The sequence below is a fragment of the Candidatus Melainabacteria bacterium genome (assembly GCA_003963305.1).
GTDB lineage: Bacteria > Cyanobacteriota > Vampirovibrionia > Obscuribacterales > Obscuribacteraceae > PALSA-1081.
The window spans coordinates 519044-576714 of the sequence record RXJR01000001.1 but is presented as its reverse complement, the minus strand read 5'-3'; the positions used below and the strand labels follow the sequence as shown (position 1 = coordinate 576714).

The following is a 57671-nucleotide window of genomic DNA, read 5'->3' as shown; positions in this document are numbered from 1 at the left end:
GCTCCGCCCAGAAACATGACCCAGTTGCTCGACCGCTTAACAAAGGCGATCGACGCTGCCTACAGTGGGTCGGGGTCCGAACGGCACGATAGTAAATCTGGCGCAGGCGACGCCAATCTGGCTGTGCTCGACCACGCACTGCAAGTGGTGCCTGTCGCCCTGACCGAATTCAGTGAAAAGTTGAAGTCGATCAACATTGATTCATTACCCGTGATTGAGGGCGAGTTGCGCGACAACAGTGCCGCCCTTGTCTTTGAGCGTGCTTATCTGCTGCAGGGAGTGCTCTCGAGCCGTCTTTATTTGAAGCGCGAAAATTACATTGCTGAGCACAGACTGGTAAATCTGGTCGAGCCGATGCAGGCGATTTTGTCGGCTTTGAGAATTATCGACTATCCATCCCATGAGCTGAAACACGCCTGGAAACAGCTTTTGCGTAATCACCCACATGACAGCATTTGCGGGTGCAGTATCGATTCTGTGCACCGGGAAATGCAGTCACGCACTGTGAAACTGCATGAGCTTTTGAATGCGCTGGATGCCGATGCGGCCCGCGCCATTGCTGCTCCTGCCCCGGCACCAGGCACTGCCTCTAAGTTGATGACTGCAGCAAAACCTCTGCCCATAGTAGATCCTTCTTTCGCTCCCGACCGGATCTCTTTTTTCAACACCTCAGGCGAGTCGCTGGTTTCACCGATTCCATTCGTCTGGGCTACTGAGGAAGATGCCTCTGGTGAGCCGTTTCTGGAAGATCCGGAGCGGTCGGATATCCAGATTGTTGCTTCCGAGAAGTCTGTCGAAATTTTTTCAGGATATGACAACGAGCCGATTGTGAAACCAGTGAATGTGCATCACGGTTGGCTCTGGTGCGACAGACTACCGGCTTTCGGCGGCAAAGTGATGAGCTGGAGTCAGAATGCATCTGTCAATCCGTCCCGGCAATTGCCTAAGAAGGTCGAGCACGTCAAGCGTGTGCGTGAATTTGTTTCTGTCGATGCGAGGCGCATCAGCAACGAGTTTCTCTCTGTCGAAATCGAGCCTGATGGCACTTTAATAGTGATCAGCCATGAGACGCGACGTCGTTCCAAAATGTATAGACTCGGGCATAGCTTCCGCGATGTGGCTGATTGCGGTGACTCTTATAACTTCGATCCACTGCCGGGGGATAAACCCGTCATGGCTAAATTTGTCGGCGTGCGTCAATCTCTGAACGGACCGCTTGTTGGTTCACTATTGTTGGACTATGAGATAAAGATTCCGCTTGAACTGGAAGAAGTGAAAAAGCCGACTATGACTGATGGTTTCCCCGATGAGCCATCGGCTTTCGTGCGCTCCAACAAAGGCATAGTGCATAAAATCAGAACAGAAGTGTCGCTCAGACGTGGCGTTCCAATCGTGTTTTTTGATACTCAGTGGGAGAACAAATCATCCGACCATCGCCTGGAAGTGCTTATGGATACTGAGCTCGATGTGCAGATGAGTTTTGCGGAAAATCACTTTAGTGTCGTGAAGCGCGAACGACCTCACATGAAAACCAAATTGCCTGTTGCCAAAGGCACTGAAGCGCCGCTCGACAGGCTGCCCTGCCAGCGATTTTTTGTCGCCAACGACCAGGTCTACTTCAACGCCGGGTTGCCCGAGTACGGTATGGATGGATCGAACGTCGCGATAACTTTGTTGCGGGCTTTTACACATCTGTCTCGGTCTCGCCTGCAGACTAGAGGCGGCGGCGCTGGTCCGGGAGTGCCTACACCTGAAGGCAACTGCCTGGGCTTGAACAGGGCAACGTACGGCTGGTCTCCGCTTTCATCAATGCGCGGTGGGATATTCACCGATTCACTGTCTGAGTCACAACTGATTCGCGTTTACAAACTGGTCGAGCTCTTTGAGGGGCGATTCCGCGCTGCTTTGACCGATAGTCGCTGGAGCGATAAGGTGGGCAGCTTGATCAACGTCGAAAACCCGGCCGTGCGGCTGGTTTCGTCATATGTTTTCGACCAGTGTTTGTATCTAAGGCTGCTGAATGTTACCGATTCGGTGCAGGATACCCGTATCAATCTGCGCCTGCCGGTGCGGGCTGCCTATAGATGTAAACTCAATCAAGAGCCTGTTGAAGAGGTTAAAATCGAACTCGCTCAGGGCAATAACCCAGCCCGCATTTCCTTGCTGCCCGGTAAAAACGAACTGTTCACCATTAAACTGGAACTCGATCATGATAAAGAGCCCTTGTCCTGAGTTCCCCGACACTGCTGGATGAGCGAAATTAAGGGTAAAGTGGGTACAATTCGGTTATGCGTAAATCTCAAGTTTATCTTCCCTTAGCAGCTGTCATCCTTGCACTGAATATGGTGCCCGGTTGGGCTGCTAAAAAAGACATAGTCGACTCTCCCTTAGATGAGCAAACTCAGTCGTCACTGCGTCGAGCCTGCAAATCGGGGAACGCTCAAAAAGCTCTTCCGGTCGTAATGCAGGCGCTACAGGGTGCCAACGATATTCCAAAGTGTCTGGCTATCGCTGCCTATACTGAATCTGCCGGAGCATCTATGCTGGACGCTCGCCGGCAGTGCATGGTCAAAGCCCTGTCGCTCTGTCAGTCACGGCAAGACTTTATTCAAGTGGCGCTAAAGTCAAGGCAGTATCAGTGTTATGAAGTGACCAGAGATGCTGTCCACTCGTTGATAGGCAGCGCCACATCTATTGATGACCTCTATGATCTGGCTCGAAAGACTCAGGAAGTAGCACTCAATGACGTCGCTCACCTCTCCATGGAAAAGGCGTTTACCCTGGTCAAGACCGTGCCTGAGTGCCTGGCTTTTGCCAGAGAAGCGAAGCTTCTATCCATGGATGACCTCAATCGCAAAGCGTGCAAAGACTTGATTGATGACGAACCAAACGCTCACGAGTTGATGGTGATTTTGCATTACATCGAGCCATTCAAGCTCAAGGACCTTGACCGTTATTGCATGAAAAAGGCTCTTGACCGGGCTGTTTCCGAGCAAGATTTTCTGGACATTTACAACGCATCGCAGCGGCGCGGCGAGGGCGACATTTTTCAAGTTGCACTCTATCGCGGCAGGAAGGCTCGGTTGATGCAGCAAATCAAAAATGAGCAGGAAACCGCTCAGCAGGCACTGGATGCTCAACAGGCCAAGGCTCAGCAAGACTTGCAAACCCAGGGAACGGCAAATCCTTCTCAGCAGAACGCCGGATTTTAGACCCTGGCATGACTTTTGCTCGGCCGAATGCCTGATTGGAGCAGTCAATCCTTCGCGTGGTCAGCCCCTGCTTACAGCTTCGAGCAGTGCATCAGCGCAGCAGCGAGTATGCCGGCAGCCTCTGCAAATTCTACAGTTGCACCATAAGTGTCGCCCGTATGACCGCCTAGTTTTTTGTTCAACCAGCCTGCACAGAGCATCCCAGAAAAAAGTGTGATGACGGGAGTGACCAGTGCGCTTACTGAATGGTTCGCATAAAACACGCCTGCTACAGAAACGGCAGGCAGGAATGCCGACATCCAGAAGTCGCGTGGATAGTCTGTCGTATCGTGCCAGATTTTTCCCTTGCCTTGTTCTTTGAGATATTTGAATCTGCCGATGGCGTAAACTTCCGCCAGCCGTGCAAAAGCCGGCACAAGAAAAATGGACGTCATAAGTGCTGCACCGGAAAGCGATGCCAATCCGGAAAATTTGACAAGTAGAAGTAAGACTCCGACGATTACGCCGAAATTTCCCACTCTTGGATCTTGCATTATTTCCAGCATGCGGGCAGGGCTTTGATGCGAAAAGATTCCATCGGCCGTATCCATCAAGCCGTCCAGATGCAGACCGCTCGTGAAAATAAACCAGAATAAAACGAGACCTGCTCCCAGCACTAGATATGGTGCGTGTAGCGTTTCAAGAACTCTGGTGGATAGAACCAGGCATCCGCCAATCAGAAGTCCAACTGTAGGCAGATACTTGGACAGTCCCGAAAGCATTTCCTCCGGGTTCTCGAGATCCACTTTATAGATTGGCAAGCAAGTAACGTAGGCAGCAGTCAGGGCTAAGCGACGCAAGAAACTCACTTCTTCTTGCCCTCTGGTTTCTGCACTTCAGCCGTATACTCCGGTCTGTCCGGGAAGATCGTCCAGTTGTTCAGGACGAGCAGCTCGCGCTTTGAATCATAATATTCAACTGCTTCCTGAGTTTCTCTAAGAATATCGGGATCGCAGTCGAGATCACGGGCGCGTTCTAAAATCTTGGCGACAATCTCATCGATTGATTCAGCTCGGGATTCCTCCCACGGCATGATTGCTTCGTCGGCAAGCAATCCAGCAATTTCCGGTGCCACCGGTAATGGTTCCTGCCAGGTCAGCCCGTACGCAAAGATGCTGCGCGAATGCATATGCTCTACAAAGGCCTGGTGCGGACCGATGATGTCGGTAGCCCAGGCTAATATCAGCAAGGCTCTGTCCGGCCGATGGGGACCTTTATAGCTGTCGCAGGGAATCTCCATCAGTTCTGCCAATATGCGAGCCAGTGGACGAGCGTTCGGGTTGTAGAACTCTACCGCTTCGAATTCGATGCGCAGCCCTTCAAGCAAACCTTTGAGAATGGCCAGAGTGGATGCAATCGACATCAGATCTTCTTTCTGGTTGGCATTCTCTTCGCTGTTTCGCAGCAAAATGCCACCGTAGAGAACAAATTGCCAGTCGCGCGGTGTGAACGTTTGCTTGTTTCCGAGCAGCTCGAGCCGCTTAAGGACGACTTTTCGATGTTGCAGTTCGCGCTGCTCGTCTTCCTCGTGTGTTAGTGTCGCTAGTTTGTCGATCATTTTTTTTGCTTCCGGAATATTCCGGGTGAGTGTATAGCAAACTGACAAATTCAAGACGGTGTCGAAATCTTCGTTGTCCTGTAAAACCAGTTGGAAATGTTTGATGGCGTCCTCGAATCTGGCCAGAGACATCAGCGAAAAGGCTATTTCATAATTGACGGTCGGTTCGTTCGGCATCAAATTTAAGCAGCGCTCAAGCAGCATTACGGCTAGCTCGTGCTGCCTCAGATCGATGAGCCCGAAACCTGCCTCGAACAATGCATATGGAATGTCATCAGCACTAGAATTGTCGCTGGCTGCACTCTCTTGTACCGGCACTGTATCTGGTGCGAAGGACTGGTCGTCTGTCTTTGTTTGCTCTGTCTTTTCGGTTTTTGTCCAGTGCGCGTCAAGCAGGTCGGATAAGCGCTTCAGTTTGCGTGATACCTCGCTTCTGCCGGCTTCGTGCATCAACTCACCGAACATCGCGATAGCTCTGGTATCAAGCTCGTTTTCGAGCCAGTAAGGTTTGAGCGTGGCAAGACACTGTTCCAGCATGCCCTCATCAAGTAAGCGGCGAGCTTCGAGGAGTGGCTCCGGAATTTGTTCTTCAGAAGTCGTCTCTGTCACGCTCAACTCCTAAATGGTCAAACAAGCTGCTCGGCTAATTCTTCTGCGTGATAAGAACTTCTTACCAGCGGTCCTGAGTGCACCATTTTGAATCCAAGTTTCCAGGCTTCCGCGCCGAGCTCGTCAAATTCTTCCGGCGTCACATAACGTTTGACCGGCAACTGATCTCGGCTCGGTCGCAGATACTGACCCATGGTCAGAAAATCGACATCAATGGCACGCATGTCTTTCAGTACTTCAAATATCTCTTCTCTAGTCTCGCCAAGACCGAGCATTATTCCTGACTTTGTCGGAATGTCAGGGCGCAGTTTCTTGGCAATTTCCAGAACTTTCAAGGACCGATCATATTTTGAACCTGGTCTGACTTTGCGATACAGCCGTGGCACAGTCTCTATATTGTGGTTGAAAACAACAGGGTCGGCAGCAAGAACAGTAGCAACGCACTCTTCTCGTCCCTGGAAATCAGGCGTTAGAACCTCTACGGCGACGTCGGGAATCAGCTCTTTCAAAGCAGCGATCGTACGTGCAAAGTGATTGGCGCCTTGATCCGGCAGATCGTCGCGATTGACTGAAGTCAAGACGACGTGCCGTAAATTCATCTGGCGCGATGCTTCGGCTACCCGGTATGGCTCATCGGGGTCGAGCGCGTCCGGCATTCCTTTATTGACTGAGCAGAACTTGCAAGTTCGTGTGCAAAGGGGTCCCATCAGCAAATAGGTAGCCGTGCCGCGCGCCCAGCACTCGCCTTTGTTGGGACATCTGCCGCTTTCACAAATTGTGCTCAGCTTCTGTTCTTTCAAAATAGAGCGAACTTTCCGGTTCTCTTCCGTGTTGAGAACGGTCCGTCGCACCCATTCGGGCAGTCTTTGAATCTTTTCAGCCTCATCCACTGTGCCGCTTTGCGACTTGGATTGCAAATCAGTCATGTTCAACAACCTATTTAACCGTCATCGTATTTTAGGGCATAAGCGATTGGCGGCCATCTTCGAGGCCACTTTTTGGGGGTAACTCCTTCGTGCTTCGTCATGTATTGGTGGGCAAAATCGGTTGATGGGGTAGAATCTGGGTCTTAAAGAGAGAAAAGTCCGTGCAGTTAAGTGCCCGACTTTGCAGTCATATTTCGAGCTGGGAGAGTTGAAATGAGCAATCCAAAGCGCAGCAAAATTATCGCGGGCAACTGGAAGATGCATAAGAATCGCGCCGAAGCCAGGGCTTTAGCCGAGGCGATTGCAAAAGGCGTGCAAGGCGAAAAAGACCTTCCGGTCGTCGTTCTTTTTCCTCCTTTCACGAGTGTTGCCCCGGTCGGTGAAGTGATCAAGGGCTCAGCTGTAAATCTCGGCGCCCAGAACATGGATCATCATGACAGCGGCGCCTTCACGGGCGAAGTCTCACCGCCTATGCTCATCGACGTCGGCGCAGAGTACGTTCTGATTGGGCACTCCGAACGCCGTCAGTTTTTTGGTGAGACCAATGCCAGTGTCAATCTCAAGCTCAAAGCCGCTCTCAAGCACGGGTTGAAGCCGATTGTCTGCGTTGGAGAAAGCCTGGACGAGCGCGAAAACAATCTCACTGATGCGGTCGTGCGTCGGCAAGTAGGTGCGGCTCTGGCAGATCTCGAAGTGGGTGATTTGAAGACTCTAATCGTTGCCTATGAGCCCGTCTGGGCCATTGGTACCGGAAAAACCTGTGAGGCTGGTGAAGCCAATCGCGTCTGCGCCCTGATTCGCGCCACTATTAACGATGTCTTCCGCAGCGAAGATTCTGCCCAGGCTGGCGATGCCGTGCCGATTCTCTACGGCGGTAGCGTCAAACCTTCCACCATTGATGAGCAACTCGAACAAAGCGATCTTGACGGAGCGCTTGTTGGCGGCGCAAGTTTGACGGCTGAGGAATTCTTGCCGCTGATCAAATCTGCTCAGAAAAAAATTCGCTCACTCGTCAATGTTTAAGCGCAATTAAGTAGCAACATCTCTAGATGGTTCAGCTGCTGCCCAATTTTGTCGAAAGCATTTGTTGCTATCGGCTGCCTTGGCTACCTTCCTTGATATAATGGCACTTCCAGATTACTCGGAGAGGTGTCAGAGTGGTCTATCGTGCAGTCCTGGAAAGACTGTCTGCGCTAAAACGCAGCGAGGGTTCGAATCCCTCCCTCTCCGTTCTTTTAAACTTATTAAACGCAGGCTGCGGTTATGGATCATTTTGTCGAGAAGCTAAAAGAGATCGAGCAAACTTACCTTGAACTTGAGCAGAAGCTTTACGATCCTGATGTAACTGCAGATCTGGCCAACTACAAGAGACTCAATCAGACCAAGCGATCTCTTGAACCGACCATTGAAGCTTTCAATAAATATCGGAAGCTCACAGCCGATATCGCCGACTATCAAGAGATGCTGCGTGACGCCGAACCAGGCGACCGAGAAGAGATCGAGACTCAACTTGAAAGCAGTAAGAGCGAACTGGAAGAAGTTACGACTCGGCTCAAATATTTATTGTTGCCGCGTGACCCTAACGACGAAAAAGACATCATGGTGGAAATTCGCGCCGGAACAGGTGGCGACGAAGCCTCGCTTTTTGCCGGCGATTTGCTGCGCATGTATCTGAAATATGCCGATCGTTTGGGATGGAAGCCCGAAATTGCCAGCGCCAGCGAGGGCGAACTGGGCGGATACAAAGAAGTAATCGTCAGCTTCAAGGGCGAAGGCGCTTACAGTAAGTTTAAGTATGAGTCAGGTGTGCACCGTGTGCAGCGTGTGCCTGCGACCGAGGCAAACGGACGCGTTCACACCTCGACGGCTACGGTCGCCGTCATGCCTGAAGCTGATGAAATCGACGTGCAACTTGATGAAAAGGATCTGGACATCTCCACGATGCGGTCTGGTGGCGCCGGCGGTCAGAACGTCAACAAGGTGGAAACGGCTGTGCGCATCGTGCATAAGCCGACTGGTTTGATGGTTGCTTGTTCAGAAGAGCGCAGCCAACTGCAGAACAAAGAACGCGCCAAGCAGATTTTGCGGGCAAAACTTTTCAAAATGGAAACGGAAGCACAGCAAAAAGCCATTTACGACGAACGCAAATCGCAAGTCGGTACTGGAGATCGTTCTGAGAAGATTCGCACTTACAACTTCAAAGACAACCGTGTCACTGACCATAGACTGAATATCAACTTCAGTCTGGGGCAGGTTCTTGAAGGTGATCTGGACCGAATGATTGAAGCTTCCATCTTGGATGATCAGCAGCGTCGGCTGGAAGAATCGCTCGGTAATAACGATTCATTTCCAAGCTAACCGGGTTATTTGGCGGGCGCCGTCGCCGGTTCTAAATGCTTCTCTGCTTCAGTCTTTTGCTCAGGCTTGAGCTCGACTTTCGGCTGTCCGGAGTTTTGTTCCGGCAGCGGTGGCTCACTTTTTATTTGCCCGGAAACGTCCTTCTCAGCTGGGTCTGGAAGCACCTGCCCTTTGACTGTCTGTGATGCTGCATCTGGTGGCAGTGTTTGCTGTGTTGCTTTCAGTTCGGTGGTGTTTTTGCTGATTACTTTTCCTGCCACGTCAGCTGTCACTTTGGTGCTTTGCAATGCTGCATCGGTGGCGGTGCTTGTGTTTGTCCCGGATAGTTTGCCTTGAGTGGCTGATTGTGCGGTTTGCTGAAGTTTCGCTCTGGTGTTGGTAATAGCTGCTGCAGTCGAGGTGGATGCACCTTGCTGTCTCAGGGCTAATGCAACTTCGCCTAAATCGACGCCGTGGTAAAAATTGAAACTGTCGGTCTTGATATTGGGCGGAAACTCGATTGCCGAAGTGCCGTCCAGGTTGCGAACAACCTCAAGCAATGCCGCATTTACCGACTCATCGGTTGTAGATCTGTTCACCCTTGCTCTCAGTTTGCGATTGCGGTCGACATAGTAATAGAGTTCTGAAATGCCGGTCATGTTTTGCCAGTTAGGCACCATGGCTAGTATTACCTTCATTTCCAGTCTTCTAAAAGCTCTGTCGTAATAAACACGCCAGACGCTCCATTCTTCCGGCGACAATCCGCCGTGTGCCTTTTCGACGCCGTCGTGGTGGCTCTCTGTGCCGATCGGGCAGCGGATGGCCGTGCGCGATACGCCATTGTAATTGGTGCGGTAGTATTGCGTGCTGGTTCTTGAGTTGTGATTTCTTTGTCTGATGCCAGCGAGAGCACTGCTGCAGTATGTGGCGATAGGACCGCTGCCCGCAAGTGCATAACCCAGTTCGTACTCGCGCACGGACTTGACTGAGTCACCTGTCTGCAAAAGAGCATTAGCTAAGTTGTAGTGAACTTCTGGATTTTTCGGGTCTTGTTGGGCCGCTGCGGTTAGCGTAATGACTGCTTCGCTGAATTGACGGGCATTATACTGACGTACCCCACGCTGGAGAGCAGTTTCAGCCAACGATGGTGCGGGCATAACTGCAAGCACCAGTAAGACGGCTAAAATTTTGATCCGAGCCATTGCTGAGCACTGACTTTAACGTGGGTGATGAGGTGCCATCTCTTATCTACCCACCTGGTGCGTTTTTCTACACCAGCGCTCGTACGGGAACGCCTGAGAATGACAACCTTTGCCGCGGCAAAAAAAATGATTTTCAATCGACTGGGCGCACTTGGTATTGCGGATCATGAAGCACGTCGAGAGTGCGAATTGATAATTTTACATGCAACCGGGTGTGATACCGCGCAGCAAGTTCTCAGAGCAACAGAGGCGCTCGCACAATCTCAAGAGCAGGTAATTGAGGAAATAGTGGCGAAGCGTGAGGCACGTGTTCCATTGCAGTATTGCATCGGGCATACGTGGTTCATGGGCTTGCGATTTGATGTCGAACCGGGCGTTCTAATTCCAAGAGCGGACACGGAAGCTCTCGTTCATAAAGCCAGTCAGTTGATTTCTTTGTCTGATAATCAGGGCGACTTGAACGTGGTTGACGTTGGCATCGGCAGTGGAGCCATTGCCATCAGTCTGCTCAAAGCTCATCCTGCCCTAAAGATAGTCGGAGTAGATATATCCGAGACTGCCTGCCGGATCTCAAGTCAAAATGCTGTTCTAAACGGAGTTTCCGACCGGCTGCGCATCGAATGTGGTGATTGGCATGAACTTTTGCCTGATGACATCGATGTTTTCCTCTCTAATCCACCGTACATTCCCTCGTTTCAAGCATCTCAGCTTCAACCCGAAGTAGGCATTTATGAGCCGAAGGAAGCTCTTTTTGGAAAGGAGGACGACGGTCTTGGCTTTTACAGAGATTTTGCCAGGCTGGTTCCGCGCCGATTCCGCACCGGTAAGGGATGCATCGCAGTCGAGGTGGGAGACGGCCAGAGCGGCTCTGTATGCGCGATTTTCGAGGAAGCAGGATGGTTGCAGGTGCAAGTAGATCTTGACATGGCCCGCTCACCAAGGGTTGTAACGGCCAGAATGTCATAAAAAGGTTTTAAAATAAGTTGTAAACTGCTAGAATGGTTGGATTGGAGCCCGTTCTGGACTATTCGGATATGAAAGACGGCATTCTCAAGGCGATTTCCGCCGATGGCACCATTAGAGCGGTGATCGCCACCACTACCGATCTTGTCGAAGTCGCGCGGCAGCGGCATCAATTGTCCTTTACTGCTACGGCAGCCCTGGGCAGGGCACTGACAGCCGGGGCACTGCTGGCTCCTCTAGCTGCCAAAGATGGTCAGGTTCTGCTCAAGTTCCAGGGCGATGGACCGCTTGGAAAAGTAGTTGTCGATGCTTCTCCGAAGGGAACTGTACGTGGTTACGTACAGAATCCGAATATAGAGCTGCCACTCAATTCTCTGGGAAATTTCGACGTCGGAGCTGCGATTGGCAAGACGGGATATCTTCACGTCACAATTGACCATGGCTTCGGCGGACCCCACATGTCAACCGTTGAGCTCGCCTCTGGCGAGGTCGGCGAGGACGTCAATCGTTATCTTGTCAATTCCGACCAGACCGGTTCTGTGGTCGTGGTGGGTACTCATTTGAGCAAAAATGGGGTTGAGGCTGCCGGCGGTCTGATAATACAAATGCTGCCGGACCATACAGAAGAAACTATCTGCCAAATCGAAAACAACATCACGACTTTTGGCGCGTTCACGTTTCTGATGCGCCGGGGGATGGGTCTCGAGCAGATCCTGGAGAGAATTTTGGCAGGCTTTGAGATAACTGCCCTGACCGAGGTCAAACCCCTCTCATTCAGGTGTAAATGTTCCGATGAGCGCTTTGTAGAGGCTCTGAAGGTGTTTCCCAAGCAAGACCTGATTTCGATGGCAGAAGAGGACGGACAGGCCGAGGGACGTTGTCATTTCTGCAATGAATTTTATTACGTGGGAAAAGAACGATTGCTCGACCTGGCGCGGGGGCGCTAGATCGAGCGTATAGAAGTTCCAGAAGCGAATGACGGAGAGATCCTGAAGAACTAGATAGCTCTTTGGATTTTTCCTGCTTTGATGCAAGAGGTGCAAACCTTCAGTCTTTTGACGGTCTTATTGACGAGCGCCTTTACGGGTTGAAGATTTGGAAGCCATCTCCGCTTGTCATGCGGGTTCCAGTGAGAACGCAAGAAGGTGTAGCTACGACCTGTCGTAGGCCCCTTTCCGCAAACATCACAACGTTTAGCCATAGTTCGATTACCAGTGATGAACTCAAAAGAGTGGTGTACAGATTTCTCGCAGTCTCCTTGATAAGGAGGCGCTCGAAATACCTGATTAGATCAGGCATTTGCCTTCGGCGGCATGTTGCCAGCAAGAGCCACAACCGGCCAAAACAGTAAGCAAAGGTCGAATTGTAGCATGAAACAGATACCACAGCTGGGTACATTAGATAGTGTTGCGGTTCTAGTGCAAAGGAACATTTACACTTATTTTGTTTGGTATGGACCGGCTATTATCGTGGTAGTCTGTTTTTGGGGGTACAGCTTTGGCGGGCGTGTTAGGGCTGTGAGAAGTGTGTTATCAAGGTGACTCGCATTTAGCGAGCTGGGGACGAGGTTCGTTAGTGATTACTTCAAACTGGATCACTTCATTGAAGAACACTTCTAATACTGCTCAAATCGTGGTATCAATTGCTATCGACAGTCGGTCATGGCGCTTGAATTCACAAGAGGATTTAAGGGCAAGAGAGGCGAAGTAGGAAGACTAGGATGGCACTCGTAAACTACGCGGCGAGAGAGATCAATTGCAAGATCGTCTACTACGGCACCGGACTTGGTGGCAAGACGACAAACTTGAAATATATTCACAGCCAATTGGCACCCACCACAAGGGGGGAGTTGATCAGTTTGGCTACAGAAACTGAGCGAACTCTCTTCTTCGACTTCTTACCACTGGATCTAGGCAGCGTACAAGGTTTTAAAACGAGATTCTCTCTCTACACAGTTCCCGGTCAGGTTGAGTACAACGCCAGCCGTAAGTTGATTTTGAACGGTGTTGACGGAATCATCTTCGTTGCCGACTCAGATGTGATGCGTTCGCGCGACAACGTCGAGTCACTTCAGAACATGATTGAGAACCTGGCTGAATACAGCCTCACTCTGGATAATATTCCGTGGGTTCTGCAATACAACAAACGAGACCTGGCAAATGCTTTGCCAATCGAACGTTTGGAGAAAGAATTGAACATTCGTGGCGTGCCGAGCTTTGAAGCGGTCGCTTCTGAAGGTCTTGGAGTCTTCGCAACGCTGAAGGCAATTAGTAAACTGATTCTCAATCGCTTGCAGTAAGCATGTTGGCACCAGGCTCGGTGTGGCTTTTATAAGCGCGCAGCTTTACGCGCACGTGTCCGTGGTGCATGGAGCTGAGGGCGTGTGCAGTGCGCCCCTGTACAGTGCGACATGTGTACCCGCAGTGTGTACGCAGAGCGTGTGCAACTGGGTCTGAGTCTTGTATTGACATCTGTGCGCTGCGAAACTAGAATAGATCTTCCGTCTGCACGCGAGGCAAACTCGCGGTTGAATTGCTGAGCGCAGATTGTTTTGTTTATCGAGGTTGAACTTTGCGGAAAACGCATCTGGAATTCTGATTATTGCACCCGTCGACCGGCACCGCATTTAGTGGCTGCCGGCAAGTGTGCGGAGCTGGAAACCGGCATGGAATGCGGCTTGACAAAGTTTTGGTTCGTGGCTAGAATGAAATTCAGCCTGTGCTCCAACAGGAGGAGCATACACCCGCTTCTAACGGAGAGGTCGGAGGTTCGAATCCTCCCAGGGATATTTGTCCCTGTAGCTCAGTGGTAGAGCACTATTCTTTTGCTCCTGCAACTTGTACAGGCAAGTTTTTACGACAACTGAATATAAAAGTGGAGGTGCGTCATGAGCACTAATGATCCAGCAACTCTGTATAATCTGGCGACCGACAACGGCACTGTCACTGTGCTTCACCTGCGCTTCCAGGGACGCAGTCGCGATATTGCCTTAGAGGCTCTAGGCGTCAATGCAGGCACCTCTGATGCGGATATTAGAAACGCTGTCGCTCAATTTGTTGATGTTGCATTGAAAGATTTCGACCACACTGTGATCGAACGTCACGGCAACGGCAATATGACATTGCGTCCTGAGGCTGTTTTCGGATGACTGCTGAGGAGAGGGAGAAAAAACAGTCTTCCTCTTCTGTTGATCCACTGGCGCTGATTAACCGAATCGCTGCGGAAGAAGAACGCGTTCTTTCTCGCACATTCGTTGCTCCGGTGGTTCGCGGCAGGCAAGTATCCGTGCAGGTCGAGGGTATTGCCTACACGATGTCGGTTGCTGAAAAAGACTTTGAAGGGTGGGCGATTCTAAAATCTAAAAACTCGAGAGAAGCAACCGTATGTGGTGCGCCTACTCTGGAGCAGGTTAAGAACTATCTCCAATTGTTGCCGTGTTTCAGGTTGATTTTGCTTGAGCAATTTGATCAGAGCTTCTGGTCATTGTTTGCCAGTGGCGGAGATTCTCGTGCTCAGGTAAGCGGTCCGATTCCGCTATATCTGGTTAAGAATCCGAGCCGTTTTCAAACTGTTTGTGCTCGTTTCGATGGCGCCACATTCTGGTATGAATCGGCGGACCGTCGTCGCGATCCGGCTGTTGCCAGAGGGTTGCGTGATGCGCTTCAAGCTGACATCTCTCCAGACGAGTTGCACGTGCGCAATGCTGTGCCGCAGGAGAAGGTTGCCTATCGGATGCTCTGGCTGCGGAAAAATCCACATCTTACCGGCAGTCAGGTCACGCCGCAAAGCCTTCTGCAGCGCGTCGAGGGTGCACTCAATCACGCCGGTGCTCAGTTGGATGGAATGTGGAATGAGAGCCCGGAACAAGTGGCTGTACGATACGTTGTTGATGGACATACTCATGTGTCCAGGATTCGTCCGGGTGATCTGAGCGTTGTCAGTGCAGGAATTTGTTTGTCCGGTCTTGATCAAGATTTTGATCTGACAAGTCTTGTCGGTGTTATGCGTGAGAGCGGATATGCTGATGAATACTGATTATTGGGAATGTAACCATGACGAGAAAATTGTTTCACGAGCAACTTCACCGTGGCACCGGGTCCATGGAAAAACTAGCGTCATTCAGGATAGTAATTTGCGGTGCTGGTGCGCTCGGTTCCAATCTGGCTGTGAATCTCGCTCGCATGGGAGTAGCCAATCTCGCGGTCATTGATAAAGATCGTGTTGAAATGCACAATATAGGCACTCAAGTGTACGGACTGGACGATGTCGGTGGTTTGAAGTCGGATGCCTTGCGCAATTTGATTCATCGTGAGGTTGGCGATGAAATCATTTCGATTTCTAAGGAATTGACGGCGAAAAACGTCACAAAATTACTGCGGGGATTTGATCTAATTGTCGATGCTTTTGACAACTCAAATAGTCGCAGGCTGGTCTACGAAGAAGCGCAACGAGCCGGTACTGCTTGTCTGCACGCTGGGCTGAATGGCTCTTATGGCCAGGTGCAGTGGAATGATGTTTATGTTGTACCAGGCGACGCAAATGATCATGTTTGCGATTATCCTCTGGCTCGGAATTTAATCGTTATGCTTGTTGCGCTGACGAGTGAAGCTTCTGTTCGTTACTGTCTTGAGGGAAAAAAGTTGAATCTCTCCGTGACGCTGGAAGACCTTTCAGTCAACATTGATGAGTGTTGAGAAATCTCCTCAAATCGTCAAAAACCTCCAGATTTACGCGCTAAATGCGGTTGCGTTCGCTCTGTTCAGGGAAGATTGATAGGAGGCGGTATGAGGAATGGCGGTCCATGGCTGACGAAAAGAATCGAAGCGGTGGCTCCGACCCTCTATCCAAGCGTATTCTGAATTCCATCAAGCCCTTCAGTGGTGAGCAGACATCAAAGTGGCTGGCTGCTTTGAGCACTGACGCTATAAAGGATGCAGTCGTCATCAAAAATGATGCCGACCCCAACCAGGAGCCGCCCCGGTCAATGGCTGCCTGGGTCGATGGATTGTTCGATCATTTTCAGCGCTATGCCTACGATTTCAGCGTCATGTGCACAGAACCTGAATTACAGGTGAACTGTACGCGACCGGCCGTGCAAGATTCCAAGGTCCCTGTCAGTCCCGGTGCAGCTCCCGATACATCAGTCGTCACAGTAGGCTATTTGTCTACCAATAAGTGGGCGCTTGTTGTCCGGGGCGAGTTTTTCCGTATTCAAGTCTATGTTGTGCCTGTCGGCGTGCTGATGGGTTTTAAAGCTCGTCACGAAGAATTTCCGCTCTACATGGAAATGATTGCCGCCCCTGCCGCTCGAAACAAAATAAATTGGACTCTCGATGGCAAACCTGTCTCGATGAACCAGGCTTCGGCGATTGCAAAACGTTTGTTTGCGCATTTGATTATGGTCGCTCGGGGCGAGGCTAAAGATACCGATAAGTTCTCGCTCGACGCAAAGCCTCCGACTGCCCCCGCTCCTGAATTGCCAGCCCGACCAGAATCATTTGGTACGAGCAACAGCAAAGTAGAGCTTTTGAAACCTGAGTGGTTGCTTGAGGAAAATCCGTCCCGCCCTACGCCCCCTCGCGCATCGTTCGCGCCAGTGAGCCAACCATTGCCGCAGCAGTCTCAGTCGCAGCAATCTCAGTCACAACAGATCCCATCGCCTCAGTCTCAGGTGCAGCAGTCGCAGTCGCAACAGATGCCGGCGCCGCAATATTCGCCGCAACAGCATAATGCGCCTTATCCTCAACCTCCGACACAGCCAGGTTCGCAGCAAATGCCGGCGAATATGCAACAACAGCGTGGCTCGCAGCCTTATCCAATGCCTTCGCAGGGTGTTCAGCCACAGATGCCGGGGCAGATGCCCCAGCCTGGGTTGCAGCAGGTGCCTGCTCCGATGCAAAGACAAACCGGTCCAAATCCACAGCTGCCGCCACAGGCGCCGGCAAATGCGCCTCTGCAATATCCGTCGCGTCCTCAACCTGTCCAGCCAACACCCGGTCAGCCGCAGCCACCCAATTTCCAGTCTCAACAGCAGCAATCTTCAACGGGACCGCAACAGGGAGCGGTTATGCCTGGTTATCCGCAACAACCCGCTTCGCCGGGGCAACCGTTCGGCTCTCCCCCATTTCGACAGTCGCAAGAAATGCAAAGTCAAACTGGTCCACAGCAGTATTTTGCTAACCAGCAGGCTGCCGGGCGTCAGGGAGGATATCCTGTTCCCCAGATAGGTCCAGTTGGTGCGCCCGCTGCTCAACCATCTCAACCACAAAATTCGAATCAGGCAAGCGGGAAGGTTCAAGAGCTCTTGCAGCAGAATCTGGTGCTGGTTTTGAATGACTGTAATCAGTTTGCATCTGCTGTCGATCAACAGCTGGAATTGCTTACGAACATTGGTGTTAAATCAATTCAGAATCACGATATGGATACCGCGTCTGATGTGATGCAGCGTGCAAAAAAATTGAAGGCGCTTCTTGATGCCGTTGTATCCTTTACGAATGAGTGGAAAGCAAACACAAAATAAGCAGTGTTTGAGTGTGCCACCAATGGTAGTGCACGAATATTAAATTGATCGGTTTGCTGATGACAACGCGCGACGATTTGTATATAATTTTTGTTAGCCTGTGCTCTAACGGCAAGAGCTTACATTCATGATTCGTGTAAAAGCGAATTCGGTTCATAACCGACGTCGGGGGCGATACTCCTCCACCACGCTATATCTGAGTGTAGCGGCTCAGAAACTGCTCTTTCAACTTGCACAGGCCAAATTTCTGACGACACTGAGTTTGATTAAGGATGGTGATTCCTCAAATGCCAAAAAATAAATCTCGGTGCGTCACCATGCAATGTCTGTATCCCAACGGCTGGAGCCTACAAACCTTTCAAGTCTGATGCTCCTGCGACTTATACAGACAGAATTTTTAAACTGAATGACACCTAAAACTTTCCATTCTGAAGTGGAAGTTTTTTGTAATCGTCGCGGGCAACGAGAGCTCGCCAGGTGTAACATGTTCGATCATCTATTACGAAATGCAATCACATCAGAACAAGACTACAGGCTGAGCATTCTTAATGCTTTGCTGCGTACGCCGCATCGTGATGTTGCGCCGTATATTCCATTGTTCCGACACGTACACGAGAACGACCCGTTGTTCTTTGGACATCTCGCTGCATGGTATTTCGATAATGGATCTGTGCACGATTTGAAACAACTTTTCGTTGCCTTCATGGTTACGTCTAAATTCTCTGATGACTACAGAGACAGCGGACTGTGCATGCTCGAAAAGATGCCACCATATCAAGTCGAACGCGTTGTTCGAGTTGTAAAAGGGCATCGCGCCGGCAAAACTTTCGTGCCGGGTATCGCTGCGTCTGTTCCTCGTTCGTTTCGTAATGCTGTTAAGCAGTATCTCGATGCTCGTGAACGAGATCAGAGAGGCTTCGATTCGGCTGCACTTTATGCTCGTAAGTCGCTTAAGACTTTGTACGCAACTTTGCGTATAAAGCCTGGTGACTATGCTCAGAAAGTTCTGTTCGATGAAAAACCGCCGGAAGACAGTCGACTTTATGTTCTGAAGAAAATCGCTGCTTGCAGTGATCCGACGGAACAGGCACGTATGATTGTGGAAAATAAGATTCCATACAAGATTGCTTCTTCTGTCGTGAAGAACATGACTCCGGCTGCACTTGTTGCAATCGTTTCTGTCATGACTCCGCAGGAAGTGATTAACAACATGGCTAGTTTGAAAAAGCGCGGTGCGATGGGTAACGTTGATCTGCGCAAATTAATCGAGTCAAAGTTGGAAAGTGCCAAGACTGATAAACGCGTATCTGCTTTGAAAACAAGACAGGCTATGAAGGCTGCTAATTTGGATGACGAAATGGTCCGCAAAGTGGAGGCTGTCGGAGACCACCAGGTCAAAACAAAAGGCACAATTAAAAAGTCCACTGCTTTGTTTGTTGATAAAAGCGGTTCGATGGAGCTGGCTATCGAAGTTGGAAAACAAGTTGCAAGCCTGGTTGCACCTATTTGTGCCTCAGATTTGTACGTCTATGCGTTTGACTCTATGGCGTACGAAATCAAGGCCAGAGGAAAAGAACTTTCCCACTGGGAAAGTGCTTTTAAGGGCATCAAGGCTGGTGGCAATACGTCTTGCGGTGTGGCGCTTGAAGCTATGCGCCGCAATAAATTTGCGGTTGAACAGATTGTCATGATCACTGATCAAGGCGAAAATGCGAAACCGTATTTTGCGAATGCCATCCAGGACTACGCTGAATCGATGCATCTGACGCCCTCAGTCATTATTGTGAATGTGGGTACCTGCAGCGATGCTGTGGAGAGCAGCTTGAAAAGCATGGATGTCGAAGTCGATACATTCACGTTCAAAGGTGACTACTACAGTCTTCCGAACCTGATTCCACTGCTATGCAGCGGAACTAGAATGGAGCTGTTGATGGACATCATGAATTATGAACTGCCTCGTCGACAAGAAAAGAAGCTCGTAGCTGTTTAACGAGAATTTTTTGCTTGTTGCCAATTTTTTAGGTGTATTTGGACGCTCCGTCTCTTAGTCTTAATGAGGCGGAAGTGTCCAGATATGCTGGGCGGTTGCGTGGTGTATTGTCGGATATCCTGAGTGCATATGGCTGCCATAGTGAGCGGTGTCAAAGAAACAAAAGAGGCTGAGCTTTCAGCCCTGCGGCGCGCAATTAATGTTGAGCGTCGCACTTACTATTCTGATTTTCAGGGGCGACACTCGACATTTTCGCAGTTCATGAGAACTACAGCCGATCGTCTATGCCGAAGATATCCAACTGATCCGATATGGGCGACGGTGCGCGGGTTGTTTCGTCAATATCCCAACCTGGACGTCTCCACGCGTATTTCGATAATCAAGCGGGCGGAGGATTTGCTCAAACCGCTCTGGGATGTTGCTGAAGACGCTTTCCAGTCGCCGGACGAACTGACTCAAAAATTGGCGGATTCTATATCTGCCGTTCAAGAAAAGCAGCCCAGGCAAGTGCAGGAGCCGCGGCAGGCTGGCGACTTGCCTGCAACAGGCTCCGAACTGCCTGCAGTGAACAAAAGTAAAACTGCTGTGGATGCAAGTAAAACTGCAGGTAAGGCGAAGGAGAAGTCCGCGCCACCAAAGTTTTCTGTTGCCGATCCCAGTCAGGTGCCGGTGCAATTTGTCAAAGGAGTTGGTCCGAAGGCTGCTGCCGTTCTGGGTAAGCTCAACATCGCCACAGTCAGTGATTTGTTGAGACACTATCCGCGCCGTCATTTGGATTTTCAGAATCGTGTTTTCATTCGCGGATTGAAACCCGGGCAAGAAGTCACCATATATGGTGTTATCAGATCCGTGGGCGCCTATCAGGCAAAACGTGGAAATATTTCAATCGTTACTATTTCCATCAATGATGGTACTGGAACCATCGCTGTGACGAGGTTTATTGGCGGTAAGCAGAACAAATATCTACTTGAGCGATTTAAGGGACAATATCCTCGTGACTCGCAAGTTCTCGCGTCTGGTGTTGTAGAACGAGACAATTACAGCAACAAACTTGTCTTAAAGAATGCAGAAATCGAATTGCTTGGGCAGGTTGGTGATGGCGAGGGCGAAGACAGTGACAGCCCCGACCTGTCCAGCAGCATCCATGCCGGGCGGCTTGTGCCGGTTTATCCACTCACCGAAGGCATGAGTTTGCGCTACATGCGCAACATTATTCACAATGCACTTGAGTCACTGCCTGTAGTATCAGATCCTCTGCCTCCAGAAGTGAAAGAGAAATTTGATCTGGCGGATTTGGATTGGTCTTTGAGAACAATCCACTTTCCCGATGATGCGGAAAGTAAAGATCGCGCCCGCTACAGACTGGTTTTTGATGAGTTCTTCGCCATTCAACTCGAGCTTGCCCATCGCAGGCATAAGTTCGAACAGTCCGAAGGGGCTCTCAAGCTTGAATTCAAGCCGGATGGTCTGGTTGAGAGGTTGCGCGCCTCTTTGCCATTTAAATTGACCAATGCGCAGGATCGTGTTTTTAGAGAGATTGCCGTTGATCTGGCTTCCACGAAACCGTTGCACAGGCTGGTTCAAGGTGATGTGGGCTCCGGTAAGACGATTGTTGCCTTGATGGCGTTTTTGATTGCGATAGAGAATAACTACCAATGTGCCATGATGGCACCGACTGAAATTCTCGCCGAACAGCACTACCGGCAGTTTCAACGTTTGCTTACGCCTTTAGGTCTAAAGTGCGCACTGGTGGTCGGCAAGCAGGGGCAAAAAGAAAGGCGCCAGGTGCGGGGCGAGCTCTTGAATGGGCAGATTAATATCGCTGTCGGAACGCATGCCTTGATTGAGGATAATGTCGAGTTTCAAAATCTTGGACTGATTATCATTGATGAGCAGCATCGCTTTGGCGTTAAGCAACGTGCTCGTCTGAAGGCGAAAAGTCAAAGCCCAGAGTTACTGACGATGACTGCAACTCCGATTCCGCGGACGCTCGCACTGACGATGCATGGAGACCTCGACGTTTCAGAAATCGACGAGATGCCCCCGGGGCGCAAACCTATTGAAACGAAACTGTTTACCCCTGGGCGTAAGATTGAGTTGTGGAACAAAATCCATGAGGAAATTGCGGCTGGAAGGCAGGTCTACATTGTCTTTCCATTGATTGAAGAATCCGAGACTCTTTCGGCAAAAGCCGCTACTCAGGAGTATGAAAAGCTGCGGGAGAAATATCCCGACTTGCGTTTCGGTCTCATGCACGGCAAGTTGAAACCACAAGAAAAAGACGAGATTATGGAGAAATTCCGCGATCGAGATTTCGATATCCTCGTCTGTACTACCGTCATCGAAGTCGGTGTGGACGTTCCGAATGCCTCTGTTATGGTAATTGAGAATGCCGATCGTTTTGGATTGGCAGCGTTGCATCAGTTGCGCGGCAGAGTCGGACGAGGTGCGGAGCAATCCTACTGTTATCTTGTTTCTGATGCCAAATCTGATACCACGCGCCAGCGTCTTGAGATTATGACGCAGACTAACGATGGCTTCGTCATCGCTGAGAAGGATCTGGAAATTCGTGGACCGGGCGAATTTCTGGGATTTCGTCAAAGTGGCTTGCCTGAGATGCTTCTAGCCGATCTGGTCAACGACGCAAAAATTCTAGAAGAAGCTCGTCATGCTGCCATTGAAGTGATTCGGGAAGATCCGGAGTTGAACAATCATCCCACTCTCAAGAAGATGATCGAGTCCAGGGCTTCGATGAAAGAAACTGAGATCATGCGCTCTGGCTAGCCTGACTGTTGCGGCGGGATTTCTTCTCTTCCTGGTTATTGAAGAGGACCGGCGACGTTTGGATCAGACAACCCGTTGTTTGGATTGTATGCCGGGGCGTTTGCATTGGTTGCTGGGGCATTCGGATTGTATGCCGGGGCATTCGGATTGTATGCCGGGGCATTCGGATTGTATGCCGGGGCATTCGGATTGTATGCCGGGGCATTCGGATTGTATGCCGGGGTGCTTGAGCTGTTGCTGCTTCCTGCTAAACCACCGCCGTTGGAATTTCCGAATTGGCCTGTGCTGAGATTTCCTAATCCGTTGCCGGCACCGTTACCGGTCGTGGAATTGCCATAAAGTTCTGGAATGCCCTGACCGGTCGGGCTCAGTGTGCCGTTGTTTTTGTTCCAGATCGGACCAGGGCCGACTGTTCCTGTATTTCCATAGTTTGTTGAGCTGTTGTTAGCATAGTTTCCACTACTCATACTGCCCAGACCGTTAGCAGTGCTGTTTCCGCCGGTAGTGTTGTTGCCGTAGAGTTGTGGGATACCCTGTCCTGTTGGACTCAGAGTTCCGTTTTCCTTGTTCCAGATGGGCTTCGAACCTGCGCCGCCGCCTGATCCCGTGTATCCAGTGGTGCTGCCGTAAGGTGAGGAGCTTTGTGTGCCATATTGCGAGCCGTATTGTGAGCCCATTTGATTCTGTGAGCCGCCAATCATGCCATTGCCCAGTTCGCCCTGGCCGCTTCCGTATTGATAGGCGCCGCCCTGCTGATAGCCTCCCTGTTGATTGCCGCTTTGCTGCCCACCGTATCCCATGCCCGTGCCCGTGCCTGAGCCGAATCCTGTTGATGACCCGCCCATGGCCCCGGTTGTGAAACCGGTAGCATCTGCCACAGATGCGAAACGGGCCTTATTGTTCAGCGGGAGTGGATTCTGGGGAAGCGGATCAAATCGATAAGCCAGAATCATCTGGTTGCTCAAGGTCAGTTGCGCCACATAAAGCTGCGATTTCATGATTCGCATGGCGTCTGCGCAAGTGCCCTGCCCGGTACACTCATATCCGTTCGGTCGGAATCCGACGTTGTAGAGCCCTTGTTGCATCAGGTAATTGACGACGAATTGCTTGTCTTGATCTGTGGTGCGCGGACTCATGCGAAAACAGAGCACCACCATTGCCGATGGGTCGGCCATTGCCACGAGCTGTTGCTGCGCCGAGGCTGGATTGATTGTCGCCGGACCCAGACCAATACTTAAGCTGGTCGAGAGCATCAGCGCGGTAAAAATCAGGTTGGACAGGCTGTTACGTTTCATCCGCGCCTCAAATCTTGCGTGCTTCAATCTTGCACATGGAACTCTGACGTTATTTACAGTATAGGGGTACTATGGAGTTTTTCTTCGATAAGTTATGATCGGCCTCGTCTCTGGAGGGCTTTCAGTGCAAGACGATGGAAATCTACCCGCCCAATGGGCCAAGGAAGATACGTCACACCTCGAAGTGAGCGGCGTGGCAGGCGACCCGGATGACTTTACTCAGCCTTTTATACTTTATAACGATCGAAATCAGGCCATTAAAAAGTTAAACAGGCGCATGTTTTTTGCAGCGCCGTTGATTGGCATTTATGCTCTCAGCGTCGCCTCCATGCATCTGTATTTTTTAGCGGCTTTCATGATTCTCTACATGGTCGCGATGTATTTGTGGGTGGTGCGCCGGTTCAATAAAAATGTCGAGCCTTTGATGAAAGTTGATGCAACAGGAATCACTCTTCATGGGCTTATAACTCACTGTCATATTGACTGGAACAATTTAAAAGAAGTACGCGCGTATACCTTCATCTACAAATTTGTGGGTCTGGATGCAAAAAACGTTTGGGCGTTGCAGGCGTCGTTGCCGATGAAGCTCTTTCTTCTCTACAATTCTCTAGTTCGTTTCTTCTACAGGATTGTTGGTATAAAGCTGCATTCAATCAACGTTCCGGAGCAGTATTCTCATTTTAAAGCAGAGGACATTGCTGAGCAGATTGAAAGGAGAAGGGCGCATTTCCTTGGGCTTTCCAGTAACTCTGCACTGCTCCCGCCGGTTCAATCAGCAAAGTTGGAAAGTCCGGCGACAAAAGCCGCGCCACTTGAAACGCTGTCCACTCCTGAAGCAACATTGAAGTTGCCTGACAGGGAAGAGTCAAAATTGAAGTTGCCTGAACAAGACTGAAACGCATGTAGCGTTGGTTAGTTTACCAGGCGGGCAAACCCAATTATTGGGGTGTAAGAGGGACCGCTTATCGGTTTACCGCCTTCGTTCCAGAAGGTTCCTTCCCAATAGCCAACAGGCTTATGTTCGGTGTCCACTATAATTCGAACGTATCCTTCGCCTATTCCATCTCGATGTTTTTGCCCCGCATTTGGTGGCAGCAGGTCGGGCGCGAAATGATCTACTGACGAACTGTCAATTACTTTGATCTCGACATAAAGAACGCGTTTTTCATTGACGGTGGTTTCGCGAACGTCGCCTGGCGGTGCGGCTACAATGGCTACGTGACCAGTGTTTCCAGACTTCTGACCCGCCACTACTTGTTTGGCCCAGGCTATGTAATCGCCTCGTTTCACGTGGTTGATGTTCAGCACCTTTTTCCAACCGGCTCGAGTTGATTCTAGTTCTGTGAAAAACTTCGCGTAGGTCTTTGCTTGAGGGTACTCTTTTTGTGGCTGCTCGGACGATATAGCTGCGTACTGAGCCGGTGCGTGTTTCGCCAGTAAATAGCTGACCAATCCAGAGCAGTCGTTGTGGGCTATGTTGCCTGTTACCTGGTTACTGGCTGGCGCATGCAAGTGTTCGTAGTGCACGTCACTGACAGAGCGCAGCAGGCTTTCGGCATCTATTACGATTTGGTCGGCTGTTGAAGAAGTGCTTGCGCCGAGACTATCCGGTGCATCTGCATTGACTGGTGCGCCAGTGAGTAAGGCAAAGATTGCGCTCGCGCACGCAAGTAGCTGAATGTTTTTGGTTAAGCGTGCCACCAGGATAACTACAGAGAGCCCTCGGGAATTTCAGTGGAGGTTTGGATGCTGTTGATTGGTGGAGTTCTCTGTGGTGCTACCTGTGGCGCGGATTGCTGAACACTTTGAGGCGCGACTTGCATTTGTTGAACAGCCTGGTTATCCCCGGCGTTGTTGATCTGCGCTGGCTGCTCCGATCCCGTTGTGGTTTGATTGATGCGCGCCAGGGCCGTTTTTGTTTGTTCGCTGTATGGTCCGGTCGGGTCTAAATCCAGATACTTATGAAATGCAGTGGTCGCTTCTGAAACGTTGTTCTGCGATTGATAGAGCAACGCGAGAGCAAAATAGGCATTGGCGTAGTTTGGATCAATTCTCAGCGCGGAGCGATATTGACTCATCGCTCCATCAATATTCTCCTGGCTGGTTAACACCAGACCGAGATTGTAGTGAGCAAGAACATTGTCAGGGCTTAATTCCAGCGCTTTTTGATATTCCACACCGGCCTCAGTATAAGATTTCTGTGCCAGGTAAATGTTGCCGAGATTGATGTGCGCTTCGACGTGTTTTGGATCTAGTTCCAGCGCTTTTCGATACTGGGCGACGGCGCCCGAATTATCCTTGTTGCGCTGAAGAGCCAATCCCAAATCGTTGAAAGCATCAGCAGAACGAGGGTTCAACTGAACGATCTGTTGATAAACTTCGATAGCGGCGACGGTTTTTCCCTGGTCCTGCAAGTTGTCTGCAAGCATCTCCATGATCTTTATGTCGTTGGGATTGCGCTCGAGCAACTGTCGCAATCCGGCTTCTGCCTTGCCTTTGTTGCCTTCGGCGATATCCAGATTGACGAGACCGAGCATCGTATTTTTGTCGAATGGAGATAGCGATTGCGCTGATTCGAGCGCTGATCTGGCGCCTGTGTAGTCCTTCAATTTGATCAGTGCGTTGCCCAACTCCTGGAATGCTCCGGCGTCGGTCGGCTCAAGGCTCAGCCCCTGGCGATAGAATCCGACTGCTTGGTTCAAGTCTCCGGCAAGGAGATACGAGCGTCCGAGGTTAATCAGTGCCTGCCCGTCGTTGGGATTGAAATTCAATACCGTTCTGAATTCTGATTCGGCTTTGGCCTGATCTCCCAGCTTTTGCTTGATAATTCCCAGGTTGTAGTGCGCGTTTACGTGATTGCTGTTCAGCGCCAGCACATGTTCGAACGCTTCTGCCGCGCCTGCATTGTCACCAGTCAGTTCAAGGAGATATCCCAGGCTGTAGGCGGGATCAACTTCGCGCGGGTTCAATTTTTGAGCATTGCGATACTCACTGATGGCGGCAGCGTAGTCTTTCTGTTTTGTATATACATCGCCAAGCTGTGCGTGCCAGTCTGACTGGTCTGGTTTCAGTTGAATCGCGGTTTTCAACTCCGCTGTCGCTTCTCCATATTTACCCGTCTTGCTTTGCGCTTGCGCGAGTAGAGCGTGCGCTGCTGCTACTTTCGGGTCGATAGAAATTGCGCGTCCGAATGCCACGGCTGCATTATCGTAGTCTTTGAGCGCTAGATAGCAGTTGCCGAGGTTGTACTGCATCGTGAAGTTATTCGGTTCGCGAGCTGTAATCTGTTTGTATTCGTTGATGGCGAGTTGATATTCGCCCTTGTCCTGATATGCAGCTGCCAGTTGTGATCGCGCTTTCAAGTGTTCAGGATAAGCCGCCAGCACTTGTTTCAAGGCGCTGATAGCCGCATCGCCGTTGCCCGCCACTCGTTGCGCAATACCCAGGTTGAGTTTCATCAAAGCCACTTCAGGGCGCAACTGGATGGCTTGCTGATACTGTTCTATGGCTTCATTGATTTGACCTTGCCCCTGCAGCAATACGCCAAGAGTTTCATGGGCGAATGCATCTGATGGTCGCAAGAGAATGGCTCGGCGATACTCTGAGATAGCATTGTCGATGTCGCCGTGTTGTTGTAATGCGGCACCAAGGCTGAGGTGTACCAGTGGATCTTGAGGCGCGCTGAGAGCACACTGGCTGAACGCAGCCAGTGCTTTTTCCAGGTCACCCATCTTCATGTAGGTAACGCCCTGGTAATACCGGTCCAGCAATGCTTTGTCCATCTGCCCGTTCGGCTGCGGTGCCGGCTGTTGCTGACCTGCCATAGCGACTGTGTTGTAGCCACTTATGGTTGCAATACAAAGCGATAATGCTAGAAAAATTGAACGTCGCTTCACCACACATCCTCTTTTCTGTGCCGATAGGGCTGGTTGTCAAAAGGGCATCTCACTGACCGCCAGAGGTACATAATAAACTGTATGCGCCTTGCCGCGCCGAAATAGACTGCTCTGATTGCCACTATTTACTTGAAAATTGTGTCACAGAGTGCTTTTGAGCTATTTCTTGAATGTAATGATCTTGCGTCGGTTTTGAAATCTAGCTGGATCCGGTTGACACATGGGCTGGATTTGGTCGAAGCAGGGTGGATCCGGTTTGAATATAGGACACTGATCGGGCTGCATGGGACGTGCCGGAGATGCGTAGCTTATCGTCTAAGTATGATGGAGCGAAAAATGGCTTAAAAAGCCAATTTTCGTGATTTGACTGAGCAGTAGCTTTTTAGAGTGAGAAAAAACGATGCTGATGTCAAGAAGTGCCTATTCCCCAGTCCTGCGGGGATTTTGGGACTTATTTCTACCCTCATTCTGGAAAAGCCTTAGACAGGTTGGCTAATTTATCGCACCGTTTTTTGGACAGGTTGCACATTGTCCGCAATGGTCCATGCAGTGTACATTTAGAGTAGATAGAAGGTTCTTGGAATAGCAAAGGCACTGCAATTAGTGCTGAACTCCGGGAGATTTCTAGGTCAGTGGAAGCCCACCATAAGGCTGAGACTTAATATGCGTCCAATTCGCAGTATTCACTCAAATTTTCATTAGCGTGAGTTGCCGTTTCCGCTAAATGATAGTCGCGTAGCTATCTGCTCTTAACTATTCGAACAACAAGGTCAGTGGTTGTGACACTGAGCATGGTGCTCGTTGTTGCGTCTTATACATCGACCTGTTTGCGAACAGTTCGTCTCGTCACGCCCATCCCAGCAAAGGACTGGTTATTTATATGGCTCTTTATAGAAAAGAAGATTCGGTCAAAAGATTTCCCAAAGTACAACGTGGTTCAGATCACTATGAAGTTATCGCCGGTCAAGCTCTCGAAAATTCAATCGAGCACTTGAACCACGCCTACGGTCAGAAGTTGTGCGGTGCTGAAGGTGCCGTAGAGTTCCGTGACGAAGGTGTATATACATACGATAACCACGGCAAACAATATTTGGATTGTCTCGGTGGCTACGGAATTTTCAACGTCGGACATCGTCACCCGCGTGTCATCGCAGCAGTGAAAGCGCAGTTGGATCAAGTCTGTTTGCACAGTCAGGACCTGCTCAATCCCTGGGCTGCCCATCTTGCCAAACAGCTCGCAGCTATCGCGCCTGGTGATTTGAAGTATTCGTTTTTCTGCAACAGCGGTACCGAAGCCGTTGAGGGTGCTCTCAAACTGGCTCGACTTTATACCGGTAAAACTGAAGTGATTTCCACTCGCAACGCCTACCATGGCGTCAGCATGGGCGCTCTCTCTGCTACAGGCAGAGACGTGTTCAGAAAACCATTCGAACCGCTTTTGAATGGATTCACTCATGTGCCGTTCGGTGACATCGAAGCTTTAGAAGAAGCGATTGGCAAGAACACTGCTGCTGTAATCATCGAACCGATTCAAGGTGAAGGTGGTATCAACGTTCCTGCTGTTGGTTACTTGCGCAAAGTTCGTCAATTGACCAGGAAAAAAGGCGTACTTCTTATCCTCGACGAAGTACAGACTGGTATGGGTCGCACCGGTCGCATGTTCGCTTGTGAACATGAGGGTGTTGTGCCGGATATTCTCTGTCTGGCCAAGGCTCTGGGCGGCGGAGTGATGCCAATTGGCTGCTTCATGTCGACTTCGAAAATTTGGAAGGTACTGGAGCCGAATCCAAGCATCCATAACTCTACTTTCGGTGGCAATCCGCTCGCTTGTACAGCTGCCTCTGCTTGTATCGAAGTGTTGATGGAAGAGCATCTTCCTGCTCGTGCCGCAGTTATGGGCAATGTCTTCATGCGCGAGTTGAATAACTTGTGTGAAAGATACCCCAAGCACCTTGCCGAAGTACGTGGTCGCGGTCTGCTTATCGGTCTGGAGTTCCAGTCGAAAGAAGTTCGTGAAAAGGTTCAAGTTGAATTGTTCCATCGCGGTGTTTTGGTTGCGGCAACTATGAACTCCAACCGTACTGTTCGAATTGAACCGCCTCTGATTATCACTGAGGCCCAGATCAAGTTCATGATTCAAACACTCGAATCCATCCTTGTTGACATGGGTGATCCAGAGCCTGAAGTTGTTACGAAAAAACGTAAGAAAAGAGCGAAATAAGGAATAAGGCAATGTTTAACACAGAAACCTCGAGCTTTCTCAATAGCCAAATTCGTCGCAGCACCAAATCTGGTGATACGGAGCAAGCCATGGCTCAGATGAGACGTTTTCTCGAACTGGAAAGACAGACCAGGTCGTCGGCTCTAGTAAAAGCCACCGAGAGCTTCTCAAATGTTAGAAAGTTGCCGGTCCTGAAAGCTCTTTAGAAGCTTCCGTGATAACCAGCGTCTTGTGACTTGAAATTGTCAGCAACAACCGTAAAGCCGGGTCCTTTCAGGGCTCGGTTTTGCTATTGGCGGGGCAAAATTAAACGTTACCGGAGGCGCTTGTTATCCCCATCTGCTGGGTATCTATTCTCAGAAGGTCAAGCGGGCAGCCGCTATGAAGTATTTGAGAAACTCTAGCTGCGCCGGGAAGCAGCGATGTTCAGAAATGTGCGGAGGCAGCATTAGTGCAGGAAGTGCAAGAAGTCGTGCAGACAATCGAAAGATTGCAGCATAGCTTTGAAGACCTGGCGATTCGTGGGCTTCGCTCTTGCGGCCCGGACCAGCTGCAGGTTTTATCGGCTCTGCATGAAGAACTGGATCGTATCGGAGCGGCGCATTTGGCAGGACGTCTGGAGGATTTGATCGAGAAAGTTCGCAACGATGATCGCGGCTCGGCGCGAGCCCTGATGCGCGCGCAGGCAAGTCTTAGAGTTTTTGAGAGGTTGGTGACACTGGAAGCTGTGGAACGCGAGATGACGCTTCTGCAACAGGTACTTTCTGAAAGTGAGGATCTGTAGATCATGAAGATCGGGCAGGTCGATAAGCAGAAGTTAGCGCCATTGCTTGAGGAACTTTCCAAAGCCATCGAAGACCTGCTGCTTACAGGTTTGACGACCGCTTCCGACTCGACGAGACAAACCTTGAATGTGTCGTTTCAGGAAGCCTCCAGGCTGGGCTTACTGCGCTTAGGAAGCACGCTCAGGGTGGCTTGTGAAGAGTTGACCCGCTACACAAAAAATCAGGAAGATTTTTCGCGGCAACGTTTTGCTTTTTTCCTCAATCGGGCCTGGCTGATCAGTCGAGGCCTCGCCATCGCGCTGAAGGAAGGCAATGACTCAGAATTCGAGCGTTTGAGCTGGACGCCTTCTTCGACGCCAGTTGGGCAAATGGAGGTCGTCTGCCTGGGCGTAAGCAAAAAAATAGTACCGAACACTTTCTGCGCATTTGATTTTCGCTTGAGAGTTTTGAGCACAGATAGTGCTCACCTGCCAATCGGGCAGAAATTGATCTGGTCTTCGATTTTTCCAATCAAACCAGAGGCGGGTGTTCCTGCTGAAGGCTATCTGCATCTGCCGCAAAAGCAAAAATTCAAGGCTATCGATTTTATGAAGGGCACAAAAATTTTGATCAAAGATGCTGGTGTCGCCCTGGAAAAGTCAGGCACCGGGCGATTGAGTTTGCTTGAAAAAAGCACGATTTCTAAAGGAGATATTTTTGAGGATTGGGCGCAATACACAGCCACCTGGGACCCATTGGCTGCCCTGGAGCGCCTTCAATCGCATCCCCCCGGTCCTCTCGATCTGGATATCGAATTGCAAGAAGAAATCGTGTTGCACGATTGGAAAATTGATTTGCCTATAGAGGACGGAAACGATTTTAAGCACACCTATCCGATCATGTACAAGAATGTCATTTTCAGAGGGGTAGTGCCCAGGGGTGCGGATGGTGTGGAGCTTGATGATACTCTGCACAGAATGTTAACGGTAAAAGTTCCGCCACCAATGTTTGCTTTGTTGCACTACGAGCGGTGCCGATTGACATTGCAGCCGCTCTCTATTTTCGGGTCGAAAGGACCGGAGTATATGAATATCAGCGATAGAAATGTTGATCCGGCAGCTCTTTTAAAAGTGATGAAGTTTTAGGAGGTTTTCATGGCAAAGAATGGTGGCAACGGCGACGATAAGCCGGATCAAGTACGGGAACCGGCTGAGATTCGTCATGCAGATCAACTCGAAGCTCTCAAACAAAACGACCCTGATGCGCCGCCAAAACCATGGCTTCTCTCACCGCGCTCGGTGCTCACCTATATCGTCGGCGGAAAAACATTGAAGGCCAAGATTGGTGGAAAGAGCGTTGATGTTCCTATCACGAGAAAATTTTTCGGAGACGATAGTATCGTCGAGCGGTCGATTGTTACCCTTGCCTCCGAGCGCGCTTTGCTCTTAGTCGGCGAGCCCGGTACGGGGAAAAGCTGGCTCTCTGAGCACCTTGCCGCAGCCATCAGTGGCAATTCTACTCTCACTATTCAGGGCACCGCCGGTACTACCGAAGAGCATATCAAATACTCCTGGAATGTTGCCCGTGTCATCGCCGAAGGACCAAACCTGCAAAACTTGATTCCCTCTCCGACAATGGTGGCGATGCGAGATGGAAGCTTGTTGCGATTCGAGGAAATTACTCGCTGTGTTCCCGACGTGCAAGATGCTCTCGTCTCCATCCTTTCGGATAAAGCTGTTGCTATTCCGGAGTTGCCTGACGCTAACATGGTTTGGGCACAGCGCGGTTTTAACATTATCGCTACCGCTAACACCCGCGACCAGGGCGTCAACGAACTCTCCGCCGCGTTGAAGAGACGTTTCAACTACATTTATATTCCGATTATCGCCGATCAGAAAACTGAAGTTCAGGTTGTGCAACAGCGTTCGACCGAGCTTCTCGAGCGTTATGACATGCCTGTGCGTGTGCCTGAACCTGTGGTCGAGCTCTTAACTACGATTTTTCGGGAAATTCGAGACGGTAAAACAGCAGATGGTGTCAGTTTGAAGAAACCATCGACGACTCTGTCGACCGCAGAAGCTATCAGTATCGCACTTGACGCAGCACTGCATGCGCGATTCTTTGGTTCGGGTCAAATTACACCCCGTCATGTTGCTCGCAACCTGGCTGGTTCGATCGTGAAAGAGAATCTGGAAGACCTGGCTGTGCTGAAAGAGTATGTTGTATTGGTCGCGAAGAAGCGTGCCGCAGGCAATAAAGAATGGCAGGAATTTCATGATGAGATGCTGGCTGCATTAAAATGAAGATTTCTCCTGACACCACTGATGATGCGCTTGCTGTTGTTGCCGAGCAGATTGAAATTGATGTGCAGGGCATCAAAAATTCTGTTGACCGCGTGCTGTCCGAATCCCTTTTCTGGTTTCCGGTAAGGCACCACTCGCCGACTGTGGCTAAGTATTTGCAAGACGCTATTCAGCGCCGCAAACCGAAGATGCTTTTCATCGAAGGACCGGCTGAAGCCAATGAGTTGATTCGCTATGTTGTTGATGCAGCTACCAGACCGCCGATTGCAATCTACACTTCTTATCGTGATGATGACAACGTGCTTGGTCTTTCAGGCATCGTCAGCGCCTCTCCTGATATTCCAGCCCGATTCGCTTCCTGGTATCCGCTGCTTCCATATTCACCCGAATACGTAGCGATGTTGCTTGCCAAAAAGCTTGGAATCGCTGTGAAATTTATGGACCTTCCGCACTATGCCCTGATTAAGCCTGCCAGTGCAGTCCCCGATGCCGCTGACACTGCGGCTGATGAGCAGCCCGACGACAAAAATAAAGCGCCGGAAGGAAAAAATCGATCGGAAAATTTGATGCTTGAAAGCAGTTTCTATCAACGCCTCGCTGGTGTAGCCGGATATCGCACATTCAATGAAGCCTGGGACAGTCTTTTTGAGATTCGTGACTTCCAGGATGATATGGAATTTTTTCGGCGCGAGGTGGCTACGTTTTGCGCAGCTTCTAGAGCTACTGCCAGTCCTGAGCAGATGGAACTCGACGGTACGCTCGCCCGTGAGCGCTTCATGCTCAAGACGATTCGAGAGACAATGCAAGCTGAAAATTTGAAGCCGGAAGAGTGTATGGTGATCTGCGGCGGCTTTCATCTCTTTCTGGATGCTTGTGACAGCCTTGCTCCACCGGAGTGTCCGGCTGGAACAGTTTATAAAACGGTTGTGCCGTATTCCTTCTTCCGTTTCTCTGAATTGTCTGGCTATGGTGCGGGTAATCGCGCGCCTCAGTTCTATCAAACGCTCTGGGATCTGCGCAGTCATTCTCGGGAGCGCGACTTGTTGATAGAGCACGTTGTGGCGATTCTCAAGCAAGCGCGCAAAGAGGGCGAGCCGTTATCTTCGGCTGATGCAATTTCTACCTGTCAGCATGCCGAGATGCTGGCTCGTTTGCGCGGCCGGGCCACTCCGATACTGGATGACATTCATGACGCCGTCATAACTTGTTGTTGCAAAGGCGACCCTGACGATGTGGGTGGGCACTTGCTCAAAGCCATGACACATGCCGACATCGGCACCAGGATTGGGCGCGTCACAGATGCTCTTGGACAGCTGCCGATAGTCGACGATTTCTATAAGCAGATGAATGATCTGAAACTGGATGAATGTATGGCAAGAGAGCAGTTGATCAAGCTCAAGATTGACAAGCGAAAAGAACTCGAGAATAAACAATCGATTTTTCTTCATCGAGTCGGTTGGCTCGAGATCGGGTTGGCTAATCTTCTTGAAGCGCCATCAGGAGATTTTGCAGGCGGCACTCTCTTTATGGAACGCTGGGGCTTGAAGTGGTCGCCCAACGTCGAAGCTAAATTGATTGAACGCAACCTTTATGGTGACACAATCGAATCAGCCGCGATGGCCCGCTTTCGCGAGATGATGGCGTTTGAGGAGACTAATGCTGGTCAAGCGAGCAAGTTGCTCGTTGACGCTATTCACATGGACCTGCCCAACATTATTCAAGAAGTGGAGGAGGTGTTGGGCAGCGCTATAGACAGCGACAACAGATTCCCTTCACTGGCACAAGCGCTATCTAACCTGGTCATTTTGGAACGATACGCGATTTATCGAAACCTGCGCAAAGGATTTGTCGACGATTTGCTCGAGCGTTGTTTTGACCGGGCTTGTTTTTCAGTCATTGAAACAATTGCCGTGCCTGAAGAGCAGCAAGCGGCTGTTGTGTCTGGGCTGCTCACTATCGCAGAAATAGTTCAGCGTGGAGATCGACCCGAACTTGATAAGGATCTTTTTGTCGAGCACGTGAGGAATGCCGCCAATCTCTGTGACGTGCCTTTTCTGCGTGGTGTGTTTTTGGGCGTGCTGACTGAAATGCGAATCAACTCGACAGAAGATCTGGCGCGGGAATTATCAGCGCTGGCAAAGGCGCCTGTCGAAATTATGATTACGGCTGGTGATTTCCTGGATGGAATCATGGCAGCTTCGCGAACTTCAATAATGTTGGGAGCCAGTTCTCTGATCGCGGCTGTAGATGAGTTGCTGCGCGTCTCTGAGTGGGAGCCCTTCTTGACTATGGCTCCTAAAATGCGCGCTGCCTTTGAACGCTTGCATGATTCGCAGAAAGAGAGCGTTGCAGATACCGTGGCAAAGCTTTATGGTCTGAAGGATTCGGATTCGATAATGGAATTGCGCACCTCGCTTGAAGGCGCCGCCATGATAGTCGAAATCGACAGTCGCGTTGCCCAAATAATGTCTAAATGGGATTTTTAAATGACAGATCTGAACGATAGCGAACGACATACTCTCGCCCGTTGGCGGCTGGTGCTCGGTAAATCAGCCGAGCAGCATGGTATCGCATGTAGTGGTGATGATGATTGCTCTGCTGTTGCTCCTCTGTTGGGTTACTTGTTTGGCGATGATGGTGAAAGTGCCGGCACGGGTGCGGTCGGTGATCGGGGCGGCAAGGCAAAGTCTCGCCAGGGCGGTAGAGGACGCACTCAGTTGACTGTGCCCAACTGGGTTGACCAGGTAACGGAACTTTTTCCGCATAAAGCACGGGAAGTGTTGGAAAAAGAGCTCATTCAACGGCGCGGTTTGAATGAGATCCTCAATGAGCCAAAGCTGCTGGATAAAGTCGAGCCCAACGTCGACATTGTCAAAACTTTGCTGACGCACAAGCATTTGCTTAATCCCGAGACTCGCGTTCTGGCAAGAAAACTGATCGATAAAGTCGTCAATCAAGTGAAGGAGAAGTTGCGTTTACAGATTGAACAGGCAATCTCGGGTGCGATTCGTCGCGATCGGCATTCGCCTCGCAAGGTCTATCGAAATCTGGATTTGAAAACGACAATACGACGCAATTTGCATAATTACAGTGCTGAGCACAGACGATTGCTTGTCGATAGATTGTATTTTTTCGCCGCTGAACGCAAAAAGCGCCCCTGGCACATAATAGTCACTGTCGATCAGTCTGGGTCGATGCTTGATTCGGCAATTTTCTCCGCCATCATGGCTTCTATTTTTGCTGAACTGCCATCGATAAAAACATCACTGGTTTTATTCGATACACAGGTCGTTGATCTTTCCGGTCAGGTGGGGCAACCTGTAGACGTTCTTCTGTCCATAAATTTGGGTGGCGGTACTGATATCACATCTGCTTTGCAATACAGTCAACAGCTGGCACGAGAACCGGCTCGAACGATTGTCGTTTTGATCACTGACTTTTACGAGGGGCGTCCCGAAAACGATCTGGTTCGACAGGTGCTGGCAATGTCTCAGTCCGGCATCCGCATGATCGGGCTGGGAGCGCTTGGCTTCAATGCCCGTCCCGAGTACAACAAGCAGACGGCAAAAAAATGCCGGAAAGCCGGGATGGACATCCTCGTTTGTACACCTGAGGAACTAGCTGAGTGTATGGCGCGAATTATTCGCGGCTGAAACTCTGACCCGTTTATTTGTGCCTGGTCAATCTGCTGCAGTTCATCCAGCGGAAACACTGGTTGAAGCGGCTAATCTGCTGACCAAAATTTTGTCCTTATGCCCAAATTCTTGCCAGGTATCACATTCGGTGCTAATACTTTTCAACTAAATTTTCAATAGACTCTTTAATGAGCTTGAATGCCTCGCGAAATTCCTTTTCGGTCCCCTGATACGGATCTTTAATGTCGCCGACTCCCCGCAAAAGCCTGATTTTATTTTTGTGCTCAGGGCTGGCAATTTTTTCCAGAAGTCGAATATTGTGCCCGTCCATAGCCAAGATGATGTCGAAGCGATCCAAATCATCTTTCCGGATCTGACGGGCTCGATGCGAAGTAATGTCAAGTCCATTTTCTCGAGCAACGGCGATGGCGCGGTAATCGGCCGCTTTATCGGCGTTCCAGTCCATAAGTCCGACAGACTCGACATTGCCTGTGATTGCCCGCTCTTTATAGAGCTGCTTGAGGATGCCTTCTGCCATGGGCGAGCGACAAATGTTTCCAAGACATACAAATAACACGTTCATGACAACCTCCTGAATAAGCTTCCGGTTGATGTTTTCTGGCAGAGTTTGCTTCAAGCTTACTGCCTCATGTCGTTTAGTGTTGAGTGGGGTAGCTTGATGATGTAGAGTTGTTAGAAGTTCTCTAGTTTCTGAAGTTGTTTTTAAGGGGAGATCAAAATCATGCCGGAACCATTTAACAGCCCATTAGTTTTGACATGCGTCTTAGCGATGCCTTTGGCGATCATCGGTCTTGCCGTTTACTGGAAGAAGTTGAAAGTCAAAAAAGAAGAAGCTGGCAAACAATAATCCAGCTATTCGGCGAGAAGGATGGATTCTTACTAGGCCTGGAGATCCCGAAATGGATTCTCTGCGCCCCGCATAGAAGCTGTTCAACGAAAACTCAACAAGTCTGAAGCAATCCTTCAGCATCCTTTTTCTACGATGCGAAAAGCACCCAGAGCTTTCCAATTCGAGGAAAAAAGATGTGGTATTTCAGTCTTAGCTTTTTGTTGTTCGCTGTTGTCCTGGCGGCCGCGCTGCTTGCAGTGCAGCCGCTTTTCGTTCAGTATGTCGAGAGTTATGCAGTGCGCGTGCGCCCCCGTAGGGCGGCAGTCGAACTGGCTACTATCCAGCCAAAAGACTCGACCATACTGCTTTTCTGTCGTGCCATCGGCGACGCCACATTACGCGCCTTTCCTGCAGTCATGGATGCGCGTACCCTGGCATTGTTGACAGTCGCCAACTACCGCAGCGAGGCGCACCTGGCTACCTATGCGGGCATACGCGTTTTAGTGACGGGCTGCTGTTTGCTGTTCTGTATTTTTTGCGCACCCGGAAATGCTGCGGCTCTCTTGCTTGCTGCTCCTGCTGCTGTCATGTCATGGCTGCTGCCGAATTTTTTCCTGGCTTCCCGAGCCAAAAATCGGCAGGGGCAAATTTTGCGCGAACTACCGGTGGTAATAGACCTGATGCTTGTTTGTGCTCAAGCCGGTGTTGGTTTACTCAGTGCCATTGAGAAGATCAGCAAGGAGACTGAGGACACTTGCCCCATCATCAGTGCCGAGATGCAACAGTTGATTCAGGAGGTCAAGGTCTTTGCCAAGACTGCCGGAACAGCCTTTCGCAACATGGCAGATCGCTGTGGTGTTGATGAGTTGAGCAGTCTTGCCGCAGCACTGGTCGCAGCTGAGCAGAAGGGCGCCGACATTTCCTTTCCGCTCAAACAACAGGCGCAAGCGATTCGAGATCGTTTGAAGCGCAAAAAGGAAGAAGAGGCGGCGAAAGTGCCTGTGAAAATGGTGCCCGTGATCATGATATTTGTCATGCCATTGATTCTCGTACCAATGTTAGGACCGGCGATCTACACGACTTATATGATGCTGGCACCGATCATGGGTGTGAAGTGACGAGCTTGTAGCCTACACCATGGACAGTGGCAATGACGGGATCGTCTTCGGACGCTCCCAATTTGCTTCTCAGGCGAGTTATGTATGACCGAATCGTCTCTGGTGAAGAATCGGTCGTCGAAGGCCAGACACGCTGAATGAGAGCTTCTGCACTGAAGACTTGATTGGGATGTCTGACAAAAAATTCCATCAAGGCGAATTCTTTGGGAAGCAAATTTATTTCGATGTCGTTTTTCGTAATGCGGTGTTCTTTGATATAGAGACTGATGTTTCCAACTGTCAATATGCTGCTGTTTGCTGCCTGACCGACACCTCGACGTATCATCGCGTTGGCACGCAGGACCAGTTCTCGAAAGTGGAATGGCTTGCATAGATAATCATCTGCACCGGCTTCAAAACCCAACTCTTTGTCATCGATGGTGCGATTTCCCGTCAACATCAGCACAGGCGTGTTGCCCCCATGCTGTCTGAACGTTCTGCAAACGTCGATGCCGCTCAGACCGGGCAAATTGAGATCCAAAATGATCAGGTCATATTCGTACAGGCGAAGTTGATTGAGTGCCTCCGGTCCGCTTTGAACGCAGTCTACCAGGCATTCGTTGGCGGTCAGAGAGTCTCTGATCAGGTCGGACAATTCTTTGTGATCTTCAACCACAAGAATTTTTGCCATCACTCACCTTGCTTAGACGGGGTCTGAATTTCTGCGTTGTTCAAGCTTCTGTTTTGCCTACACTGGTTTCTGCATAACCGTTTCACGACTTTCAACTTTAATCGATTGCTGAGCGGCTTGAGTGAGCGTAATCCAGAAAGAGCAACCGCCGTTCGGGTTTGGGTCGACTCCAATTCCTCCACCGTGATTCTCCACGATCGCCTTGCAAATTGCCAGTCCCAGTCCGATTCCTCTTTCATTTTTAGCGTCTGTCTTATCAACTTGTTTGTAGCGGGCGAATATTTCTTCTTTCTTGTCCGGCGAAATGCCTCTGCCTTGATCGTTGACACGCAGTTCTATTTTTCCGTTATCAATCTGTTTGACCGTAACGGTTATTTTGCTGCCGTCTGGTGAGAATTTGATGGCGTTTGAGAGTAAATTGACAAGCACCTGAGTGAGCCTGTCTTCATCAGCCATGACTTCCAGATCGGTGCCGGCAAAATCGACTGCGATTTGCTTGTAGACGGCAAATCCTTCCAGATTGGCGATTGAGCGGTTGACCGCGGACTGAAGAGAGACAGGCTCAAGCTCGATTTTCAAATTGCTGTTTTCGATCTTCTCTATATCGAGCAGTTCGTTTGCTAGATGAGTTATTCTCTCGATGCTTTTTTCAGCCACTCGTGCTTTTTTTATTCCCACTTCCGAGATCTCGCCATATACGCCATCTGCCAGGAGTGTGAGTGTTCCTTGCACCGAACTCAGTGGCGTGCGTAAATCGTGACCGATCATCGCAACGAACTCTTTCTTTACACGTTCGGCTTCCTCTCGCTCAGCTCTCGTGCTTGTGATGGTATTGGCCATGAGGCGGAAAACTTTGTCCAGGTGCGCGATTTCATCGTCTCCACCGACGGGCTCGAGCAACTCTTTATTATGCGCCAACCGCTCCGCATTCGATACCAGCACGAGAAGCCGTCGTACTACATTTTGGCTGAAGTATAAAACAATCAGGGGGCAGACCAGAATATTTGCCGCCAAAAGCCAGGCTAGAAACTGTTGCACCATTCTGTCGTGCAGTTTGGCTGCATTCGGGTCGGTTGGCAGTGCGGCAGCATGTTTTTCAACCAACTTATTCAAGCTCTCGATCGCCTTTTCCAGTTCGATTGCAAGTTGCTTGTTTTTGTCGCTATTTGCCTGGTTCGATTGAATCGAAATTTGATCGATTGTCTTCAGTGATTCAGTTGCTACAGGCAGTGTGTCCGACAGCATCTCTTCATAATTTTTGTTGCTTTTGCTCAGCTCTATGAGTTTATCTACATCGGCATGCAGCTGTTTAACAGAGTTGTTCAGTCTGTCTTTTTCAAGTTTGTCGATCTGGAAATTGTTTTCCGCTGCCAACAGATTGCTTTTGAAGTTGAGGCAATCTCCTGCAAGTTTGCTTATGCATACTGACGAAATGGCGCTGCGCTCAATGTTTCGTCGTTGCAAGAATGATTGTTGCAGCTCTGAATTGAGACCGCAGGCGATGATGAATCCAAATAGCAGGGGCACTGACACGAGTATCAGTGCGCTGTGAATGAGCTTCAGCCTTGGTCTAAAATTTGGCATGTTCATTTTGCCATTATGCCACTCGGTCGCTGACTTGAGCAGGCGTATTTCGCGCCAGATTCTTCTTTCAACGAATTTTCAACAAATGATCAACGAACTTTCAACAATAAAGAACAGATCAGTTGAGAGGACCTATCTCGTCTTCAACCGCTTCCAGAAGACTTCCGGATGCAATCAGTTGTTCGGCAAATTTGATATCGACGCTCAGATCGCGATCTTGAGCAAGGTGAGAAATATGTTTTCGAACAAAATCGTAAGCCACTCTCACACCTGTGCCGGGATGCATGCCGGCAGTATCATGGCAAAAAGTAGGCATGTCGTTGTCGTCTGTCGTTACGTACGCACTGGTTCTCAAATCAAGTCCCTGACAGGCGCAAAGCAATTCGATGGCCAGTACGTGACGGAGATTTTTCATGATCTCACGCGCTTTGCGCGCTCCGATTGTGCCCATAGAGACGTGATCTTCCTGATTGGCTGATGTCGGAATCGAATCTACGCTGGCCGGATGCGCTAGAGATTTGTTTTCGGAAACCAGAGCCGCTGCTGTGTATTGGGCGACCATGAAACCTGAATTGAGCCCGCCTCTGCGAGTCAGGAAAGCCGGCAGCCCGTTCGACAGCGCCGGATTAACCAGGCGCTCTGTTCGGCGCTCAGAGATATTTGCCAGTTCTGCCAATGCCACTGCCACGTAATCCATCACGAGCGCCAGAGGCTGCCCGTGGAAATTTCCTCCGGATAGGACACAATCATCGAAAACGAGCGGGTTATCGGTGGCTGAATTAATCTCTATTTCCAGCACGTGGCGGGCGTGCGCGAATGCTGTGCGCGATGCTCCATGCACTTGCGGCATGCAGCGCAGAGAGTACGCATCCTGCACCATCGGGCAATTGGCATGACTGTCCATCAAAGCCGAATCTTGAAGAAGCTTACGAAGATTGGCTGCCGAAGCCAGTTGTCCTGGATGGGGGCGAGTGTTGTGAATTAACTCTGAAAAGGCTTTTCTCGATCCCAGCTGCGCTTCCAGTGACATAGCGCCGATGATGTCAGCCATTTTTGCCAGTCGTTCGGCCTCGAGAACTACCAGACTGCCAATGGCCGCCATAATCTGAGTGCCGTTGGTGAGAGCCAGGCCTTCTTTGGCCAGAAGCGTTACGGGCTCAAGGTTTCGACTGGCCAGAGCCTCAGAGCCGGGCAAAACAACACCATTCACCTCAGCTTCGCCCTCACCAATTAGAACCAGAGCAAGATGAGCCAGCGGTGCGAGATCGCCGCTTGCTCCGACCGAGCCTTTCTCCGGAATGCAAGGGTGTACGCCGGTGTTGAGCAGCTCCACCAGCAGTTCAACAACTTCGACGCGAATGCCGGAGAAGCCTTTAGCAAGGGCATTTGCCCTCAAAGCAACGGAAGCCCTGACTATTTCACGTTCGAGCAGCCGCCCGACGCCTGTAGCGTGACTGACGAGGAAATTCTTCTGCATCTGCATGCTGTCTTCGGGGTCGATGTAGACATCTTTAAATTTGCCGAATCCAGTGGTAATGCCGTAGACCACCTGTCTGCTCTCGAGCATTTCTTCGACAACGGCGCGACTTTTGTTGAGTTGTTTGATGGCCTGGTCGGAAAGCTTTACCGTGATGCGGTTTTTAGCGATTGCCTCCAGGTCTTCTAGAGTCAGTTTGTGCCCATCCAGAAGAATCGCGTTTTTGGTCTTTCCACCACTAGTAGCAGAGCGTGTTGCCATGTTTATCCTCTCCGGGCGAATCGCGTATAGCGCTGCTCCATGCAGCGATATCAATTGTTCCTGCCATAGCATAATCTGAATTGCGCCGGGATTGCCTGTCTTGACATCGGAAACAATGGAATAGATAGCTCGTCTGTTAACTTAACCCGGTTACCAAATTTTGCTGAGATTAGCTCTCTCTTTGCACCGTTATGGAAGCTGGAAAACCTGGTGAAAACCAGGAATCTGTGGCACTTGACGCGTGGTAAGATGACAGAGAAAGCCGACCAAAATAAGCGTTCATGACTTCTGACCAATGATCCAATGCCTGGAAGTGAGTAATCTTTAGTAGAGGTCCCGGCTCTGTTCATCTCTCGACATACGACGAAAATGAAGGGTAAGAATCAGAAACTATTAGCTCGTACGATTGGACTGGCAATGCAGTTTGCGCTTGTCGCTACTTTCTGGCAAGCTTCAATGCCTTGCTTCGCCGCCGATGCCGATAGTGCCGACCCGAATGTACCGAAGCTGGAAAAGAAGTTTTTTGAGCATACTTATCCGAAAGACCCTCTTCCGCAGCGTCTTGAACGCATTGAGAAGATGGTTTTCGGTGAAGCCAAAAGCGGTCCTGACGGCGAAAGGCTTTCCAAGTTGATTCAGGCTGTTCCCGGCTTGAACAGCGTGCCCGACGTGCCCGCGGCTGCAAGTGGCAGCAACACAACCGCGGCCGGTGACGCGCAAGACGTGCCGATGGCTCCACCGAGCAAGTCGCGTCCACCTCAGGCTGTTGCTGACGGCACTAAATACCCTCAAGTTTCAGCAATGGAGCAGCGGCTTCTCGGTAAAGAGTTTGCTTCTGAGCCAGTCGATCAACGTCTGGCGCGGCTGGAGACGAAAGTATTCGGTAAACCATCAAGCAGTACCGACCTGAGCGATCGGGTTGACGCCCTGAAAAGCAGAACCGGCGTGGATATAACCAAGCAGGTGCCCGCCGGTGCCGATTGGGCTGACGATGATGATACGTTTATGCCACCACCTACGGCGCAGCACAGAGCTCCTTCATCAACGCCGGGAGCGGACGGACGCAGCTTCAGTGGGCGTGACCTCCGCAACGATCTGAACAGCGCCTTCAATCGCTCCAATCGTTCCGGCAATTCAGACGATCAAGATGTTCCGTTCACAGGCAGTGGCAGCTACGGTCGCGGCTCATCATCGGCTTATTCCTCACCAAGCGCCAGCGGCGCATATGGTTTTGGTGGCAGTTCAACCGGTTCTTCCGGTGCTTCGGGATCTTACGGTTTTGGAGGCAGTGGCTATCAGCGCAGCACTCCACCTCGCACGGCTTATCAGAGCCCGTCAACCGCTTATCAGCCTGCACCACAGTCGGTGCCGGATATGTCTTCCGGTCTGGGGTTGAATCAACAAGTAACGGCACTCGAGCAGGAAGTCTTGAATAAGACTTACACGAAAGACCCACTGCCCGTGCGGGTTGACAGGTTGGAAACTAATATCATTCCGAAAGACAAGGTGACCTGGCAGGGCAAGCCTTTGCCGGACCGTGTCAGTCATCTCGTCAGCATCATTCCTATTTCGGCACCGAGTATGGTGAAAAATCAACGCGTTGCTCAGTCTCCTGATGCTGATATCGATCCAGACTTCCCCGACATGGCCAGCGCCGGTAATATGCCTAAACCTGCACCGCAGCGCTCCGGCGGGCTATCGAAGATCATGAATTCGCTGGGCAACATGCTTGGTGGCGGTAGTGGTTTCAGCACCGGTTACGGCATGTCTGGGAATCTCATGACCGATCCTCAAACGGGCTTATTGATGGACCCGAATTCCGGCAACTTGATTGATCCAACCAGCGGAATGGTGATCGGGCGCCGTGTCGTACAACCCAACTATGGCTACAATCCATATGGAATGGGCGGTATGGGAGGCATGGGTATGAACGGGTTCGGTAATGGCTTCTCACCTTATGGCAGTTCCTATGGTATCGGTGGCAGTGGCATAAGGATGGGTATCGGCGGCGGGCGTGTCGGTGGAATGTGGCCCTAGTTTGAGACCCTATCAGGACTTAGTCGTATGATACTTCTGCTTGGTGCTACTGGCTTGCTCGGCGGCCAGGTGTTGAGGCGTCTGGTCGATAAGAAGTATCCGACCAAGCTTTTTATTCGCGGTTCAAGTGATTGGAAAGACGCATCTATACAAAACCTCCGTCATCGCGGCGTGGATATTTCAGTGGCCGACGTTACTGATAAAGAAGCCGTTCTCTCGTCGTTGGTCGATTGCACTGCCATCATCAACATCGTTGGTTCGATGCGCCCGAGCAAAAATGTTGATTTGCAGGATCTGCATGTCAATGCTGTGCAGAATCTCGTTAACGCTTCGCAGCGACGCGGGGTGCAGCGCTTCATTCATGTCAGCTGTCTGGGTGCGTCAAGCACTGCTGCCAGCACTTACTTCAATACTAAGTGGCAATCAGAGAAGATTGTTAAAGAGGCTGAGCATTACTGGACGGTGTTTCGACCTTCTTACATGTTCGGTGAGAGGTTTCCGTTTCTTGATGTACTGATGCCGCTGATAAAATTTCGCATGTGCATGCCGGTTCTGGGTAGTGGGATGAACCAGATTCAGCCTGTCTGTGTCGACAACGTTGCCGACTGTATTGTCGACAGCATCTATCGAAAAGATTGCGCCGGGCAGACGTACGATCTTGGTGGGCCGGTAACTTACAGCATGATGCAATTTATGGAAAAGGTGAGAGCTGAGCTTGGCATCGGAGGCCCCACCTTTAACGTACCGACACCCACGGTTGCCAAAGCATCGGCGGCTCTAACCAGGCTTGTGCCTGGTTCTGCTATCAATGAGGACGTTGTAAAACTGATCATGGCCAATTCTTTTACTGACAGCAATGCCCTCGAGACGAGCTTTTCCGCAAAACCGATTGCTCTCGATCAGTGTTTCGAACGGATTATGGATACGTATTAAGCGACACGGCGAGCGGTATTGTGCTATTTTTTTGGGCGGTGAATCTACTGTTTGAGGTGCGCGATGATCAGGCTTGGCAAACCGGTAACACTCTATGAGTGGGGCGCGGGAACTAATACTCTCAACCAGATCTGGACCCCTTGCGGTAAGGGCACTTTGCAAGCCGGACCCAAAGTCAAGATGGGTGCGACCGAAGTGACTGTGCAAATTGAAGGTCAGTTCGAAAAGAAAAATACGCGCGATGACAGCATCAAGATCATGCAGCAAGGCGAAGGAATGACACCTTCATCGCAGAGATGGGGCGAGGTTGCCATGGGGCGCCTCAAGTCTGTTTCGGGCAATACTGTGGTCGTTGAAATTAAGTCGGCTATGAAAGTTGGCAAAGGCTCAGTAGTCCGTCCTGGTAAGCCTGTCAGTCCTGCTTAGGTCCAGTTCGGGTTTAGATGTCACAAGTCCAGTCCGGTCCTTGAAACGGAGTCTGGAGCCTTGAAGCGGAAAGTAACTCTCTAACCTTTGTTGTTAGTTGAGCGCTCATTGGCTGCACGGCGCTCTGCAAAAAATGATTCAGATACTGAAGTGACCGATGCGACAGCTTCTTTCTGAATGGCTTTCATGAACATCGAGCAGATTCCCTGCGGCACGATGCCCGGATCGACTTCGATTGTGTAAGTGACCCTGGTGTGGTCGCCGTCTTTGACTGGCTCCAGCGTCCAGATGCCTTCTACGGACTTGAAGTTACCATCGAGGAGCTTCCATTTGAGCGTTCCGGGACCCTTGCCAAGGTCATTGATGGTGTGCTGGCACGGTTTAATGAACAGTTGGGATTTCATCATGCTTTCGATGAATACGAGATCGCCTTCTCGCTTAGTCACTCGGCATGTTTTGATGCGCTTGAAAAGGTCAGGATACTTTGAAAAGTTGGTCAATGTCAGCCATATGACTTCTCTCGGTGCGGCAACCTCGAAACATGAGGTCGAGCGAGCCAGATGCTTCTTCTTATCTTCGTTTTCGCCTGCAGTGCCGGCTTTGGCGTCGGCGCTGACGTTCACAGGAGTTTCTTTTGAATCTTTTGCCCAGCCTGCACTGTAACTGGAGAGGAGGGCAACGAATGTCAAAGTGGCAATCAGGCCAGGGGCTGTCTTGCGCTGGAGCTGTGTTGATTTCAAAACGAAAAACCTTAAAAGATGAACCAGTGAGTAAAAGGGGTCAGCTCAGTCGAAAGGGTTACCTTTCCAGTAAGGACCAGATCTTTTTCCTGTCCCGACAGCTCTTTTATCCTGCCGTTCTGGTCAATGATAGCAGAGGGTCCCGTATTGGCTCCAAAAACAAAGCTGCGTCTGTTCTCGACTGCCCTGAAAACTGAAAAGGCGATCATTTGCTCGCCGATCATCGATCGATGAAACCACGCCAGGTCGCTGATATTGACGAGTAGCTGTCCGCCTTTTCTGACGCTTGAGGCACACAGTTCTGGTGATAACGTTTCGAAACATATCAAGGGGGCCACCTGTCCGCATGCTAACGGCAGAGCTACAGCCGTCTTGCCTGAACCGAAACCGCCGCCTGCTGGAGTGTTTGTTAAGCGCAATATCCATTCAGGCAGGTTGCGAACTGAGGCGGGAGTGTATTCTCCAAATGGCACCAGATAGCGCTTGCTGTAAACTTCGTTGACCAGCTCGCCACTGCTTGTAATACCATAGGCGGAATTGAAGGGTGTGTGATCGTGGTCATGGTACATGGCTCCTATTACCATGTCGCACTGGTGCCGTTTAGCGAACCCAGCCAGGTCAGCGACAGCGCCGACCTGATCGATGAGATAAGCGGGCAGGGCGTTTTCTGTCCATACGATCAAACCCTGAGGGCATTGCTCAAGCATTCTTGCATAGCGAATCAGCAGTTCGTCTAAGCTGTATCGATGCTTAGTGCGCTCCATCTCAATGTTGATGTTGCCCTGCAAAACCGAGACGGTGAGAGTTTCTTCTGCGTTGGCCGCGGAAAGCCTTTGAAAGCCGTAGGCGATGGTGCCAAGCAGAATGGCCGCTAGAGCGACAATGTGAATGATGGCGGTGCGCTTATCTTTTGCTTTGAGCGAACTGCCCTTGAACTTCTCGCTACTGGTGGCAATGTACGATGCAATCGTTGTGTTGCTCAAGGCAATCAGACATCCCAACCCGACACCGCCTATGATGCTTGCAATCTGAATGAGAGGCAGCTGTTTGTACTGGGAATACTCGAGCATCGACCATGGCACCCCCAGCAGATCGTGCGCATTACCGAGGAAGAAAGTGATCAACACCCAGACCACCGGCACCGTAATTAGTGCCGGCAGACGCCAGGAATTTTCCAGCCTGGTGGGGATGATACTTCCAGTCAACGGTAGTTTGCTGATTACCGCAGCGAAGACTGCGACTATGACCCCCTGTATCGTCGCCACAAATGCCCAGGCGGTGCCGGCTAGCAGCCAACCTTGCCAGCCGTTGAAGTTAAGCCAGTCAAGCGGCTGCAAGTTGAGAAACCAGTTCAGGTAGGTGAGGTTGTAGCTAAGACCGAAGCTGAATCCACGCAAGAGCGCCTGCCACAGTCCTTTGCTGGATGTGGCTGCTAGAAGTAGTGGCACAAGACCGAACCATGCCAGATACCACTGTCCAAACCCCGGCGCGGACAGTCCTAAAACTAGCCCGCAGGCGGCCAGGAGCAGAAGAATATTTGGTTCGAACGGCGGCTTGATCATAGAAAAAGCGGCAGATTTCTCTGCCGCTTCGATTCATCTTTTTGTTTATTCAGCGTCAGCGTCGTCTTTCGCTTCGGCTTTTGCTTTTCCGGAGCTGGGAGGATTCTTCGCTGACAGAGCGGCTCTAACTTTCGCATCGATTTCGGCCAGCATGGCTGGGTTTGCTTCCAGGAAGTTGCGAGTAGTTTCGCGTCCCTGTCCGATGCGCTCGTCTTTGTAGCTGAACCAGGCGCCTGATTTCTTGACGATTTCAAGCTCGGTAGCCATGTCGAGTACGCAGCCGGAGGTGCTGATGCCGCGTCCGTAAATAATGTCGAATTCGGCAATTCTAAATGGTGGTGCCACTTTGTTTTTGACGATTTTGACTTTAACGCGGTTACCATATTCGGTGCTGTCTTTCTTCAGCGTTTCGATCTTGCGAATATCGAGACGAACTGAAGCGTAGAATTTAAGAGCGTTTCCACCGGTGGTAGTTTCTGGATTTCCATACATGACACCGATTTTTTGTCTTAGCTGATTGATGAAGATGACGATTGTGTTTGTTTTGCTGACTACGGCTGTCAGTTTGCGCAACGCCTGACTCATCAAACGAGCTTGCAGACCAGGCAAGCTGTCGCCCATTTCGCCTTCGATTTCAGCTTTCGGCACCAGTGCCGCAACTGAGTCAACGATAACGAGATCAACTGCGCCTGAACGAACCAGCTGTTCGGTGATTTCGAGCGCTTGCTCGCCGGTGTCAGGTTGCGAGATCAGAAGCTCGTCAACATTGACTCCAAGTGCTCTGGCATATTCGGGATCCATCGCGTGTTCGGCGTCGACTATAGCTGCGATGCCGCCCAGTTTCTGCACTTCAGCAGCAACGTGTTGGGCGAGAGTCGTCTTACCTGAAGACTCCGGTCCGTAGATTTCGATGATTCTGCCGCGCGGCAGACCGCCGACACCAAGAGCGACGTCCAGTGACAGCGCGCCTGTCGGTACAGTCTCGATGCCAGCCTGTCTTGAATCGCCCAGGCGCATGATGGAGCCGTCTCCATAAGCCTTTTTGATCGAATCAAGTGCTAATCCGAGTGCTTTGCTTCGTTCTGGTGATATCACTTTGCTGTTTTCATCTTTATTTTTGAGTACTTCGCCAACAGAGCCTTTTATATCGTGTTTATCGGCTGTTGATTTACCATTTTTCTCTTTCGTGACTAACGCCATTGTAGTTCTTCTCCTCGTGTTGAATTAAGCGTTGGCGCCATGCCGTGCCCGACCTAAAAACGCCAGCGAGCGTTAAGGCAGAATTTGAAACGCTGATTTTCGAACAATCTAGTGCAAGCTCTGTGCACATACACAGCCAGATTATAGCGGTATGCGCGCCTTACACGCGAATTAAAAGTGGCACCATTATGCTGTGTAGGGTTTCCGCATATGCCTTTTGATACCAACTCGATAGATCCGGCTTGATTTTGTACGGTGTTACAAAGAAATGGTCGAGGGTATAAAAAGGTTGCTAGCCAACAATTTTTATTCATTAGCTAGCTTCTAACGGTAATACGTTAAAACTCGTCTCCGAGTTCAAATCCTCGGAATGCACAGCCAGGTACGAGTTCTCGGCAGCCAGGCGCTTGATATGGACTCGTGGGGGGAAGCGGCTCTATGAAAACTGCTCCAAAGCTCTTTAGCTTGAGGCAAAGCGAGATTTTTGAGTCCTTTAACCCGGTCGAGTTGGGTCGCTTGCTAGGCATCCTGGAAGAGCAAGACCTGCCCAAGCATCATGTGATCTTTTCTCCCGGTGTCGCCTCTGATGCCATCTACTTTATTGAAAAGGGGCGAGTGCGTCTGACTCGCCTGTCAGCTGAAGGCAAAACAGTTATTCTGGCCCTGCTCGGACCCGGTGACTTGATTGGTGAAGCCGCATGGGAAGCCGGTGAGCATGACAGCTACGCTGAGACGCTTGAAGACTCACGCATTTATCAGATCAGCCGGGAAGCATTCCAGACTTTGATTCGTGAAAATCCGGAATTTGGTTTGCGCCTGATTCAGATTATCGGCATGCGATTGAAACAGGCACAGGCTCGCATTGAAGACCTGGTTTTCAGGCAAGTACCCAGTCGCGTGGCGCGTCTGCTTGTGAGCCTGGCAGAGAGTCACGGCAGGGTTACTCCCAACGGCATAAAAGTAGAATTCCCTTTGACGCACCAGGAGATAGCAGACCTGGTTGGATCATCGAGGGTCACAGTTACTCAGATTTTGAACAGGTTTCGAACCAGTAATTGGATCGAGATGGAGTCCAAGCGCGTGACAATTCACAACCTTGATGCTCTTGAAGACATGATTCGGCATCCGTAATTATCCGTACAGCGTATATAATAGGTCTTCTGAGTGCCCGTAGCTCAGCTGGATAGAGCGTCGGCCTCCGAAGCCGAAGGCCTTGAGTTCGAATCTCAACGGGCACGAATTTTTTTGCAATAGCAGTTGTATATAAAACATGGCACCTGGCAGTGTGCACTGTTTTTTTGTTTTCTGGAAATAATTTCAACTGATTTGACATTGATCAGATCGGTCGAATGCAATGCGCTTTAGACATCTCCTGTTCATCGATTCTGATCTTTGTGTATATGCTTCTGGTGACTCCACCTATGGTGCCTAATTTCTTGTTGCTTTTTAAAGCGTCTTTCTTTATCTTCTAGATATCTGTGATGAAAAGAACGGCACTGGAAGCTAAGACGACTTCATGCCACCATATAAAAGGAATTACCAGGCGTGTCGTCAAATTGAATTACTAACTGATGAAATCGAGAGCAAGAGCGGCAAAAATAGATGATCACAGTGAGCAGGAGTTCACTGTCGTAGAAGGCGTGAGCGACGAAGAGTTCGAAGAAGAATCATCCGATCTTCAAGAAGAAAAATCATCTGCATTTGAACTTTTATCGTCAGATGACGTATTAGATAATGAGCGCCCAGTTTTAGCGCACCGTTCTGTAGAGGAGGATTCGGTCAGGATATATCTAAAGGAGATATCTCGGCACAAGCTGCTCAACGGTCGTGAAGAAATTGAGCTGGCCAGAGCAGTGCAGGCTGGAGATGCGATCGCGCGACGCAAGCTTATACAGGCAAACCTGCGCCTGGTTGTGAGTATTGCAAAAAGATATCGAAACCATGGTTTGAGCTTCCAAGATCTGGTTCAGGAAGGAAGCTTGGGTCTGATTCGTGCTGTTGAAAAATTCGATCCGGAAAAGGGCAACAAATTCTCCACCTACGCAACATGGTGGATCAGACAAGCTGTCACTCGGGCACTGGCAAATAAATCTCGAACCATTCGAGTGCCGGTGCATATGAATGAAGCAATTACAAAATTGAAGCGATCAGCTACTGCCTTAGCGCAGGAGTTGGGGCGCTTTCCGACGCCGGAAGAATTATCTGAAGCATCAGGTTTGTCGAAAGACAAAATTTCGCTCGCTTTCGATTCAGCAAAATTGCCGTTGTCGCTCGACTCTGCTTGCAGCGACGACTCTGATGGCACGCTCGCTGACATCATCGAAGATGCTGATGCACCGATGCCTGATGAAGCCACAGCTGCAAGGCTCTTGAGCAGGCACTTGCATGATGTGTTGAACGAATTGACAGACCGCGAAAAAGAAGTAATTCAGTTTCGATATGGGCTCAACAATGATCGCTCCCTCAGCCTGGAAGAGCTGGGTCGTCAATTGAACATGAGCCGTGAGCAAGTCAGACAGATTGAAATCAAAGCAATGCAAAAGTTGCGACGAACCTGTCAGGCTCATTTGCGCGAATTTCTGCACTAAAAGCAGACTGAATCTACAAACACAAAGTAAAAAGCACAAAGCAGATCAGCGCTGCTGACTGCATTTACAGCGTATCCAGCAGTGGAGAAATCTTGATCGTGTCTATTCCGGCACATCCGACCCAATCCATAGCCGCTATCAGCACTTCTGTCTTATCAACCGAAGGCAAAACTGCAATTGCTGATTTGATCATCGGACCCTATCGAGCCGGAAAAACGCTCGCGCTGCTCGATCAAATCATCGAATACTGTCAGTCCAATCTTTTCAGAGAGTCGATAATTCTCGTTCCATCCAGGCGTTATCAGCAGTTATTGGAACGGCGGCTGCACCAGGTTTTGCAGTCACGGACCGTCGAATCGGGTAAGTCCGGTTTGGTCGGGCTGAAGGTAGTCAACTTTCAAAAATTGTGTGAGCTTGTTTTGAGGCGTTCCGGCACGGCTTTTCGCGTTATCCCGCAAAATGTGCGCCCGGCGATTGTCTCGAGATGCATGGTGCGTCTAAATGAAGCCGGTGAATTAAAGCACATTGCCGGAATGGTAAATTTTACCGGCACTCACCAGTCGATTCTTGATCTGATTGATGAGTTTGAGCGTGCAGCGCTCACTCCGGATGACGTGATACGGCGACTGGAGAGAACTTCTCAATCTGATTCTCGCTATATGGAGCTGGCGAAAATCTATTCTGCCTATAAATCAGAATTGGCGCAGTGCGGCTTCGATGACGAAAAGGGTCTGGCATTTCGTGCTCGCGAGATTCTCTATTCGAACAGTTTCGCAATGGATCTAGGTCTTATTGCAGTCGATGGTTTCGACCGATTCAACAGCTTGCAACTGCAGGTTTTAGCCGGGTTGGCGCGCCACAGCGAAGCTTTGAAAATCTGTTTTGACTATCTGCCGCCTGAAGCAGACCTGGCGCAAGAGTATGTCTGGAAAGAAGCCAGCTACAACGATTTGCTGCGCACTCTCGGCTCGACCGTCAATACTATGGAGATGTCTGCTCCGGTAACCGTAACCCGACAGTGTCAGAAGTTCCGAGCCATCGACCGGCAATTCGAGATGGAATACATCGCTCGTCAAATCAAAAACGGAATCGTCAAAGCCGGGCGCAAAGCCAGTGATTATCTTGTTGTTTCACGCAATATCCGCAGCTACAAAGCTGCCATAGCAAGTGCGTTTGATTCAGCCGGGCTGAATTATCACATTGATGAAGCAATTACTCTCAATGCACTGCCCCTGGTGCAGTTTTTGAATAAGCTTTTCAACCTGGCTTTCAATAAGTTTCTGCGTGCCGACACTCTAGCGCTCTTGAACAGCCCTTACTTCAATCGAAAGAACATAGGACTGACGCGTCGTGACATAGAGGGACTAGATCGTGCCTCATTGCGCATGAACGTGGTTGGGTCTCGTTCGCAATGGGAAGATGTCTGGCACTGTCTTGATGCACCGCGTGCTGACGCTCGCAGCATCTTGTTTCGTTTTTTCGATATTGTCACGCCTCCAACCGTGGCAACTTATCATGAATTTGTGCGCTGGATAGAAGACGTGATTGAAAAGTGCCTTGTCAATCCAGAGCCCAATCTTGAGCGGGAACTATTCGATGTTTTAGAAGAGCAGAGGGCGCTTGTTGAGATACGTCGTGTCGTCGCCTCTCTGGTTCATGAGGAAAACATCCTCGGTGAACAGGAACAGTCGGTAGAACGGCTTCTTGGGCGCCTGGGCAATCTTATCGAAAGAAGCAATTTCCGGCGTACTCCACGCACTGCCAATTGTGTAGTGATCTGTGGAGCAGACCTGGCGCCGAACTTGCTGGTAAAAGAAGTTTTTATTGCCGGGCTTGCTGACGGCGAGTTTCCAAAACGCTCGAGCCAGCGGGGATTCGTCAGCAGTGATGAAGTGGCGAAATGGGCAACCTTCGACGTCAATATTCAAAATCCACGTTTTCACCCAGCCTTTGAATTCGCTCTGTTCAATTCGCTTGTGCAGCGGGCCGAGGCAAAAGCTTATCTCTCTTGCCCGCTTTCAGATATGAGTGGTGAGGAATTGACGCCATCGTTTTTCTTGACGGAGGGCAATTCAGATTTCGAGCACGAGACTCCCGCGATTGCGCCTTTTGCAGAATCCAATCTGGCGCCGCTGTCGGCACGCGACCTGATCGCGCATCATGGCTGGAAATTAGGACCACAATTAGCTTCGCACGAGCTGCCCGCTCACCCGGATGTTGAGACTTTGCGTGATAAGCTGGGCGCACCGCTTTCGGTGGCAATGGCGCGCGCCGGTAATTATGCTGCCAGTTCATTCAACGGCTATTTGACTGATTACGTCAAAACAAGAGCGATTTCAGTGGCGGTGCCGCTGCGATGGAGCGCCTCGAAGCTGAACGAATATGGCAAGTGTCCATTTCGCTATTGGATTTCACAAGTTCTCAAAGCCGCACCTCACATGGAGCCCGAAGACGAGCTCGATGCCAAGGCAATCGGAGAGATGTATCACAAGGCTCTGGAACTTTTCTATATTGAGCTGCAAAGCAAAAGCATGAACCTTTCCTGGGCCGATCATGATGCGGTCAGAGAAATCTTCGACCGCTCAGTTGATGCTGCTTTCCTCTGGTTGGAGGAGAAACGTGAATTGCGGCGCAGTGAATTCTGGCAGTATCAGAAAAACGAACTAAAGTTTCGCCTGCAGCGTTTCTTCGAATTCGAGTTGACCAGCGCTCAAACAGACCCCGACAAATACGCGCCAACACTGGTGGAAGCTAAATTCGGTTTCGATGGTGATGAGTCGTATCCGCCCCTTATGATTGCTTCCGGCAGCGACAAACCAATAGCTATCTTCGGCAAAATTGATCGCGTCGACATCGCCGAAGATTTGCAGGAACAGCCGCGCATCAGAGTCGTAGACTATAAAAAGGGTTCTTCGCCCGTGACAGACGCTGATGTAGTTGAAGGACGTAATATTCAGCTGCCGCTTTATGCACTGGCTGTCGAGCAATGTATTCTACCGGGCGCCAAAGCGGTGGAGGCGAAATATCTTAGCGTTCAGGCCGCAGCACCAATTGGTACTCACTTTTTCGATGGTCGGAAAAAAAGGCGCTCCAGTTATGGCTCCGGTGATGAAACACCGATCAATCTTTTGCAGGTGACTGAGGAGCATGTGAAGCGCATCGTTAATGGCATTGCGTCGGGAGATTTTTCAGTCTCTCCGACCAACAAGAGTGTTTGCCTTACCTGTGATCATCGCACCATTTGTCGGGTCAAAGAAATGACAGGTGAGCGACCTGAGTCTGAAGTTGGAGGTGTTGAATAGTGGCGGGTTTAACCGAACAGCAGCAGCAAGCCGTCAACAGCATCGACCGCAATGTTCTCGTCAGCGCCGGTGCTGGTTCAGGTAAGACTCACGTGTTGGTTGAGCGCTACATTGAGCTCTTGCGCTGCAACCCGGAGATGTCGGTGTCGAATATAGTGGCAGTAACCTACACTCGCAAAGCTGCTGCTGAAATGCGCACCCGCTTGAAAGCCAAGATCGCGCAACTACAGATTACACCTGATCTTGAAGAACGAGCCAGATGGAATCAATGTTACACAGAGATTGACGGGGCTCGCATTGTCACCATTCATTCTCTGTGTGAATCAATTCTCAAGGCTTTTCCTGTTGATGCTGCAATTGACCCGCAGTTCGAGATTGTCGATGATGTCGGTCAATCGCAGTTGTTGCGCAATGCCATGGACCATGCATTCCGCGAAGTTATTGATGACGGCGCAGAGGAGTTGGAATTGCTCCTGCAGCAAAATATCGAAGACCTGAGATTCTGGATGCAGCAGTGCATGAAGTCTTCGACACAGTTTAAGGAAGCGCTTAAGTCTATTGGTGAGTTGAGTGAACCAAAGCTCATTGCGTATGCCGAACAGCGATTGCAGGAGTTTCAGAAACGTTCTATCGAATCGGCGTTGTGTGACAAGCTCTTCAAGCGTGCTTTCGCGTATGTCGAGCAGAATCCATGGCGCGATGCCGCCAATGAACTGGAGCGATTGCGCGGTGTTATGGTGCAGTTGACTCATGACTTGATGTCTGGCGCCGGCGAGCATGATGAACGCTGGTCGAAATTCTGCCAGATTGCCTCGATTAAAGTTGGTCGTTATGGTCCCAAGAATGGAGACGCCAACGAAATCAAAGGGGCAATGAAGGAAGTGCAGACTATTGCCTCTGATCTGACGAAGAAAATTCCAGGCGCTCTGAATGAGGAAGATTTCAAAGCCTTTCGTTTGATTGTGCTTTTCGTCCGTCTGGCAAAGCGTGCAATGTCGCACTACGAGGCTGAGAAGCGCTCTCTTCTCAAACTTGACTACAACGACTTGATCGAGTTAGCCGTGACGGCGCTGGAGCGAGAAAAGTCGCCTGCTAAAGAGCACTATCACCAGACGGTGCGTGCCATTCTCGTCGACGAATTCCAGGATACAAATGTCATGCAATCGCGCATGATTAAGCTGCTCGCCAGCGACACCACCAATCTGTTTTTGATTGGTGACGACAAACAGTCTATTTATAAATTTCAGGGCGCCGACGTCGCCACCTTCAACTCCTGGAAACTGGAATTTCAAAGCGCTGATCCTGATTCGATTTTGAGTCTGTCTCAATCGTTCCGCAGTCATCCATCGGTAGTCGGCTTTATAAATGCCATGTTTGAAAACATCATGGATGATGCCGACGAAGTCTATAAAGCGCGTTTTGAAGCATTGACTGCGGCTCGTTCGGAAGTCGATGATTCCGAGCGAGTTCAAGTAATTGTCCTTCCTGAGTACGACAGCTCAGGGGATGCGCTCAAAGCAGCAGAGCTCAAGGCTATTGAGGGACAGGCTGTAGCAAGTTGGATCAGCACAAATGTAAAAAATGAGACGCCAGTATCTTTGAAGAGTGGTGGCGTAAGACCGATCCAGTTTGGTGATTTTGCGGTACTGGTTCAACGCAATCAGGATTTCGCCGATATCGAAATCGCTCTGGCTGCACAAAAGATTCCCTATGTAACTCTCGGCGGGCGCGGGTTTCTTGAACGTCAGGAAATCTATGATGTGCAAAACCTGCTTTCTTTCCTCGCCTATCCCCAGGACGATCACGCTTTGATCGGTATTTTGCGCTCGCCCATGTTTGGTATCACAGACGACATCTTGCATTTGATTGCTTCTGATAGAAGCGGCGGCAGGTCTCTCTGGCAGCGGCTCAAAGACACAGTCGAGCTGCGCAAGCCAGGCTATGAGAGCATTGCTAACGCCAAGGTCAGTCTCGCTAATTGGATTAAAGATGCCGCGGTTATGCCGGTTTCGGAATTGTTGCGTCGTATTGTGCTCAGTACGAGCTATGATCTCGTTTTGATGACAATGCCCAACGGTCATCAGCGCTCTCGCAATCTCTGGAAGGTTGTTCATTTGGCCACGGAAAACGAGTCTCTCTCATGTGCCGAGTTTGCCGACAGTTTGAAGCTGATGCGAGAGTTCAAAGTGAAGCAATCAGATGCACCTTTAGACACTGGCGATGTTGTGAAACTGATGACTATTCATAGTTCCAAGGGTCTGGAATTCCCTGCCGTCGCGCTTCCGGTTCTCGGTACGCCTGCCACCAGCAAGGCTACTAAGCTTAAGTTTCACCGCGATTTTGGAATTTCAATAAATACTTCTCGCGATACTGAAGACGATACCAAGCCAAGCTGGTACAGGCTCACTCACTTGCTCGATTCGGAGTTCGAGCTGGCCGAGAAGAAGCGCCTTCTTTACGTAGCAATGACGCGGGCGCGCGATCATCTAGCGCTTTTCGTTCAGCCTCAGGCGAAAGCCTCGCAATCCTTTTTGAAGTGGATTCATGAGTCATTGCAACTGGAAAGCATCGATTTTGAAGCTGCGACAGTTCACAATTTGAATTCACCAGGGCATTCTGCCCGATTCACGGTTCAGTGCTCTGTTGCTCCGAATCTAGACCGTGAGCCA

At 50.3% G+C, this 57671-nt stretch carries 45 protein-coding genes and 2 tRNA genes (2 of these 47 running past the window's edge); 33 read left to right on the top strand and 14 right to left on the bottom strand.

Annotation, left to right across the window (positions count from 1 at the left end; translation table 11 throughout):
* Positions 1-2232: the 3' portion of a hypothetical protein gene (locus EKK48_02460; protein ID RTL46219.1), read on the top strand. It extends 672 nt beyond the left edge of the window; only the last 2232 of its 2904 coding nucleotides appear in the window; the start codon falls outside the window, past its left edge; its stop codon occupies positions 2230-2232.
* 56 nt (positions 2233-2288) lie between these two features.
* On the top strand, positions 2289-3212 hold the full coding sequence (locus tag EKK48_02455; protein ID RTL46218.1) for a hypothetical protein: 924 nt from the start codon (positions 2289-2291) through the stop codon (positions 3210-3212).
* Positions 3213-3283: 71 nt separating this feature from the next.
* On the opposite strand, the gene cobS is transcribed toward EKK48_02455, so the two are convergent.
* The 3 genes from cobS to lipA are packed head-to-tail and all read right to left on the bottom strand — an operon-like array spanning position 3284 to position 6344.
* On the bottom strand, positions 3284-4060 hold the full coding sequence (gene cobS, locus EKK48_02450; protein RTL46217.1) for an adenosylcobinamide-GDP ribazoletransferase: 777 nt from the start codon (positions 4058-4060) through the stop codon (positions 3284-3286).
* Positions 4057-5418, bottom strand: coding sequence for a hypothetical protein (locus EKK48_02445; protein ID RTL46216.1), 1362 nt, complete (start codon positions 5416-5418; stop codon positions 4057-4059). Before EKK48_02445 ends, cobS begins: the two co-directional genes overlap by 4 nt.
* Before the next feature lie 17 nt (positions 5419-5435).
* Positions 5436-6344, bottom strand: a complete 909-nt coding sequence (gene lipA / locus EKK48_02440; GenBank protein ID RTL46215.1) for a lipoyl synthase — start codon at positions 6342-6344, stop codon at positions 5436-5438.
* A gap of 213 nt (positions 6345-6557) precedes the next feature.
* Here lipA and EKK48_02435 point away from each other — a divergent pair, with 213 nt between their 5' ends.
* The 3 genes from EKK48_02435 to prfA all read left to right on the top strand — a co-directional run bounded on the left by EKK48_02435 (position 6558) and on the right by prfA (position 8702).
* The gene (locus EKK48_02435; protein ID RTL46214.1) at positions 6558-7367 is read left to right on the top strand and encodes a triose-phosphate isomerase; all 810 of its coding nucleotides are present in this window, start codon (positions 6558-6560) and stop codon (positions 7365-7367) included.
* Between the two features lie 120 nt (positions 7368-7487).
* Positions 7488-7574, top strand: a tRNA-Ser gene (locus EKK48_02430).
* A 33-nt stretch (positions 7575-7607) separates the two neighbouring features.
* On the top strand, positions 7608-8702 hold the full coding sequence (gene prfA / locus EKK48_02425) for a peptide chain release factor 1 (GenBank protein ID RTL46213.1): 1095 nt from the start codon (positions 7608-7610) through the stop codon (positions 8700-8702).
* Positions 8703-8707: 5 nt separating this feature from the next.
* Here the strand turns inward: prfA and EKK48_02420 are convergent, their stop codons facing one another.
* The gene (locus tag EKK48_02420) at positions 8708-9883 is read right to left on the bottom strand and encodes a tetratricopeptide repeat protein (protein RTL46212.1); all 1176 of its coding nucleotides are present in this window, start codon (positions 9881-9883) and stop codon (positions 8708-8710) included.
* 27 nt (positions 9884-9910) lie between these two features.
* On the opposite strand from EKK48_02420, the gene prmC reads away from it, so the two are divergent.
* Together prmC and hslO are read left to right on the top strand one after the other, a co-directional pair.
* Positions 9911-10849, top strand: coding sequence for a peptide chain release factor N(5)-glutamine methyltransferase (gene prmC, locus EKK48_02415; GenBank protein RTL46211.1), 939 nt, complete (start codon positions 9911-9913; stop codon positions 10847-10849).
* A gap of 32 nt (positions 10850-10881) precedes the next feature.
* Entirely contained in the window at positions 10882-11793 is a 912-nt protein-coding gene (hslO, locus tag EKK48_02410) for an Hsp33 family molecular chaperone HslO (protein RTL46210.1), read from the top strand.
* 50 nt (positions 11794-11843) lie between these two features.
* On the opposite strand, the gene rpmB is transcribed toward hslO, so the two are convergent.
* On the bottom strand, positions 11844-12047 hold the full coding sequence (rpmB, locus tag EKK48_02405) for a 50S ribosomal protein L28 (protein RTL46209.1): 204 nt from the start codon (positions 12045-12047) through the stop codon (positions 11844-11846).
* Positions 12048-12566: 519 nt separating this feature from the next.
* Here rpmB and EKK48_02400 point away from each other — a divergent pair.
* The 10 genes from EKK48_02400 (at position 12567) to EKK48_02355 (ending at position 24330) form a co-directional block, all read left to right on the top strand.
* Complete coding sequence (locus EKK48_02400; protein ID RTL46208.1) at positions 12567-13145, top strand: gliding-motility protein MglA; 579 nt, start codon at positions 12567-12569, stop codon at positions 13143-13145.
* 588 nt (positions 13146-13733) lie between these two features.
* The gene (locus EKK48_02395) at positions 13734-13994 is read left to right on the top strand and encodes a hypothetical protein (protein ID RTL46207.1); all 261 of its coding nucleotides are present in this window, start codon (positions 13734-13736) and stop codon (positions 13992-13994) included.
* Entirely contained in the window at positions 13991-14881 is an 891-nt protein-coding gene (locus EKK48_02390) for a hypothetical protein (GenBank protein RTL46206.1), read from the top strand. The genes EKK48_02395 and EKK48_02390 overlap by 4 nt, the downstream gene beginning before the upstream one ends.
* Before the next feature lie 17 nt (positions 14882-14898).
* Positions 14899-15540 (top strand): ThiF family adenylyltransferase, encoded by a 642-nt coding sequence (locus tag EKK48_02385; GenBank protein RTL46205.1) that lies wholly within the window; start codon positions 14899-14901, stop codon positions 15538-15540.
* 107 nt (positions 15541-15647) lie between these two features.
* A complete protein-coding gene (locus tag EKK48_02380) occupies positions 15648-17366 on the top strand; it encodes a hypothetical protein (protein ID RTL46204.1) in 1719 nt (572 codons plus the stop codon).
* A gap of 484 nt (positions 17367-17850) precedes the next feature.
* On the top strand, positions 17851-19356 hold the full coding sequence (locus tag EKK48_02375; protein ID RTL46203.1) for a hypothetical protein: 1506 nt from the start codon (positions 17851-17853) through the stop codon (positions 19354-19356).
* 129 nt (positions 19357-19485) lie between these two features.
* Entirely contained in the window at positions 19486-22140 is a 2655-nt protein-coding gene (gene recG / locus EKK48_02370; protein ID RTL46202.1) for an ATP-dependent DNA helicase RecG, read from the top strand.
* Positions 22141-22215: 75 nt separating this feature from the next.
* Entirely contained in the window at positions 22216-22479 is a 264-nt protein-coding gene (locus tag EKK48_02365) for a hypothetical protein (GenBank protein RTL46201.1), read from the top strand.
* 795 nt (positions 22480-23274) lie between these two features.
* Positions 23275-23499, top strand: a complete 225-nt coding sequence (locus EKK48_02360; protein RTL46200.1) for a hypothetical protein — start codon at positions 23275-23277, stop codon at positions 23497-23499.
* A gap of 60 nt (positions 23500-23559) precedes the next feature.
* Positions 23560-24330, top strand: coding sequence for a hypothetical protein (locus tag EKK48_02355; protein RTL46199.1), 771 nt, complete (start codon positions 23560-23562; stop codon positions 24328-24330).
* 17 nt (positions 24331-24347) lie between these two features.
* On the opposite strand, the gene EKK48_02350 is transcribed toward EKK48_02355, so the two are convergent.
* Both EKK48_02350 and EKK48_02345 read right to left on the bottom strand, forming a co-directional pair.
* The gene (locus EKK48_02350; GenBank protein RTL46198.1) at positions 24348-25136 is read right to left on the bottom strand and encodes a hypothetical protein; all 789 of its coding nucleotides are present in this window, start codon (positions 25134-25136) and stop codon (positions 24348-24350) included.
* An 8-nt stretch (positions 25137-25144) separates the two neighbouring features.
* Positions 25145-27331 carry a tetratricopeptide repeat protein gene (locus EKK48_02345; protein ID RTL46197.1) on the bottom strand — a complete coding sequence of 729 codons (2187 nt, stop codon included), beginning with the start codon at positions 27329-27331 and terminating at the stop codon, positions 25145-25147.
* An 880-nt stretch (positions 27332-28211) separates the two neighbouring features.
* Here EKK48_02345 and EKK48_02340 point away from each other — a divergent pair.
* The 7 genes from EKK48_02340 (at position 28212) to EKK48_02310 (ending at position 36272) form a co-directional block, all read left to right on the top strand.
* Entirely contained in the window at positions 28212-29552 is a 1341-nt protein-coding gene (locus EKK48_02340; protein RTL46196.1) for an aminotransferase class III-fold pyridoxal phosphate-dependent enzyme, read from the top strand.
* An 11-nt stretch (positions 29553-29563) separates the two neighbouring features.
* A complete protein-coding gene (locus tag EKK48_02335) occupies positions 29564-29758 on the top strand; it encodes a hypothetical protein (protein ID RTL46195.1) in 195 nt (64 codons plus the stop codon).
* A 245-nt stretch (positions 29759-30003) separates the two neighbouring features.
* Complete coding sequence (locus tag EKK48_02330) at positions 30004-30336, top strand: hypothetical protein (protein ID RTL46194.1); 333 nt, start codon at positions 30004-30006, stop codon at positions 30334-30336.
* Between the two features lie 3 nt (positions 30337-30339).
* On the top strand, positions 30340-31461 hold the full coding sequence (locus EKK48_02325; GenBank protein ID RTL46193.1) for a hypothetical protein: 1122 nt from the start codon (positions 30340-30342) through the stop codon (positions 31459-31461).
* A gap of 9 nt (positions 31462-31470) precedes the next feature.
* Positions 31471-32619, top strand: a complete 1149-nt coding sequence (locus EKK48_02320; protein RTL46192.1) for an AAA family ATPase — start codon at positions 31471-31473, stop codon at positions 32617-32619.
* Positions 32616-35105: a hypothetical protein gene (locus EKK48_02315; protein ID RTL46191.1), complete on the top strand. Its 2490-nt coding sequence runs from the start codon at positions 32616-32618 to the stop codon at positions 35103-35105. Before EKK48_02320 ends, EKK48_02315 begins: the two co-directional genes overlap by 4 nt.
* The gene (locus tag EKK48_02310; GenBank protein RTL46190.1) at positions 35106-36272 is read left to right on the top strand and encodes a VWA domain-containing protein; all 1167 of its coding nucleotides are present in this window, start codon (positions 35106-35108) and stop codon (positions 36270-36272) included.
* A 133-nt stretch (positions 36273-36405) separates the two neighbouring features.
* Here the strand turns inward: EKK48_02310 and EKK48_02305 are convergent, their stop codons facing one another.
* Positions 36406-36837, bottom strand: coding sequence for a low molecular weight phosphotyrosine protein phosphatase (locus EKK48_02305; GenBank protein RTL46189.1), 432 nt, complete (start codon positions 36835-36837; stop codon positions 36406-36408).
* Positions 36838-37298: 461 nt separating this feature from the next.
* Between EKK48_02305 and EKK48_02300 the strand changes: the two genes are divergently transcribed.
* Positions 37299-38222: a type II secretion system F family protein gene (locus tag EKK48_02300; protein ID RTL46188.1), complete on the top strand. Its 924-nt coding sequence runs from the start codon at positions 37299-37301 to the stop codon at positions 38220-38222.
* On the opposite strand, the gene EKK48_02295 is transcribed toward EKK48_02300, so the two are convergent.
* From EKK48_02295 to hutH, 3 genes are all read right to left on the bottom strand, one after another.
* Positions 38206-38892, bottom strand: a complete 687-nt coding sequence (locus tag EKK48_02295; protein ID RTL46187.1) for a response regulator transcription factor — start codon at positions 38890-38892, stop codon at positions 38206-38208. The genes EKK48_02300 and EKK48_02295 overlap by 17 nt on opposite strands.
* A 57-nt stretch (positions 38893-38949) precedes the next feature.
* Complete coding sequence (locus EKK48_02290) at positions 38950-40482, bottom strand: HAMP domain-containing histidine kinase (GenBank protein RTL46186.1); 1533 nt, start codon at positions 40480-40482, stop codon at positions 38950-38952.
* 112 nt (positions 40483-40594) lie between these two features.
* The gene (gene hutH / locus EKK48_02285) at positions 40595-42214 is read right to left on the bottom strand and encodes a histidine ammonia-lyase (protein RTL46185.1); all 1620 of its coding nucleotides are present in this window, start codon (positions 42212-42214) and stop codon (positions 40595-40597) included.
* A gap of 369 nt (positions 42215-42583) precedes the next feature.
* Here hutH and EKK48_02280 point away from each other — a divergent pair, with 369 nt between their 5' ends.
* The 3 genes from EKK48_02280 (at position 42584) to EKK48_02270 (ending at position 45610) form a co-directional block, all read left to right on the top strand.
* Positions 42584-44251, top strand: coding sequence for a hypothetical protein (locus EKK48_02280; GenBank protein RTL46184.1), 1668 nt, complete (start codon positions 42584-42586; stop codon positions 44249-44251).
* Positions 44252-44278: 27 nt separating this feature from the next.
* The gene (locus EKK48_02275) at positions 44279-45184 is read left to right on the top strand and encodes an NAD-dependent epimerase/dehydratase family protein (protein ID RTL46183.1); all 906 of its coding nucleotides are present in this window, start codon (positions 44279-44281) and stop codon (positions 45182-45184) included.
* Positions 45185-45247: 63 nt separating this feature from the next.
* Positions 45248-45610: a hypothetical protein gene (locus EKK48_02270; GenBank protein ID RTL46182.1), complete on the top strand. Its 363-nt coding sequence runs from the start codon at positions 45248-45250 to the stop codon at positions 45608-45610.
* A gap of 80 nt (positions 45611-45690) precedes the next feature.
* Here the strand turns inward: EKK48_02270 and EKK48_02265 are convergent, their stop codons facing one another.
* Genes EKK48_02265 through recA form a run of 3 tightly spaced genes read right to left on the bottom strand, consistent with a single transcriptional unit; the run spans position 45691 to position 49007 of the window.
* The gene (locus EKK48_02265; protein RTL46181.1) at positions 45691-46377 is read right to left on the bottom strand and encodes a hypothetical protein; all 687 of its coding nucleotides are present in this window, start codon (positions 46375-46377) and stop codon (positions 45691-45693) included.
* Positions 46362-47912 (bottom strand): apolipoprotein N-acyltransferase, encoded by a 1551-nt coding sequence (lnt, locus tag EKK48_02260; protein RTL46180.1) that lies wholly within the window; start codon positions 47910-47912, stop codon positions 46362-46364. The genes EKK48_02265 and lnt overlap by 16 nt, the downstream gene beginning before the upstream one ends.
* Before the next feature lie 45 nt (positions 47913-47957).
* A complete protein-coding gene (gene recA, locus EKK48_02255) occupies positions 47958-49007 on the bottom strand; it encodes a recombinase RecA (GenBank protein RTL46255.1) in 1050 nt (349 codons plus the stop codon).
* Positions 49008-49550: 543 nt separating this feature from the next.
* Between recA and EKK48_02250 the strand changes: the two genes are divergently transcribed.
* From EKK48_02250 to EKK48_02230, 5 genes are all read left to right on the top strand, one after another.
* Positions 49551-50243, top strand: a complete 693-nt coding sequence (locus EKK48_02250) for a Crp/Fnr family transcriptional regulator (protein ID RTL46179.1) — start codon at positions 49551-49553, stop codon at positions 50241-50243.
* A gap of 33 nt (positions 50244-50276) precedes the next feature.
* Positions 50277-50350: transfer RNA gene (locus tag EKK48_02245), tRNA-Arg, on the top strand.
* A gap of 333 nt (positions 50351-50683) precedes the next feature.
* Positions 50684-51700, top strand: coding sequence for an RNA polymerase sigma factor RpoD/SigA (locus tag EKK48_02240; GenBank protein ID RTL46178.1), 1017 nt, complete (start codon positions 50684-50686; stop codon positions 51698-51700).
* 92 nt (positions 51701-51792) lie between these two features.
* A complete protein-coding gene (locus EKK48_02235) occupies positions 51793-55002 on the top strand; it encodes a hypothetical protein (GenBank protein RTL46177.1) in 3210 nt (1069 codons plus the stop codon).
* On the top strand, positions 55002-57671 hold the 5' portion of the coding sequence (locus tag EKK48_02230) for a hypothetical protein (protein RTL46176.1). 636 nt of this gene lie beyond the right edge of the window; 2670 of the gene's 3306 nt are visible here — the first part of the coding sequence; it begins with the start codon at positions 55002-55004; its stop codon lies beyond the right edge, outside the window. Before EKK48_02235 ends, EKK48_02230 begins: the two co-directional genes overlap by 1 nt.

What these genes read in the sequence shown, in the direction of transcription:
- EKK48_02455 (RTL46218.1), top strand. Translation starts at nt 2,289, where the DNA reads ATGCGTAAATCTCAAGTTTATCTTCCCTTAGCAGCTGTCATCCTTGCA.
- lipA (RTL46215.1), bottom strand. Translation starts at nt 6,344, where the DNA reads ATGACTGATTTGCAATCCAAGTCGCAAAGCGGCACAGTGGATGAGGCT.
- EKK48_02435 (RTL46214.1), top strand. Translation starts at nt 6,558, where the DNA reads ATGAGCAATCCAAAGCGCAGCAAAATTATCGCGGGCAACTGGAAGATG.
- prfA (RTL46213.1), top strand. Translation starts at nt 7,608, where the DNA reads ATGGATCATTTTGTCGAGAAGCTAAAAGAGATCGAGCAAACTTACCTT.
- EKK48_02420 (RTL46212.1), bottom strand. Translation starts at nt 9,883, where the DNA reads ATGGCTCGGATCAAAATTTTAGCCGTCTTACTGGTGCTTGCAGTTATG.
- prmC (RTL46211.1), top strand. Translation starts at nt 9,911, where the DNA reads ATGAGGTGCCATCTCTTATCTACCCACCTGGTGCGTTTTTCTACACCA.
- hslO (RTL46210.1), top strand. Translation starts at nt 10,882, where the DNA reads ATGGTTGGATTGGAGCCCGTTCTGGACTATTCGGATATGAAAGACGGC.
- rpmB (RTL46209.1), bottom strand. Translation starts at nt 12,047, where the DNA reads ATGGCTAAACGTTGTGATGTTTGCGGAAAGGGGCCTACGACAGGTCGT.
- EKK48_02400 (RTL46208.1), top strand. Translation starts at nt 12,567, where the DNA reads ATGGCACTCGTAAACTACGCGGCGAGAGAGATCAATTGCAAGATCGTC.
- EKK48_02395 (RTL46207.1), top strand. Translation starts at nt 13,734, where the DNA reads ATGAGCACTAATGATCCAGCAACTCTGTATAATCTGGCGACCGACAAC.
- EKK48_02390 (RTL46206.1), top strand. Translation starts at nt 13,991, where the DNA reads ATGACTGCTGAGGAGAGGGAGAAAAAACAGTCTTCCTCTTCTGTTGAT.
- EKK48_02385 (RTL46205.1), top strand. Translation starts at nt 14,899, where the DNA reads ATGACGAGAAAATTGTTTCACGAGCAACTTCACCGTGGCACCGGGTCC.
- EKK48_02380 (RTL46204.1), top strand. Translation starts at nt 15,648, where the DNA reads ATGGCTGACGAAAAGAATCGAAGCGGTGGCTCCGACCCTCTATCCAAG.
- EKK48_02375 (RTL46203.1), top strand. Translation starts at nt 17,851, where the DNA reads ATGTTCGATCATCTATTACGAAATGCAATCACATCAGAACAAGACTAC.
- recG (RTL46202.1), top strand. Translation starts at nt 19,486, where the DNA reads ATGGCTGCCATAGTGAGCGGTGTCAAAGAAACAAAAGAGGCTGAGCTT.
- EKK48_02360 (RTL46200.1), top strand. Translation starts at nt 23,275, where the DNA reads ATGCGAAAACAGAGCACCACCATTGCCGATGGGTCGGCCATTGCCACG.
- EKK48_02340 (RTL46196.1), top strand. Translation starts at nt 28,212, where the DNA reads ATGGCTCTTTATAGAAAAGAAGATTCGGTCAAAAGATTTCCCAAAGTA.
- EKK48_02335 (RTL46195.1), top strand. Translation starts at nt 29,564, where the DNA reads ATGTTTAACACAGAAACCTCGAGCTTTCTCAATAGCCAAATTCGTCGC.
- EKK48_02325 (RTL46193.1), top strand. Translation starts at nt 30,340, where the DNA reads ATGAAGATCGGGCAGGTCGATAAGCAGAAGTTAGCGCCATTGCTTGAG.
- EKK48_02320 (RTL46192.1), top strand. Translation starts at nt 31,471, where the DNA reads ATGGCAAAGAATGGTGGCAACGGCGACGATAAGCCGGATCAAGTACGG.
- EKK48_02315 (RTL46191.1), top strand. Translation starts at nt 32,616, where the DNA reads ATGAAGATTTCTCCTGACACCACTGATGATGCGCTTGCTGTTGTTGCC.
- EKK48_02310 (RTL46190.1), top strand. Translation starts at nt 35,106, where the DNA reads ATGACAGATCTGAACGATAGCGAACGACATACTCTCGCCCGTTGGCGG.
- EKK48_02305 (RTL46189.1), bottom strand. Translation starts at nt 36,837, where the DNA reads ATGAACGTGTTATTTGTATGTCTTGGAAACATTTGTCGCTCGCCCATG.
- EKK48_02300 (RTL46188.1), top strand. Translation starts at nt 37,299, where the DNA reads ATGTGGTATTTCAGTCTTAGCTTTTTGTTGTTCGCTGTTGTCCTGGCG.
- EKK48_02295 (RTL46187.1), bottom strand. Translation starts at nt 38,892, where the DNA reads ATGGCAAAAATTCTTGTGGTTGAAGATCACAAAGAATTGTCCGACCTG.
- EKK48_02290 (RTL46186.1), bottom strand. Translation starts at nt 40,482, where the DNA reads ATGAACATGCCAAATTTTAGACCAAGGCTGAAGCTCATTCACAGCGCA.
- hutH (RTL46185.1), bottom strand. Translation starts at nt 42,214, where the DNA reads ATGGCAACACGCTCTGCTACTAGTGGTGGAAAGACCAAAAACGCGATT.
- EKK48_02280 (RTL46184.1), top strand. Translation starts at nt 42,584, where the DNA reads ATGAAGGGTAAGAATCAGAAACTATTAGCTCGTACGATTGGACTGGCA.
- EKK48_02275 (RTL46183.1), top strand. Translation starts at nt 44,279, where the DNA reads ATGATACTTCTGCTTGGTGCTACTGGCTTGCTCGGCGGCCAGGTGTTG.
- EKK48_02270 (RTL46182.1), top strand. Translation starts at nt 45,248, where the DNA reads ATGATCAGGCTTGGCAAACCGGTAACACTCTATGAGTGGGGCGCGGGA.
- lnt (RTL46180.1), bottom strand. Translation starts at nt 47,912, where the DNA reads ATGATCAAGCCGCCGTTCGAACCAAATATTCTTCTGCTCCTGGCCGCC.
- EKK48_02250 (RTL46179.1), top strand. Translation starts at nt 49,551, where the DNA reads ATGAAAACTGCTCCAAAGCTCTTTAGCTTGAGGCAAAGCGAGATTTTT.
- EKK48_02240 (RTL46178.1), top strand. Translation starts at nt 50,684, where the DNA reads ATGAAATCGAGAGCAAGAGCGGCAAAAATAGATGATCACAGTGAGCAG.